Raw genomic sequence first — 57671 nt, forward strand, 5'->3', positions numbered from 1 at the left:
CGCGCCGCCCGGGAAGGTCAGCTTGGGCAGCGACAGCAGGCCGCCGGCCGTGATGGCGCGCGCCCCGTAGGCGATGCGCTTGCCGCCTTCGAAGGTGCCGCGGATCGCGGGGTGGGTCTTGTAGCGCTGGAATTCCTCGAAGGGCGACAGCCAGGGGTTGGCGTAGTCCAGGCCCACGACCATGCCGACCGCCACCAGGTTGTTGTCCAGGTGGTACAGGAACGAGCCGCCATAGGTATCGGCGTCGAGCGGCCAGCCGGCGGTGTGCACCACCAGGCCGGGGCGCGCCTGGGCGGGATCCACTTCCCACATTTCCTTCAGGCCGATGCCGTACGCCTGCGGGTCGCGGCCGTCGTCGAGCTTGTAGCGCTCGATGAGCTGGCGACCCAGCTGGCCGCGCGAGCCTTCGGCGAAGATGGTGTAGCGGGCCAGCAGTTCCATGCCGGGCTGGTAATGGTCGGTGTGCGAACCGTCGCGGGCCACGCCCATGTCGCCGGTGGCCACGCCGCGCACGGCGCCGTTCTCGTCGTAGAGGACCTCGGCGGCCGCGAAGCCGGGGAAGATCTCGACGCCGGCGGCTTCGGCCTGTTCGCCCAGCCACTTGACCACATCGCCCAGCCGCACGATGTAGTTGCCGTGGTTCTGGAAACAGGCCGGCAGCATCCAGTTGGGCGTGCTGCGCGCGCCGGTGCGGGTCAGGAACAGGAACTGGTCCTGGGTGACGGGCACGTTCAGGGGGGCGCCCTTGTCTTTCCAGTCCGGGATCAGTTCGGTCAGGGCCAGCGGATCCATGACGGCGCCGGACAGGATGTGGGCGCCGATCTCGGCGCCTTTCTCGAGTACGCAGACGCTCAGGTCATGGTTGCGCTCGGTGGCGAGCTGCTTGAGCCGCAAGGCGGCGGCCAGGCCGGCGGGCCCGCCGCCGACCACCACCACGTCATATTCCATTGACTCGCGTTCGGACATTACACAAATCCCCTCTATGTGCCTTCTGGTGATGCAAAGAAGTATTATCGACGATTGTATTGCAGCCGGCCGCCCCGTGCCCCGGCAGCTTGATTCTCGTCAGGAGCACCATTCGTGAACCGGGATCCCCAGCCCGCGCGCACCCTCGAGGTGGGCGATTGCCACCAGGTCGAACTGCCCATGCGATGGGGCGATGCGGACGCCCTCAATCACATGAACAACACCAGCTACTTCCGCCTGATGGAAGAAGCCCGCATCCAGATCCTCTACGAAGCGGGCCTGACGCTGCCGGCCGATCAGGGCTTCATCCTGGCCCACGTGTCCTGCGACTTCCTGCGCGCGTTCACGTATCCCTGCACGGCGCGGGTGACCCACCGCGTCACCCGCCTGGGCCGCTCCAGCGTAGAGCACGAGCTGGTCCTCGAAAAGGTGGGCGACGATACGGGGCCGTACGCGCGCGGCCGCTCGGTGCTGGTATGGATGGATTTCATCGCCAACCGCTCGCAGCCCTGGCCGGCGGACGTGCTGGCGCGCCTGGCCGGCCAGTTCGTGCCGGCCTCCGCATGCCGTTAAAATCGGCGCAAACCACAATACGACCGGGCGTGCCACCCCCCGCAGCCGCGCCCTTTGGACCCGACCCTTACTAGGAGCAGGAGAGATGGACAAAGTTTATGCAAGCGCCGCCGAGGCGCTGGCAGGCATCGTCAAAGACGGGCAGATGGTCGCCGTGGGCGGCTTCGGCCTGTGCGGCATTCCCGAGGCGCTGATCGCCGCGCTGCGCGATTCCGGCGTCAAGGACCTGACTTGCATCAGCAACAACGCCGGGGTGGACGGCTTCGGGCTGGGCCAATTGCTCGAGACGCGCCAGATCCGCAAGATGATCGCCTCGTATGTGGGCGAAAACAAGGAATTCGAGCGCCAGTACCTGGCCGGCGAGCTCGAGCTGGAATTCACCCCGCAGGGCACGCTGGCCGAGAAGCTGCGCGCCGGCGGCGCGGGCATCCCGGCGTTCTTCACCCGCACGGGCGTCGGCACGATCGTCGCCGATGGCAAGGAACTGCGTGAGTTCGATGGCCACCAGTACGTCATGGAGCGCTCGCTGGTGCCGGACGTCTCGCTGGTCAAGGCGCAGGTCGCCGACCGCAGCGGCAACCTGGTGTTCCGCAAGACGGCGCGCAACTTCAACCCCAACGTGGCGATGGCCGGCAAAGTCACCGTGGTCGAGGTCGAGCAGATCGTCGACACGGGCTCGCTCGATCCCGACCAGGTCCATCTTCCCGGCATCTACGTGCACCGTATCGTGCTCAACGCGCAGCCGGAAAAGCGCATCGAAAAACGCACCACTCGCCCGGCCTAAGGAGAATACGACATGGCATGGTCCCGCGATGAAATGGCGGCGCGCGCCGCGCGCGAGCTGCAAGACGGTTTTTACGTGAACCTGGGCATCGGCCTGCCCACCCTGGTGGCCAACCACGTCCCGCCGGGCGTGGAAGTGTGGCTGCAGTCGGAAAACGGCCTGCTCGGCATCGGCCCGTTCCCCACCGAGGACGAGGTCGACCCGGACCTCATCAACGCCGGCAAGCAGACGGTGACGACGCTGCCCGGCTCGTCGATCTTCTCGTCGGCCGATTCGTTCGCGATGATCCGCGGCGGCAAGATCAACCTCGCCATCCTGGGTGCCATGCAGGTGTCCGAGAAGGGCGACCTGGCCAATTGGATGATTCCCGGCAAGATGGTCAAGGGCATGGGCGGCGCCATGGACCTGGTGGCCGGCGTGGGCAAGGTCGTGGTGCTGATGGAGCACGTGGCCAAGAAGAAGGACGGCACCGAAGACATCAAGCTGCTGGCCGAATGCACGCTGCCCCTGACCGGCGTCGGGGTGGTCGACCTGATCATCACCGACCTGGGCGTAATGGAGGTGGGAGAGAACGGCCTGAAGCTGCTCGAACTCGCTTCCGGCGTGACCGTCGAGGAAATCCAGGCCAAGACCCAGGCCAGGCTGGACGTCTCGGGCCTGTAGCCCGCCCGCCGCCCAGCAAAACCCTGCCTCGGCAGGGTTTTTTATTGCGCCACGGCAGGGTAATCCCGGAGTATGAAAATCTATTTTCTTATCTAAAATCTCGATGTAAACGAATTTACATCAATCGGCCCGCCGGCCGCCCTCCGCAGTCTTCGCCCCGTCATGACCAAGGCAGTTCCCCTGTCCGTGTCCGCCCGGATCGCCCGCGCGCAGCCTTCGTTCAGCCGTGCCCAGCATCGCATGGCCGAATACGTGCTCGCGCACCAGTTCCGCGTGGCCACCATGACCATCGACGAGTTCGCCGCCGCGGTGGGCGTATCGGTGGCGTCGGCTAACCGTTTTGCGCGCGCGCTTGACCTGCCGGGCTATCCGCAGTTCCGCGCCGAGCTGGCGCGGGGTTTCGAGGCGGCGCTCGAGCCGGTCGAAAAACTGCGCGTCGAACTGGCGCACTCCGCCACGGCGGCGCAGGTGATGGCGGCCACGCTCGAGGAAGACATCCGCAACGCCCAGCGCACGCTGCAGAACCTGGACGCCGACGCCTGCGAGCGGGCCGTCGATATCGTGCTGGGCGCCGATCGCGTCTTCATCATCGGCTTCGGCGCCAGCGGTTTCCTGGCCGGGCTGCTGCAGCGCGGGCTGTGCATGCACCTGCATGCCTGCGAATCGCTGGCCGGGCCGGGCGGGGTGTCGCACGCCGCGCGCCAGATGTCGCGCATGACGGCGCGCGACCTGGTGATCGCCATCGGCTTCCCGCGCTACCTGGCCGATACCGTGACGCTGGGCCGCGCGGCGCAGCAGGCGGGGGTGCCGGTGCTGGTGCTGACCGACAAGCCCACCTCGCCGCTGGCGCCCCTGGCGACGGTGGCGCTGTATGCCCACACGTCGCGCCAGGCCTCGGCCAATTCCGAGACCGGCGCGCTCGGGCTGGTGGAGGGCCTGTCGGCCGCGGTGGCCCACCGGGCCAAGAATTCAATCCAGGCCGCGGCCGGCGTGACCCAGTCCGTCATGCCGTGGCTCATCCATGGCGTAGGAGCAGGAAAAAGATGATTCAGCCGGTTATCGCGATCCACGGCGGCGCGGGCGCCATGTCGCGCGCAGCCATGTCGCCCGAGAAAGAGCAGGAGTTCCTGGCCGCCCTGGAGCGCATCCTGGCGGCGGGGCAGGCCGTGCTGGCCGCCGGCGGCGGCGCGCTCGATGCGGTGACGGAAGCGGTGCGCCTGCTGGAGGACTGCCCGCTGTTCAACGCGGGCCATGGCGCCGTGTTCACCAGCGCGGGCACCCACGAGCTGGACGCCTCCATCATGGATGGCGCCACGCTGCGCTGCGGCGCCATCGCCAATGTCTCGCGCGTGCGCAATCCGGTGCTGGCGGCGCGCCAGGTCATGGAGCACAGCAAGCATGTGTTCTTCGTGGGCGCCGGCGCCGAGGAGTTCGCCCGCGCCCAGGGGCTGGAACTGGTCGATCCGGCCTATTTCTCGACCGAGGCGCGGCGCGAACAGTTGCTGCGCGTGCAGCGCGAGACGCCCGACGCGGCGGTGCTGGACCACGACGGCCAGGCGCTGGTGGCGCGCGGCCAGCCGGCGCCGGCCGACCCGCTGGACGCTGACAAGAAGTACGGCACCGTCGGCGCGGTGGCGGTCGATGCGCAGGGCAATGTGGCCGCGGCCACCTCGACCGGCGGCATCACCAACAAGCAGGTCGGGCGGGTCGGCGACGCGCCGCTGATCGGCGCGGGCTGCTACGCCAGCAACCGCAGCTGCGCCGTGTCCACCACCGGCACCGGCGAGATGTTCATCCGCGCCGTCGCCGCCCACGACGTGGCCGCGCAGATGGAATACGGCGGCGCCTCGCTGCAGGCGGCCGCCGATCGCGTGGTGTTCGAGACCTTGCCCGCGATCCAGGGCAAGGGCGGCCTGATCGCCGTCGACACCGCGGGCAATGTGGTCCTGCCGTTCAACACGGAAGGCATGTATCGAGGCTACGCCCGCGTGGGCGAGTCGCCGGTGGCGGCCATTTACTGATGGCCGTTGCGCAATACCGCTGCCCACGCGGCAGCCAGCAGGGGATGAAGAATTATGGTTGATCGCGCTAGCAGCCTGGCGCTGCCTGACAACCGCGTGGTCCAGGTGGACGACCTGAGCGTGCGTTTCGCCACGTCGGAGCGCACCGTGGACGCGGTGCGCAATCTGTCGTTCCACATCGATCGCGGCGAGACGCTGGCCATCGTGGGCGAATCCGGCTCCGGCAAATCGGTCACGTCGCTGGCGCTGATGCGGCTCGTGGAACATGGCGGCGGCAAGATCGCCAGCGGCAGCATGCTGCTGCGCCGGCGCAGCGGCGCCGTGGTGGACCTGGCGCGTGCCCCGGGCGCGACGATGCGCGGCATCCGCGGCGCCGACGTCGCGATGATCTTCCAGGAACCCATGACGTCGTTGAACCCGGTGTTCACCGCGGGCGACCAGATCGCCGAGTCGATCCGCGTGCACCAGGGCAAGGACCGCGCCAGCGCCCGCGCCGAGGCGCTGCGCATGCTGGAGCGCGTGCGCATTCCCGAGGCGCGCCAGGTGCTGGACCGCTATCCGCACCAGTTGTCCGGCGGCATGCGCCAGCGCGTGATGATCGCCATGGCGCTGTCGTGCAAGCCGCAACTGCTGATCGCCGACGAGCCGACCACCGCGCTCGACGTCACCATCCAGGCGCAGATCCTGCAGCTGATCCGCCAGCTGCAGGAAGAAATGGACATGGGCGTGATCTTCATCACGCACGACATGGGCGTGGTGGCCGAAGTGGCCGACCGCGTGCTGGTCATGTATCGCGGCGACAAAGTCGAGGAAGGCACCTCGGACGCCGTCTTCGAACAGCCCCGCCACGCCTATACGCGCGCGCTGCTGTCGGCGGTGCCGCGCCTGGGCGCCATGGCGGGCACCGACTCGCCGGCCAAGTTCCCGCTGCTGCGCGTCGATTCGCAAGGCGAGGAGCCGGCCGTCGAACCGCACGACACGCTGCGCGACGATGCCCAGCCGATCCTGCGCGTCAAGGACCTCATCACCCGCTTCGACGTGCCCAGCGGCCTGTTCGGCAAGGTCAAGCGCAGGGTGCACGCGGTCGAGAAGGTCAGTTTCGACCTGTATCCCGGCGAGACGCTGGCGCTGGTCGGCGAATCGGGCTGCGGCAAGTCGACCACCGGCCGCTCGCTGCTGCGCCTGGTCGAGAGCCAGAGCGGCGCCATCGAATTCGGCGGCCAGAACATCCGCGACATGCCCACCAGCACGCTGCAAAGCCTGCGCCGCAATATCCAGTTCATTTTCCAGGATCCGTTCGCCTCGCTCGACCCGCGGGTCACGGTGGGCTTCTCGATCATGGAGCCGCTGCTGGTGCATGGCCTGGCCAAGGGCGAGGAGGCGCGCCAGCGCGTGGCCTGGCTGCTTGAAAAGGTCGGCCTGCCGCCCGACTACGCCAGCCGCTATCCGCACGAGTTCTCGGGCGGCCAGCGCCAGCGTATCGCCATTGCGCGCGCGCTGGCGCTGAACCCGAAGGTGGTAGTGGCCGACGAGTCGGTGTCGGCGCTGGACGTCTCCATCCAGGCGCAGATCGTCAACCTGATGCTGGACCTGCAGCGCGAACTGGGCGTGGCGTTCCTGTTCATTTCGCATGACATGGCGGTCGTCGAGCGCGTCAGCCACCGCGTGGCCGTGATGTACCTCGGCCAGATCGTCGAGATCGGCCCGCGCCGCGCCATTTTCGAGAACCCGCAGCATCCGTACACCCGCAAGCTCATGGCTGCGGTGCCCATCGCCGATCCGGCGCGCCGCCACCTGAAGCGCGAGCTGCTGTCGGACGAGATTCCCAGTCCGATCCGGGCCGTCGGCGACGAACCGGTGGTCCAGCCGTTGGTGCAGGTTGCGCCACGGCATTTTGTCGCTCGGCATCGCATCGCCGGCGCTTATTGATAAACAAGCCGTCTACCCCCAAGGAGCCTGTTCATGAAGAAACGAGTCGATGCGCTGTTCCAGCGCAAAACCCTGGCGGCAAGCCTGCTGGCGTTGTCGGCCCTGACCTGCGGCAGCGCCGCGTTCGCGGCCAAGGACGTCGTGCTGGCCCTGAGTTCGCAAGCCGAGACGCTGGACCCCTACAACACCAACACCACCCTGACCACTGCGGTCACCAAGTCGTTCTACGAAGGCCTGTTCGAGTTCGACAAGGACCTGAAGATCAAGCCGGTGCTGGCCGAAAGCTACGAGGTCACGCCCGACGGCCTGACCTATACCTTCAAGCTGCGCCAGGGCGTCAAGTTCCATGACGGCACGGACTTCAACGCCGAGGCGGTCAAGGCCAACCTCGAGCGCGTGCTCAACCGCGACAACCACCTGGCGCGCTATAACCAGTTCAACCGCATCGCCAAGGTCGAGGCGGTGGACGCCGCCACGCTGCGCATCACGCTCAAGGAGCCGTTCGCGCCGTTCATCAACTCGCTGGCGCACGCCTCGGCCGCCATCATTTCGCCCGCCGCGCTGAAGAAGTACGGCAAGGACATCGCCTTCCATCCCGTGGGCACGGGCCCCTTCGTGTTCGACGGCTGGAAGCAGACCGACTATGTGAAGGGCAAGAAGTTCGACGGCTACTGGAAGAAGGGCTATCCCAAGGTCGACACCATCACCTGGAAGCCGGTGCTCGAGAACAGCACCCGCGCCGCCATGCTGCAGACCGGCGAGGCCGATTTCGCCTACACGCTGCCGTATGAGCAGGCCGCGCTGCTGCAAAAGAGCGACAAGCTGGACGTGCTGACCGGCGATTCGATCATCACCCGCTACATCAGCTTCAACGTGCAGCACAAGCCGTTCGACAACGTCAAGGTGCGCCAGGCCATCAACTACGCCATCAACCGCGAGGCGCTGGCCAAGGTGGCGTTCGCCGGCTACGCCTTCCCGGCCCAGGGCATCGTGCCGCAGGGCGTGACCTACGCCTACAAGATGGACCCGTGGCCGTACGATCCCAAGAAGGCCAAGCAACTGCTGGCCGAGGCTGGTTATCCGAACGGCTTCGAGTCGGTGCTGTGGGGCGGCTATAACAACACCACCACCCAGAAGGTGCTGCAGTTCGTGCAACAGCAGCTGCGTCAGGTCGGCGTGAAAGTCCAGGTGCAGGCCCTCGAAGTCGGCCAGCGCACCGAGATGGTCCAGTCCGCGCCCGATCCCGCCACCGCGCCGGTGCGCATGTACTACGCCGGCTGGTCGTCCTCCACCGGCGAGGCCGACTGGGCGCTGCGTCCGCTGCTGGCGTCGGAATCGTTCCCGCCCAAGCTGAACAACACGGCCTACTACAAGAACGAGCTGGTCGACGCCAACATCGCCAAGGCCCTGCGCTCGGTCGACGACCAGGAGAAGGCCAAGCTGTACCAGGAAGCGCAAGAGCAGATCTGGAAAGATGCCCCGTGGGCCGCGCTGGTCACCGAGAAGATGCTCTATGCCCGCAGCAAGAAGCTGGACGGCGTCTACGTGATGCCCGACGGCAACATCAATTCGGGCGAGATCTCGGTTTCCGAGTAATCGCGTTCTCCTAGAACGGCCGATACACGGCCGATGGCGCGCCGGCCCCCGCCGGCGCGCCATCACGCCGACCAGGTTGCAAAATGCTGAATTATTTTCTGAAGCGGCTGGTGGGACTGGCGCCCACGCTGCTGATCGTGGCGGTACTGGTGTTCCTGTTCGTGCACATGCTGCCGGGCGATCCCGCGCGGCTGGCCGCGGGCCAGGACGCCGACCTCGAAACCGTCGAACTGGTGCGCAAGGAACTGGGCCTGGACAAGCCGCTGCCGGAACAGTTCGTGCGCTTCTTCACGAATATCGTGCAGGGCGATCTCGGCACCTCCATCCGCACGCGCCGGCCGGTGTCGGTCGAGATCGCCGAGCGCTTCATGCCGACCCTGCTGTTGACGCTGGTCAGCATGGCCTGGTCGGTGGTGTTCGGCATGGGCATCGGCATTATCTCGGCGGTGTTCCGCAACCGCTGGCCCGACCGCCTGGGCATGACGCTGGCCGTGTCGGGCATTTCGTTCCCGGCGTTCGCGCTGGGGATGCTGCTGATGCAGATATTTTCGGTCGACCTGGGCTGGCTGCCGACGGTGGGGGCCAGCTCGTGGCAGCACTATATCCTGCCGTCGATCACGCTGGGCGCCGCGGTGGCGGCGGTCATGGCGCGCTTCACGCGCGCCTCGTTCGTCGAGGTCATCCAGGAAGATTTCGTGCGCACGGCGCGCGCCAAGGGGCTGCGCGAGCGCGTCGTCATCATCAAGCATTGCCTGCGCAATGCGCTGATTCCGGTGGTGACCATGATGGGCCTGCAGTTCGGCTTCCTGCTGGGCGGCTCGATCGTGGTCGAGGCCGTCTTCAACTGGCCCGGGCTGGGACGCCTGCTGGTCGATTCGGTGAACATGCGCGACTACCCGGTGATCCAGGCGCTGGTGCTGCTGTTCTCGCTGGAATTCATCCTGATCAATCTGGTCGTGGACATGCTCTATGGCTACATCAACCCCACCATTCGCTACAAGTGAGGCGGCCATGACGCAAACGACCGCCGCAAAGACCGGCACCGACGTACGTACCCCCTGGGGCGAATTCTGGCGCAAGTTCCGCAAGCAGCATGTGGGCGTTGGCGCCCTGGTGTTCGTCCTGCTGTTGGTGCTGGTGGCCGTGCTGGCGCCCTGGATCAGCCCGTACGATGCCGAGAACTACTTCGACTACGACATGATCAACACCGGCCCGTCCTGGACCCACTGGTTCGGGGTCGATCCGCTGGGCCGCGACATCTTCAGCCGCATCCTGATGGGGGCGCGCATTTCGCTGGCGGCCGGCTTCCTGTCGGTGCTGCTGGGCGGCCTGATCGGCACCGCGCTGGGCCTGCTGGCCGGGTATTACGAAGGCTGGTGGGATCGCATCACCATGCGCATCTCGGACGTGCTGTTCGCGTTCCCCGGCATCCTGCTGGCGCTGGGCGTGGTCGCCGTGCTGGGCAGCAGCATGACCAACGTGGTGGTGGCGGTATCGGTGTTCAGCGTGCCGGCGTTCGCGCGATTGGTGCGCGGCAATACGCTGGCGCTGAAGAACCTCACCTACATCGAGGCCACCAAGAGCATCGGCGCGTCCGACTGGACCATCCTGGTGCGCCACATCCTGCCGGGTACCATCTCGTCCATCGTGGTCTACTTCACCATGCGTGTGGGCACCTCGATCATCACCGCCGCCAGCCTGTCGTTCCTGGGCATGGGCGCGCAGCCGCCCACCCCGGAATGGGGCGCCATGCTGAACGAGGCGCGCGCCGACATGGTCAACGCCCCGCACGTGGCCCTGTTCCCCAGCCTGGCCATCTTCTTCACCGTGCTGGCATTCAACCTGCTGGGCGATGCCCTGCGCGATGCGCTGGACCCCAAGATCGACCGCCTGTAGCCTGCCGCGATGGACAAGCAATTGAATCTTCCCCGCATCGGCGCGCTGCCGGCGGGGCCGCTGGATGCCATCAGCGACGTGGCCGGCGTGACCGTCGGGCATTGCACCCTGGCCGACGGCCCGCTGCAGACCGGCGTGACGGTGGTGCGCCCGCATGCCGGCGATCCGTACCGCGACAAGGTGGCGGCGGCCGCCGCCGTGCTGAACGGTTTCGGCAAGAGCACGGGCCTGGTCCAGGTGCGCGAGCTGGGCGTGCTGGAGACGCCCATCGCGCTCACCAACACCTTCGGCGTGGGCAGCGTCGCCAATGCGCAGATCCGCGCGGCGGTGGCCGCCAACCCCGAGATCGGGCGCGGCCTGCCCACGGTCAACCCGCTGGTGTTCGAGTGCAACGACGGCTACTTGAACGACATCCAGGCGCTGGCGGTGCAGGAAACCCATTACACGCAGGCGCTGGCCGCCGCTGCCGAGCGCTTCGCGCAGGGCTCGGTGGGGGCGGGGCGCGGCATGTCCTCGTTTTCGCTCAAGGGCGGCATCGGCTCGGCGTCGCGGCTGGCCGAGATCCAGCCCGGCCAGCGCTATACCGTGGGCGCGCTGGTGCTGGCCAACTTCGGCCGCCTGCCCAGCCTGACCGTGGCTGGGCGTCCGTTCGGCCGCGAACTGGCGCGCCAGCAGGACCGCGGCCTGCCGGACGCCGCGGCGTCCGGCCCCGAGCAGGGCTCCATCATCCTGCTGGCCGCCACCGACGCGCCGCTGGATGCCCGCCAACTGCGCCGCCTGGCGCTGCGGGCGGGCGCCGGGCTGGCCCGCACCGGCTCGGTGTTCGGCCACGGCAGCGGCGACATCGCCCTGGCGTTCTCCACGGCCTATACGATTCCCCACCTGGCCGAGCGCGGCATGCCCGCCGTGGCGCTGCTGCACGAGACGCGCATCGATCCGCTGTTCGAAGCCGCCGCCGAGGCGGCCGAGCAGGCCATCGTGGCGGCGCTGTGGCATGCCGATTCCGTGTCCGGGCGCGACGGCCATCGCCGCATCTGCATCCGCGAAGCCGCGCCGCGCTGGCGCGAATGGCTGGCGCGCACCGAACTCTAGCGCCTGTTCACTGGTGATATATCCATGAAGATCCTGATTTCCACTGATATCGAAGGCGTGGCCGGCGTATTCCATGCCGAGCAGGTGCGCGCCGGCAATGGCGAGTACGAGCGCGCCCGCGCCTGGATGACCGGCGAGGCCAACGCCGCGGTCCAGGGCGCGTTCGCCGGCGGGGCCGACGAAGTGCTGGTCAACGACTCGCACGGCGGTTTCCGCAACCTGCTGCCCGACGCGCTGGACGAGCGCGCCCGCCTGGTGCTGGGCAAGCCGCGCTACCTGGGCATGATGGGCGGCCTGGAAGAGCAATGCGACGCGGTGTTCCTGGTCGGCTACCACGCGCGTTCGCAGGCGCGCGGCATCCTGGCCCACACCATCAACAGCTTCGCGTTCGCCCGGGTCTTCATCAACGGCCAGGAACTCGGCGAGGCCGGACTGTACGGGGCGCTGGCCGGCGAGCTGGGCGTGCCGGTGATCCTGGGCAGCGGCGATGACGTCTTCATCGCCGAAACGCGCGAGCTGTTCCCGCACGCCCAGTGGGTGCAGACCAAGGTGGCGCACGGGCAGGGCAGCGGGGCCACCCTGTCGCCGGCGGCCGCCCGCCGCGCCATCGCCGCTGCCGCCGAGGCCGCCGTGCGCGGGATGGCGGGCGCGGTTCCCCTGCGCATCGCCGCGCCTATAGAATGCCGGTTGCAGACGCAGAGTTCGGCGCTGGCCGACCTGTTCTGCATGTGGCCCGCGCTCGAGCGCGTGGACGGCGTGACCGTGCGCTTCACCGCGGGCAGCATGCAGGACGCCATCCGTACGCTGAACAGCCTGTCGGCCATGTCGTTCATGCTGCGCTGAGGAACTTCATGTCACCCACCGATACCCGCATTGCCGCACTGCGGCAGGCCATGCGCCGCCACGGCCTGGACGCCTGCATCGTGCCATCCGCCGATCCCCACCTGTCCGAATACCTGCCGGAGCGCTGGCAGGGCCGGCAATGGCTGAGCGGCTTCACCGGGTCGGTGGGCACGCTGGTGGTCACGGCCGATTTCGCCGGCCTGTGGGTGGACAGCCGCTACTGGGTCCAGGCCGAGGCCCAACTCGCCGGCACTGGCGTGCAACTGATGAAAATCGCGGCCGCCGCCTCGCCCGGGCACATCGAGTGGCTGGCCGGGAACTTGCGCGCCGGCCAGCGGGTCGGCGTCGACGGCCAGGTGCTGGGCCTGGCCGCGTTCCGGGCCCTGACGGCCGCCCTGGCGCCGGTCGGCGCGACGCTCGACATCCAGGCCGACCTGCTGGCCGAGATCTGGCCCGACCGCCCGGGCCTGCCCGACGCGCCGGTCTACGAGCACCTGGCCCCGCACGCCTGCGTGGCACGCGCCGACAAGCTGGCGCAGGTGCGCCAGGCCATGCGGGCGCACGGCGCCGACTTGCACCTGGTATCCACCCTGGACGACATTGCCTGGCTGTTCAACCTGCGCGGCGCGGACGTCTCGTACAACCCGGTGTTCCTGGCGCACGCGCTGGTCGGCCCGGACCACGCCACGCTGTTCGTGGCCGACGGCAAGATCGACCAGGCCCTGCGCGCCGTCCTGGCCGCCGACGGCGTCGCGGTCGCGCCGTACCGGCAGGCGGCCGAGGCGCTGGGCTCGCTCGAGCGCGACCAGACCCTCCTGATCGACCCGGCCCGCGTCACCTGCGGGGTGTTCCATGCCATGGACCCGGCCGTGCCGCGGGTCGAGGCCATCAACCCGTCGACCCTGCTCAAGTCGCGCAAGACCGACGCCGAGCTGGCCCACGTGCGCGAAGCCATGGAACTGGACGGCGCGGCGCTGTGCGAGTTCTTCGCCTGGTTCGAACAGGCGCTGGGCCGCGAAACCATCACTGAGCTGACCATCGACGAGCGGATCACCGCCGCCCGGGCGCGCCAGCCCGGTTATGTGTGTCCCAGCTTCGGCACCATTGCCGGCTTCAACGCTAACGGCGCCATGCCGCACTATCGCGCCACGCCGCAAGCGCATGCGGTCATCGAGGGCGACGGCCTGCTGCTGATCGATTCGGGCGGCCAGTACCTGGGCGGCACCACCGACATCACGCGGGTAGTGGCGGTGGGCAGTCCGAACGCCGACCAGAAGGTCGATTTCACGCTGGTGCTCAAGGGCATGATCGCCCTGTCGCGCGCCGCCTTCCCGCGCGGCACGCCGTCGCCCATGCTCGACGCCATCGCGCGCGCGCCGATCTGGCAGGGCGGCGCCGAGTATGGCCACGGCACCGGCCATGGGGTGGGCTATTTCCTCAATGTGCACGAGGGCCCGCAGGTCATCTCGTACCGCGCCGCGCCGGGGCCCCACACGGCCATGGAGCCGGGCATGATCACCTCCAACGAGCCGGGCATCTACCGTCCCGGGCGCTGGGGCGTGCGCATCGAGAACCTGGTGGCCAATCGCACCTGGCTGAAGACCGACATGGGCGAGTTCCTCTGCTTCGAGACGCTCACTCTGTGCCCGATCGACACCCGCTGCATCGACGCGTCGCTGCTGCGGCCCGACGAGATCGCCTGGCTGGACGACTACCACCGCACGGTGCGCGAGCGCCTGGCGCCGCGCGTGGACGGGCCGGCGCTGGCCTGGCTGCAGGAACGCACCCGGCCGCTGCAGGCCTGAAAAGGGCGTGCTCCCGGGCCACCCCGGGGTTGGCCAGGTGTCTGACACCCTCCGGGTGTCAGACACCGCTTCACCGTCCGCTCCCCCGCATCGCTCTGCCGTCCGCCCGCGCCCCGCCGCCGGCGCCAGTCGCCGCGGGGCGCCTGCCCTTTGTTACGTGACAGGCCTCAGGGAAAACCCCTGATCGGCCAATCGGCCGGCTATAATCCAAATTTCCCGCATGCGCCCGTCCGTCCCGGGCGCCCATTACGATGACCAAATACGTATTTGTCACCGGCGGTGTGGTGTCCTCCCTGGGCAAAGGGATCGCCGCCGCGTCCCTCGCCGCGATCCTCGAATCGCGCGGCCTCCAAGTCACCCTGCTCAAGCTCGATCCCTACATCAACGTCGATCCCGGCACCATGAGCCCGTTCCAGCACGGCGAGGTGTTCGTCACCGAAGACGGCGCCGAGACCGACCTGGACCTGGGCCACTACGAGCGCTTCATCTCGGCCAAGATGCACAAGGTGAACAACTTCACCACCGGCCAGATCTACGAATCCGTGCTGCGCAAGGAGCGCCGGGGCGACTACCTGGGCAAGACGGTCCAGGTCATCCCGCACATCACCAACGAGATCCAGGACTTCATCGCGCGCGGCGCCGACGCCGCCTGGAACGGCGCCACCGACGTGGCCATCGTCGAGATCGGCGGCACGGTCGGCGACATCGAGTCCCTGCCTTTCCTGGAAGCCGCCCGCCAGATGAGCCTGCGCCTGGGGCGCAACAATGCCGCTTTCGTGCACCTGACCCTGGTGCCGTTCATCGCCTCGGCCGGCGAACTCAAGACCAAGCCCACCCAGCACTCGGTGCAGAAGCTGCGCGAGATCGGCATCTATCCCAACCTGCTGCTGTGCCGCGCCGACCGCCCCATCCCCGACGACGAGCGCGCCAAGATCTCGATGTTCTCCAACGTCCCGCTGGACGCGGTCATTTCCGTGTGGGACGCCGATTCCATCTACAAGATTCCCGCCATGCTGCACAAGCAGGGCGTCGACAACATCGTCTGCGAGGCCCTGGGGCTGACCCCGCCGCCGGCCGACCTGTCCATGTGGGACAACCTGGTCGAGGCGCTCGAGCATCCCCAGCACCAACTGACCATCGGCATGGTCGGCAAGTACGTCGACCTGACCGAATCGTACAAGTCGCTGTCCGAGGCGCTGGTGCACGCCGGCATCCACACGCGCTCGAAGATCAACATCGAGTACATCGATTCCGAAGACATCGAGACCCGCGGCACCGACCAGCTCAAGCACCTGGACGCCATCCTGGTGCCGGGCGGCTTCGGCAAGCGCGGCACGGAAGGCAAGATCGCGGCCATCCGCTATGCGCGCGAAAACGGCGTGCCGTACCTGGGCATCTGCCTCGGCATGCAGCTGGCGGTCATCGAGTTCGCCCGCCACGTGGCGGGCCTGGGCGGCGCCAACAGCACCGAGTTCGACCCGTCCGCCCCGCATCCCGTGGTGGCGCTCATCACCGAATGGATGGACCGCGAAGGCAAGGTCGAGAAGCGCGACGCCAGTTCCGACCTGGGCGGCACCATGCGCAAGGGCGCGCAGCGCTGCCCCATCAAGCCGGGCACCCGCGCGCAGGCCATCTACGGCGACGACGTCAACGAGCGCCATCGTCATCGTTACGAAGTCAACAACGTGTACGTGCCGCGCCTCGAAGAAGCGGGCATGGTCATCAGCGCGCGCACGCCCACCGAGAACCTGCCCGAAATGATGGAACTGCCCGACCACCCCTGGTTCGTGGGGGTGCAGTTCCACCCGGAATTCACCTCCACCCCGCGTGACGGCCACCCGCTGTTCTCGAGTTTCATCGAGGCGGCCATCGCGAACCACGCGCGCAAGACCCAGGAGGCCTAAATGAAAGCCTGCGGTTTCGACATCGGCCTGGAACACCCGTTCTTCCTCATCGCGGGTCCGTGCGTCATCGAGTCGCGCGAGCTGGCATTCGACACCGCCGGCCGCCTGAAGGAAATCACCGGCAGGCTGGGCATCCCCTTCATTTACAAAAGCTCGTTCGACAAGGCCAACCGCAGCTCGGGCAAGTCGTTCCGCGGGCTGGGCATCGACGAAGGCCTGAAGATCCTCGCCGACGTGCGGGCCCAGCTGGGGGTGCCGGTGCTGACCGACGTGCACGAGACCTCCCAGGTCGCGCCGGTTGCCGCCGTGGTCGACATGCTGCAGACCCCGGCCTTCCTGTGCCGCCAGACCGACTTCATCCGCGCCTGCGCGGCCTCGCTCAAGCCGGTCAACATCAAGAAAGGCCAGTTCCTGGCGCCGCACGACATGGTGCAGGTGGCCCAGAAGGCCCGCGACGCGGCCATCGAGGCCGGTGGCGACGGCAACAATATCCTGGTGTGCGAGCGCGGCGCTTCTTTCGGATACAACAACTTAGTGTCCGACATGCGCTCGCTGGCTATCATGCGGGAAACCGGCTGTCCCGTCGTGTTCGATGCCACTCATTCGGTGCAGCTGCCGGGCGGGCAGGGCACTTCCTCGGGCGGCCAGCGGGAATTCGTCCCAGTCCTGGCGCGCGCGGCCGTGGCGGTGGGCGTGGCGGGCCTGTTCATGGAAACCCACCCCAACCCGGCCTGCGCGCTGTCCGATGGCCCCAACGCCGTGCCGCTGGACCACATGGCCGCGTTGCTCGAGTCGCTCGTCGAACTCGATCGCGTGACCAAACGCAACGGCTTCATCGAAAACCAGTTCGTCTGACCAGGGTGCCGCCGTCATGAATCTGTTTATCGTTCAGGGAATCTGAGAAATTATGAGTGCAATCGTCGACATCATCGGCCGCGAAATCCTCGATTCGCGCGGCAATCCCACCGTCGAGTGCGACGTGCTGCTGGAATCGGGCGCCATGGGGCGCGCGGCCGTGCCGTCGGGCGCGTCCACCGGCGAGCGCGAGGCCATCGAGCTGCGCGACGGCGACAAATCGCGCTACCTGGGCAAGGGCGTGCTGCGCGCGGTGGAAAACCTCAACACCGAGATCTCCGAAGCGCTCATGGGCCTGGATGCGCAGGAACAGACGTTCGTCGACCGCACTCTCATCGATCTGGACGGCACCGACACCAAGGAACGCCTGGGCGCCAATGCGCTGCTGGCCGCCAGCATGGCGGTGGCGCGCGCCGCCGCCGACGAGTCCGGCCTGTCGTTGTATCGCTACTTCGGCGGCAGCGGTCCCATGAGCATGCCCGTGCCCATGATGAACGTCATCAACGGCGGCGCGCACGCCAACAACACGCTCGACCTCCAGGAACTGATGATCCTGCCGGTGGGCGCGACCAGCTTCCGCGAAGCGCTGCGCTGGGGCGCCGAAGTGTTCCACGCCCTCAAGAAGCTGATCCACGGCCAGGGCATGTCGACCGCGGTCGGCGACGAAGGCGGGTTCGCGCCCAACGTGCCCAATCACGAGGCGGCCATCCAGCTGATCCTCAAGGCCATCACCGAGGCCGGCTACGAGCCCGGCTCGCAGATCGCCCTGGGCCTGGATTGCGCCAGCTCCGAATTCTTCCGCGACGGCAAGTACACGCTGGCCGGCGAGGGCGGCCTGTCGCTGTCTTCCCAGGAGTTCGCCAACCTGCTGGCGACGTGGTGCGACAAGTACCCGATCATCAGCATCGAGGACGGCATGGCCGAGAACGACTGGGACGGCTGGAAGCTCCTCACCGAGCAGCTCGGCAAGAAGGTGCAGCTGGTGGGCGACGACCTGTTCGTCACCAACACCCGCATCCTGAAGGAAGGCATCCAGAAGGGTGTGGCCAACTCGATCCTGATCAAGATCAACCAGATCGGCACCCTGACTGAAACCTTCGCCGCCATCGAAATGGCCAAGCGCGCCGGCTACACCGCCGTCGTGTCGCACCGTTCGGGCGAAACCGAAGACTCCACCATTGCCGATATCGCGGTGGCCACCAACGCCATGCAGATCAAGACGGGCTCGCTGTCGCGCTCGGACCGCATGGCCAAGTACAACCAGTTGCTGCGTATCGAAGAGGAACTGGCCGAAGTGGCTTCGTACCCGGGCCTCGAGGCGTTCTACAACCTGCGTTGACCGGGCGCGGGGCAGGGCGCGCCGCGCCTTGTCCCCGTCCAGGGCCGCACCTGTTGGGGGTTTTTCGCGTATGCGCCTGTTGTTCCTGGTGCTGCTCGTCTTGCTGGGCCTGATCCAGTACCCGCTGTGGCTGGGCAAGGGCGGTTGGCTCAAGGTCTGGGACCTGCAGCGCCAGGTGGCGGCCCAGCACGAAACCAACGAAGGCCTGCGCGCGCGCAACGCGGCGCTCGAGGCCGAGGTGCGCGACCTCGCCACCGGCGTGGGCGCCGTCGAAGAACGGGCCCGCAGCGAATTGGGCATGATGCGCGAAGGCGAGGTCTTCGTGCAGATATTGCCGCCCGGCAGCGCCGTGCCGAATACCCCGGCGCCCGCCGGGACCGCTCCCGCCAAGCCCGCCGCGCCGCGCCGCTGATCGTCGGCTGGCGCCGCTTCCAGGCCCTAGCTGTCGTCCCACGCGCACGCCAGGGCGCCGTATACCACCGGCCCGCGCCGCGCCGCCGGCCAGGCGTGCCAATCCGCCGGGTGCGACTGCATCTCGATGCGCAATTCCAGCTTGAGTGGCAGTACGCCGCGCGACCAGGCGCGCGCGGTGCAGCCGCTGCCCGCCTGGCCGGCCCGGCGCAGCAGCGCCCGCACCAGCGGCGACAGCGGCTCGTGCAGGAATGTCAGCCGCGCATGCAGAGTATTGGCCTCGAAGATGGTCGGCTCGCCGCCTCGCGCGGCGTGCTGCTCGGCCTGGTAATCATTGCTGATGGCGCGCCGCCCGGGCGCGGCGGGCACGGCCAGGCCCCGGCGCGCATGAACCTGGAAGGCGGCGGCGCTGGGTTGCAGGACTTCGATGCGCCAGGGGGCCATGCCGGCCTGGCTGCGCAGGCGTTGGAAAGCCCGCTGCTGCGCCGCCTGCGCGTCGCCGTCCGGGCTGGCATAGCGTGGCCGCAGCGCGCGCTCGAACGCGCGGGCCATGGCATCGGGGGCGCCATGGCCCGTGGCCCCGGCGCGCGCGGCATCCAGCAACGCCACATACGCGACCTGACGCGCCAGATGCCAGTGGGCCGCCTCGACCGCCAGCAGGCCCAGCAGCAGCAACGGCGGGGCGACGATGGCGAATTCCAGCAGGGCGGTTCCGCGGTTGCGCGCTGGCGTGGCGCAGATCGCGGTGCGAGGCGGGCGAACGGGGAGAAGACGAGGGGAGCGCATGGCCGGGCAGTGTGCCCCGCCGGGCCGAACGCGTCGATTGTGGCAACTACGGCTGGACGAGAGCGCCCACGCGCGCCGTCAGTGGACCGTGGGAGGATCCTGCTCGGGCATGGGTCGCGCCGGCGCGAACAGGCCGGAGCAATCGACGGCGTCGAATTCGTACGGCTTGCCGCAGAAATCGCACGACACCCGCACGCTGCCCTGTTCGGCCAGGATATCGTTGACCTCACGTTCGCCCAGGGTGCGCAACATGCTGGCCACCCGCTCCCGCGTGCACGGGCAGTGCCACCGCACCGGGGACGGATCGAACGCGAGCAAGGTTTCTTCCCAGTACAGGCGGTGGATCAGCGTGTCGGTGTCGGTGCGCAGCAACTCGCCGGATTCCAGGGTGTCGGCCAGCATGACGGCGCGCGCGAAACTGTCGGTGGCCTGCTCCGGCGTCACGCCGCCCTGGTCGGGCAGGCGCTGCACCAGCAGGCCGGCGGCGTGCTGGTCGTCAGCCGCCAGCCAGAGCCGCGTGTCGAGCTGTTCCGAGGCTTTCATGTAGTGCTGCAGCGCCTCGGCGACGGTGTCGCCCTCCAGCGGCACGATGCCCTGGTAGGCCTGCTGGCCCGGCACCTTGCGCTGCGGGTCCAGCACCACGATGAAGCGGCCCTGCCCATTGGCGTTGAGCAGCTGCTGCATGCTGCCCCCGGCGGGCGGCTCGTGGCCTTCGCGGATCTTCACCGTGGCGCGCAGGCCCAGGTCGGAGCGGCATTCGACCACGATCAGGGCGATGGGACCGTCACCCTGGATTTGCAGCACCAGCGAGCCTTCGAACTTGATGTTGGCGGCCAGCAGCGTGGCGGCCGCCACCAGTTCGCCCAGCAGCCGCCTGATGGCAGGCGGATATTGATGATGTTCCTGGGCCTGCAGCCACGTCTGGTGCAGCCGCACGGCTTCGACGCGCACGGAGCGGTCTTCGAACAGGTATTTCTTGAGCAGATCGGTCATGGTGGAATGTTAGCCGATCGCCGGAGCGCCGCCGCTTCAGCCGATGCGCTTGAGGGCCTGCTTGTAGTGCTGCGCGCGCGTCTGGTAGTGCCGGGTATTCTTGTGCATGTTGGCGATTTCCTCGGCGGACAATTCGCGCACCACCTTGCCGATGCCGATCACCAGCGAATTGTCGGGGATGACCCGCCCTTCCGGAATGATGGCGCCGGCGCCGACCAGGCAGTTGCGCCCGACCACGGCATTGTTCAGGACGATGGCCTGCATGCCGATCAGGGCGCCTTCATGGATGGCGCAGCCGTGCAGCATGGCCTGGTGGCCCACGGTGACGCCCGGGCCGACCGTCAGCGGACAGCCTTCGTCCACGTGCAGGACGCTCGATTCCTGGATGTTGCTGCCGGCCTGGATGATGATCGGCGCGTTGTCGCCGCGGATCGACACGTGCGACCAGATACTGACGCCCGCCTGCAGGGTGACGTTGCCGATGATGTCGGCGCTGTCGGCGACATAGACGCTGGGATCGATGGCGGGAATATGTTCGTCGAGCTGGTAAATCGGCATGCGCGGTCTCCGGTAAGCATCAGGCCTGGGCCGCGGCGCGCGTTTCCTCGCGCTGACGCAGCACCCTGCGCTGGATTTTACCGGTCGTGGTCATGGGCAGTTCGTCGATGAACTCGATTTCCTTGGGGTACTCGTAGGGTGCCAGGCGGTCGCGCACGTGGTCCTGCAGCGCCTGGACGATCTCGCCAGGCTCGCGGCCCGCGTAGTCGGCCGTCAGCACGACGTAGGCCTTCACCAGCGCGCCGCGCTCGGCATCGGGCTTGGGCACGACGGCGGCGTTGGCCACCGCGGGATGGCCGAGCAGGCAGTTTTCGATTTCGCCCGGCCCGATGCGGTAGCCGGCCGACTTGAAGACATCGTCCGCCCGGCCCGCATACCAGAAGTACCCGTCGGCATCGACGCTGGCCAGGTCGCCGGTGCGGCACCAGTCGCCCGTGAATTTTTCCTGGGTGGCGGCCTCGTTGCGCCAGTAGCCCAGGAACAGGATGGGGTCGGGGAAGCCGTGGATATCGAGCCGGTTCAGCGCGATTTCGCCGACTTCGCCGGACGGCACCGGCTTGCCCGCTTCGTCGATGACCGCCACCTGGTGGCCGGGATAGGGGCGTCCCATGCTGCCCGGTTTGGCGGGCCAGCGGCGCTGGCTGTTGCCCACCAGGTAATTCATTTCCGTCTGGCCGAACATTTCGTTGGGCGTGATGCCCAATGCCGAGCGGCACCAGTCGAAGACCGTTTCCCCGACGCTTTCGCCGGCGCTCATGATGGACCGCAAGGCCAGCCGGTAGCGGCTGGCGGGATCCGGCACCGCTTTCATCATCATCTTGAGCGCGGTGGGGAACAGGAACGTATTGGTGACCTGGTAGCGCTCCATGAGCTCGAAGGCGCGTTCGGGCGAGAAGCGCCCGCGCGTGCCCACGATGGGATGGCCGAAGTACAGGGTGGGCAGCAGGGCGTCCATCATGCCGCCGGTCCAGGCCCAGTCGGCGGGCGACCAGAAGACGTCGCTGGGGCGGGGGAACCAGTCCTGCGAGGCAACGAAGCCCGGCAGGTTGCCGATCAGCACGCTGTGCGGCAGCAGCGCGCCCTTGGGCGCGCCGGTGGTGCCCGACGTGTAGAGCAGGATGGCGGGATCGGCGGCGCGAGTCGGCACCGGCTTGAATTCGGAAGGCTGGCGCGCCAGCAGGCTGCGCCAGGGCAGGACGCGCTCGTCGGCAAAGCCGATGCCGATGATCTGGTGCAGGTTGGGGCAATTGTCGCTGATGCCGAGCAGGTTGGCGCTCGAGGCGTGGTCGACAATGGCGATGCGGGCGTCGGAATCGCGCAGGCGGGTTTCCAGGGCTTCAGGGCCGAACAGGGACGACAGCGGCACGACCACGGCGCCGACGCTGTAGATGGCCATGTGGGCCACCGCGGTCTCCGGCCGTTGTCCCAAAACCACACCTATCCGGTCGCCGCGTTCCACCCCCATCTTGACCAGCCCGTTGGCGAGCTGGTTGGCCGCCTCCGCCAGGCGGGCGTAGGTCCAGACTTCCCGGTTGCCGGATTCGTCTTCGTAATAGATGGCGATGCGCCGTGCGTCCGAACTGCTGGAGGCCCAGCGATGGCAGCAGACGTCCGCGATATTGAACTGGGTCGGCACCAGCCAGCGGAAGGATTGGTAGAGCGCCTGATATTGGTCGTTCATGGCCCTATGTTGTAAGCGCGCCGGCAGCGCCTCCACAGGACGCTGCCTTGGGGCCGGGATGCCCCAAGTGCAAGCATGACCTAGAGGGGCGCGAACTGCAACATTCCCGTGAAGCTAACGGGGACGTATAAGGGTTATCACGGGTGCTTGCCCTGGCGGCGCAGTGCGGACGGCAGGGCGGGCAGCGACAGCGGGCGGCGGGCCCGGGCCGGCATGGGCCCGGGCTCGCGGCGGGCCTGCTGGGCCGCCCAGTCCACCAGCACCAGCTGGCCGTCATGAGTCTCGGCCAGCGCCGACAGGCTCTCGACCCAGTCACCGTCGTTGCAGTACAGGATGCCGGACACCTCGCGCAGTTCCGGCTTGTGGATATGGCCGCACACCACGCCATCGAGGCCGCGCCGGCGGGCTTCCCCGGCCAGGGTTTCCTCGAAGTCCGTAATGAATGCCACGGCGTTCTTGACCTTGTGCTTCAGGTATTGGGACAGGGACCAGTAATGCAGTCCCAGGCGATGGCGCAGGCGGTTGAAATGGTTGTTCAGCCACAGCGCGGTCTGGTAGAGCGTGTCGCCCAGCCGCGCCAGCCATTTGCTGTGCTGGATCACGCCGTCGAACTGGTCGCCGTGCAGCACCAGCAGGCGCAGCCCGCGGGCCGTGACGTGGACGTCCTCGTCCAGCACCTCGATGTCGCCGAAGGCGAAGCCGATGAACTCGCGCGCGAATTCGTCATGGTTGCCGGGCACGAACACCACCCGCGTGCCGTTGCGGGCCTTGCGCAGGATGCGCTGCACGACGTCATTGTGCGCGCGGGGCCAATGCCAGTGCTTGCGCAGCTGCCAGCCGTCGATGATGTCGCCCACCAGGTACAGCGTGTCCGAATCGTTGTGGTCGAGGAAGTCCAGCAGGAACTCGGCCTTGCATCCCGCGGTGCCGAGGTGAATGTCGGAAATCCATAGCGTGCGCCAGTGGGTGGGGCGGATTTCATTCACGTTGGCATCCCTCGGCGATATGGTCATGCCTCGGCATGTAACCACCGCGCCGTGACGCCTGTGTGAACGGGGGATGACGCTGTTGTGACGGCTGCGTCCCTGCAGCCGCTTCAGGGCTTGCGCGGCGGCGCGTTGCGCAGGCGGGTGCCCAGCAGGCGGTCGTGCAGGAATTGGCCGTCGCGGTCGAACCACGACCACGTGAAAATGGCGAACGGCGCCGCCACGATGAACATGTCCACCGATTTCCAGCCGGTGGCGGCCGATGCCGCCGCGACGATGCTCGCGGCCGCCAGCACCAGCGGCCAGGCCAGGATGTACCGCAGGATCAGGCGCGGCACCGATGGCGGGCGGCCGTCACGGTCGACCAGGCGGATGTTCCACGTCTTCATGGGCAGGGTTTGCCCGCCACGGCGCCAGCACAGCACGAAATACGCGCCGATGGCCAGGAACAGCCAGGCTTGGCGCGCGTGGCGCAGCATCAGCGCATGTTTGCTCTGCGTCAAGGTATCGAATAGATAGCCTGCCAGAAATACAACACCAAACAGCAGCACGGCTTCGTACATCATGCAGGCGAAGCGGCGCAGCCGGCTGGGCGTGAGATCGGTATGGGGTGCGGTCATGGGGGCGTATTATCACGCATCCCGGCATGGGCGGCCCCGGCCGGCGCCAGGACAAAAAAAACCCGCCGTTGCGGGCGGGTCTTAAAAGGGGCTGTGCAGCCCCCAAGGGGAAAATGATTCGACTGCTGCGCGCTGGACGACGCGAAATTACGCGGCGGTATGCACGGCCTTGGCGCCGGCGTTGCGGACGGCCAGGGACTTCAGGCCCTTGCCCACCTTGCGCAGGCCCGAAACCAGGGCGCGCATGGGACGAGGACGGAACTGTTCTTCAATGGCTTGCAGCATCAGCTGGCGTTCGAGTTCGTCGGTCAGGCGAACGGAGGAGTTGAGGTTGATCACGGTAGTTCCAGGACTTGCAATATTCAACTGCTAGGGGTTAACCCGGATTTTAGGGTTAACCCTGAATTTATGCAAGCGCCTGGTGCGCGAAGCGCATTTCTGGTGCCGATAATGCGCCAATCCGGCGCCATGTGGCATGGCAGCCACAATATTCGGACTCCGTTGCCGTTTTTTTACAACAACACTGCCGCTCAGGCTGGATCCCGATAGCCCGCCGCGACCAGCTCGAAACCGAACAGCCGGCATTCCAGCGCGCCGTTGTGCAGTGGTGTGCGGCGGCGCGGCTTGAGCCGCAGGCGCTGGGGCAGGTCCCGGTCGCTGGAGATGATATGCATCTGCCAGCCGGCGAATTCCCGCTTCAGGTGCGTCGACCAGGCGCGCCACAGGTCGTCGTCGTCGGTCGGCATGCGTTCGCCATATGGCGGGTTGGTGACGATCCAGCCCTGCGGGGCCGGCGCCGGCACGGTGCGGGCGTCGCCGACCTCGAAACGGATCGTGTCGGCCGTCAGCCAGGCGCGTTCGGCATTGTTGCGGGCATATTCGATGGCTTGCGGGTCCAGGTCGCAGCCCACCAGGGGCGCCTCCAGGCCGGGCAGGATGCGGGCGCGCGCGTCGTCCTTCAGATCGCGCCAGCGGCGCGCGTCGTGGTCGCGCAGGCGCTCGAAGCCGAATGGCCGGGAAATCCCGGCGGGCACGCCCAGCGCGATCCATGCCGCTTCGATCAGGATGGTCCCGCTGCCGCAGAATGGGTCCAGCAGGGCCGCGCCCGGGTCCCAGCCGGCCAGGGCCAGCATGCCGGCGGCGAGGTTTTCGCGCAGCGGGGCTTCGCCCTTGTCCAGGCGCCAGCCGCGCTTGAAAAGCGATTCGCCGGAGGTGTCCAGGTACAGGGTGGCGGTGTGGCCGGTCAGGAACAGGTGCACACGGGCGTCCGGCCGCACCGTATCGATGCTGGGGCGTTCGCCTTCGATCTCGCGCAGGCGGTCGCAGATGCCGTCCTTGGCGCGCAGATTGCAGTATTGCAGGCTTTGCACGGGACTCTTGATCGCCGAAGTATCGACGCGCAGGGTCTGTTCGGCGCCGAACCAGCGTTCCCAGGGCACGCTGCGCGCAAGGTCCAGGATGTCGTCCTCGTGGCTGATCTCGGCATGGGCGACTTGCACCAGGATGCGCGTCGCCAGCCTTGAATACAGGTTGGCGCGCTGCACGCCGGCCCAGTCGGCGCTGAAGTGGCAGCCGGCGCGGCCGGCGCGCGCATCGGCGTAGCCCAGCGCTTGCATTTCGGCGGTCAGCGCTTCTTCCAGGCCCTGGGGGCAGGGGGCGAACACCGGGAAGGTCTCGGCTTCGCGGGGCGCGCGTGGCGTGCGGCGGCGGGTGGCGCGCTCCGGCGGCGCGTCGCGCCCCGCCGGTTCGGCCGGCGGGGTGTTTGCGGAGCGGCGCGGCGGCGCGGGCGGGACGGCTTCCCCGTGGCGGCGCACGACCTGCTCTTTGGTGCGCTCGAGCTGCGCGGCCGAGCGCGCGCGGGCGCCGCTGCGCTTGCGCTTGCCATCGGCGGCGGCGTGGGCGTCGCGCGCCGTTTTCTTGACCGTCAGCGTCTTGCGGCGGCCTTGTTCATCAGAGGACATACGAATCCAGGCCAGCGGCCGGGCAGGTGTGGTCAGAAGGGCTTGAGCACCACCAGCAGCACCACGGCCACGAGCAGCAGGACCGGCACTTCATTGAACCAGCGGTAGAACTTGTGAGAGCGGGTGTTGCGGCCTTGCTCGAACTTGCGCAGCATCACGCCGCAGGCATGATGGTAGCCGATGATGAGGAGCACGAAGAACAGCTTGGCGTGCATCCAGCCGTTGCCCGGCCCCATGCCGATGCCGTAGCCCACGTACAGCCACAGGCCCAGGGCCACGGCGACGATGGCCAGCATGGTGGTGAAGCGGTACAGCCGGCGCGCCATGCCGACCAGACAGGACTGCACGGCAGGGTCGGACTGCTGGGCCAGGTTCACATACAGGCGCGGCAGGTAGAACAGGCCGGCGAACCAGGAAGCGATGAAGACGATGTGAAAGGCCTTGACCCAAAGCATGGCTGGCGTCCGATACGACAAAGCGATGGCCGCATTGTAGTGCGCCGGCGCCGGATGCCGCCAGGAACGGCATCTCAGGCGTAGCGAGGTGTCAGACCCCCCGGGGGGATGGGCGCCGATTTGTCGCGGTTCCTCGAAGGGTGTCTGACACCTGAGGTGGGGGATGGCGGGACATAGCGAGGTGTCTGACACCTGAAGTGGGAAGATGGCAGGCATGTAGCGAGCCAGGTGTCAGACACCATGGCGGCAGTTCCGCTTCAGATCACATACAAGTCGACGTATTCATGCACCGGTATGGCTTCCAGCGCCTGCTGGTCGAGCGACGCCGCCAGGATGCGCGCCTGTTGCCTGGCCGGGAAGATGCGCGCCAGGTTGGTGCGGAATTTCGCTTCCAGCAACGGGATGCCTTCCTGGCGGCGGCGCTTGTGGCCGATGGGGTATTCGCAGACGACTTCGTCGAGCCGGGCGCCGTCGTTGAATTCCACGGTGAGCGCATTGGCGATCGAGCGCTTGTCCGGGTCGTGGTAGTCGCGCGTGAAGGCCGGGTCCTCGACGCAGACGATCTTGGCGCGCAGGGCGTCGATGCGCGGGTCGCTGGCGATTTCGTCTTCGTAGTCGGCGGCGGTGAGGCGGCCGAACAGTACCGGCACCGCCACCATGTATTGCACGCAGTGATCGCGGTCGGCCGGGTTGGCGAGCGGGCCCTGCTTGTCGATGATGCGGATGCATGCCTCGTGCGTGCGGATGGTGATCCGGCTGATCTCGTCGGCCGTCCGTCCGGCCGCCGCGAGCCTGGCGTGGACCTCCATGGCGCATTCGACAGCGGTCTGCGCATGGAATTCGGCCGGGAAGGAAATCTTGAACAGCACGTTTTCCATGACGTAGCTGCCGTACGGGCGCTGGAACTTGAAGGGCTGCCCCTTGAACAGGACGTCATAGAACCCCCAGGTCCTGGCCGTCAGCACCGACGGATAGCCCATTTCGCCGGTCCTGGCGATGAGCGCCAGGCGCACCGCCCGGCTGGTCGCGTCGCCGGCCGCCCAGCTCTTGCGGCTGCCGGTGTTGGGGGCATGGCGATAGGTGCGCAGGCTCTGGCCGTCGACCCAGGCCAGCGACACGGCGTTGATGATCTCGTCGCGCTCCAGGCCGAGCATCTGCGCGACCACGGCCGTGGAGGCCACCTTGACCAGCACGACGTGGTCCAGACCCACCTTGTTGAAGGAGTTCTCCAGCGCGATGCAGCCCTGGATCTCGTGCGCCTTGATCATGCCCGTGAGCACGTCGCGCATGGTCAATGGCGCCTTGCCGGCCGCCACCGCGTTGCGCGACAGCCAGTCGGCCGTCGCCAGGATGCCGCCGAGGTTGTCCGAGGGGTGGCCCCATTCGGCGGCCAGCCAGGTATCGTTGAAGTCGAGCCAGCGGATCATGGCGCCGATATTGAAGGCGGCCTGCACCGGATCGAGCTGGAACTGCGTGCCCGGCACCTTGGCGCCGTTGGGCACCACCGTGCCGGGCACGATGGGGCCCAGCAGCTTGCGGCAGGCCGGGTATTCCAGGGCTTCCAGCCCGCAGCCCAGCGTGTCGATCAGGCAGTTGCGGGCAGTCTCGTAGGCCAGCGCGCTGTCGACCTGGTAGTCCAGGACGTAATCGACGATATCGACCAGTACCTGGTCGGGGGCGGGGCGGACGTTGGAGACGGGGGCGGACATGAGGGGCTCCTTGAGGCGGGCCACGGGCGGCGGCGCACGGGTGGGACGGGCGGTTTACCTGCCATTGCCTGTTATAGATCAGGCAATATGCACAGCATAGGTGTCGACAATCTGGCTTGTAAATCCCGGTCTGGCTATAATTTGACCGCCAATAACGCGTGGATTGTCGACATGGAGACCAAAATCCTGCCATTGCCCGTTGCCGCCCCGGGCGAATCCGAAACACTGTCGGACCACGTCTTCCGGGCCATCCAGTCGGCCATCGTCAAGGGCGAGATCGCCCCGGGCAGCAAGATTTCCGAGCCGGAACTCGCGCGCACGTACGGCATCAGCCGCGGGCCGCTGCGCGAGGCCATCCACCGCCTGGAAGGCCAGAAGCTGCTGGTGCGCGTGGCCCATGTGGGCGCGCGCGTGGTGGCGCTCAGCCAGCAGGAATTGTGCGAGCTTTATCAAATCCGCGAATCCCTGGAAGGCATGGCCTGCCGGCTGGCCGCCGAGCGCATGACGCCGGCGGCGCTGCAGGAGCTGCGCCGCGTGCTCGAGGCGCACGAGCGCGACGAGGCCTTCCAGGCGGGCCGCGGCTACTACCAGCAGGAGGGCGACTACGACTTTCACTACCGCATCGTCCAGGCCAGCGGCAACCAGATGCTGATCCGCATGCTGTGCGACGAGCTCTATCAACTGGCGCGCATGTACCGCATCCAGTATTCGGCCACGCCCAACCGGCCCCGCCAGGCGTACGCCGAACACCATCGCATTCTCGACGCCATCGCCGATGGCGACGGCGAATTGGCCGAACTCCTGATGCGCCGGCACATCCGCGCATCCCGTCTCAACATCGAACGTCAGATCGCGCAGGGCAACCTGCAGCGCACCGAGGCATGAACATCAAATACCGCAAGCCCCTGCCCGGCACCAGCCTGGATTATTTCGACGCCCGTGCCGCCGTGGAGGCGATCGCGCCCGGCGCGTACGACCACCTGCCCTATACCTCGCGCGTGCTGGCCGAGAACCTGGTGCGTCGCTGCGATCCCGCCCTGCTGGACGACGCGTTGCGGCAACTGGTGGAGCGCCGCCGCGACCTCGATTTCCCGTGGTTTCCGGCGCGCGTGGTGTGCCATGACATCCTCGGCCAGACCGCCCTGGTGGACCTGGCCGGCCTGCGCGATGCCATCGCCGAGAAGGGCGGCGACCCCGCCAAGGTCAACCCGGTGGTGCCGGTGCAGCTGATCGTCGACCATTCGCTGGCGGTCGAGCACGGCGGGTTCGAGCCGGACGCCTTCCAGAAGAACCGCGCCATCGAGGACCGCCGCAACGAGGACCGCTTCCACTTCATCGACTGGACCCGCGAAGCCTTCCGCAACGTCGATGTCGTGCCTCCCGGCAACGGCATCATGCACCAGATCAACCTCGAGCGCATGTCGCCGGTCGTCCATGCCCAGGACGGCGTGGCCTATCCCGATACGCTGGTCGGCACCGACAGCCACACGCCCCACGTCGACGCGCTGGGCGTGCTCGCGGTCGGCGTGGGCGGCCTGGAAGCCGAGAACGTCATGCTCGGCCGCGCTTCCTGGATGCGGCTGCCCGACATCGTCGGCGTCGAGCTCACCGGCCGCCGCCAGCCCGGCATCACCGCCACCGACATCGTGCTGACGCTGACCGAATTCCTGCGCAAGGAAAAAGTGGTGGGCGCCTACCTGGAGTTCTACGGCGAGGGCGCATCCAGCCTGACGCTGGGCGACCGCGCCACGATCTCCAACATGGCGCCGGAATACGGCGCCACGGCGGCGATGTTCTCCATCGATCGCCAGACCATCGACTACCTCAAGCTCACCGGCCGCGACGACGCCCAGGTCCGGCTGGTGGAAACCTACGCCCAGGCCGCCGGCCTGTGGTCCGACAGCCTGAAAGACGCCCAATACGAGCGCGTGCTGCGATTCGACCTGTCCAGCGTGGTGCGCACCCTGGCCGGGCCGTCCAACCCGCATCGCCGGCTGCCGGTCGCCGACCTGGCCGCGCGCGGCATCGCCGGCCCCGCCGAAGTCCAGCCCGGCCTGATGCCGGACGGCGCGGTGATCATCGCGGCCATCACCAGCTGCACCAATACCAGCAATCCGCGCAATGTGATCGCGGCCGGCCTGCTGGCCCGCAACGCCAACCGCGCCGGCCTGGCCCGCAAGCCCTGGGTGAAGACGTCGCTGGCGCCCGGCTCCAAGGCGGTGCAGCTATACCTGGACGAAGCCGGCTTGACCGCCGAGCTGGAACGACTCGGCTTCGGCGTGGTGGCCTTCGCCTGTACCACGTGCAATGGCATGTCCGGCGCGCTGGACCCGCAAATCCAGCAGGAAATCATCGAGCGGGATCTCTACGCCACCGCCGTGCTGTCGGGCAACCGCAATTTCGATGGCCGCATCCATCCCTATGCCAAGCAGGCCTTCCTGGCGTCGCCGCCACTGGTGGTGGCGTATGCGATCGCCGGCACCATCCGCTTCGATATCGAGCAGGACGTGCTCGGCACCGACGCCGACGGCAAGGAAATCCGCCTCAAGGACATCTGGCCGAGCGACGAGGAAATCGACGCCGTCGTCGATGCCGCCGTCAAGCCGGAACAATTCCGCAAGGTATACGAGCCCATGTTCGGCATCCGGGACGAACGCCGCGCGGCCGTCAGCCCGCTCTACGACTGGCGTCCCATGAGCACCTACATCCGCCGTCCGCCGTACTGGGAAGGCGCGCTGGCCGGCGAGCGCACGCTGCGTGGCATGCGGCCGCTCGCGCTGCTGGGCGACAACATCACCACCGACCACCTCTCGCCGTCCAACGCCATCCTGCCGGACAGCGCGGCCGGCGAGTACCTGGCGAAGATGGGCCTGCCGGAAGAGGATTTCAACTCCTACGCCACGCACCGCGGCGACCATCTCACTGCCCAGCGCGCCACCTTCGCCAACCCCAAGCTCTACAACGAGATGGTGCGCGACGCCGACGGCAGCGTGCGGCAGGGGTCGCTGGCGCGGGTCGAGCCGGAAGGCCGGGTGATGCGCATGTGGGAAGCCATCGAAACCTACATGGACCGCAAGCAGCCCCTCATCATCGTGGCGGGCGCCGACTACGGCCAGGGGTCGTCGCGCGACTGGGCGGCCAAGGGCGTGCGCCTGGCCGGCGTCGAGGCCATCGTGGCCGAAGGGTTCGAGCGCATCCACCGCACCAACCTGCTCGGCATGGGCGTGCTGCCGCTGGAGTTCAAGCCCGGCACCGACCGCAAGACGCTGGCGCTGGACGGCACCGAAACCTACGACGTGGCCGGCGAGCGCAAGCCGCGCGCGGACCTGACGCTGATCGTGCGCCGGCGCGACGGCCAGGTCGTCGAAGTGCCCGTGACCTGCCGGCTCGACACGGCCGAGGAAGTCTCCATCTACGAGGCCGGCGGCGTGCTGCAGCGTTTCGCGCAGGACTTCCTCGAGGCCGAATCCGTGGAGACCGCCCGCAAGGCGGTGTAATTCGCCGGCAGCGGGGCGCCGCGCCGGCGTCCCGCCTTTCTTTTCCGCACCCATCGTTTTTCAGGACGCCACCATGGCCCACGCACCCCAGATCAGGATTCCCGCCACCTACATGCGCGGCGGCACGAGCAAAGGCGTGTTTTTCAAGCTGACCGACCTGCCCGAGGCGGCCCAGGTGCCGGGCCCCGAGCGCGACGCGCTGCTGCTGCGCGTGATCGGCAGCCCCGACCCTTACGGCAAGCAGATCGACGGCATGGGGGCGGCCACTTCCAGCACCAGCAAGACGGTCATCCTGGCCAAGAGCAGCCGGCCCGACCATGACGTCGACTATCTGTTCGGCCAGGTATCCATCGACCAGCCTTTCGTCGACTGGAGCGGCAATTGCGGCAACCTGTCCGCCGCGGTCGGCCCGTACGCCATCGCCAACGGGCTGGTGGACCGGCAGCGCGTGCCCGACGACGGCATCGCCGTGGTGCGCATCTGGCAGGCCAATATCGGCAAGACCATCATCGCCCACGTGCCCATGACCGGCGGCGCCGTGCAGGAAACCGGCGACTTCGAACTGGACGGCGTGACCTTCCCGGCCGCCGAGGTGCGCATCGAGTTCCTCGACCCGGCCGATGAAGGCGAGGGCGACGGCGGTTCGATGTTTCCGACCGGCAACCTGGTGGACGACCTGGAAGTGCCCGGTGTCGGCACGTTCAAGGCGACCTTCATCAATTCCGGCATCCCGACCATCTTCCTGGAGGCCGCCGCGCTGGGCTATCGCGGCACCGAACTGCAGGACGACATCAACGGCGACGCCGCCGCCCTGGCGCGCTTCGAGCAGATCCGCGCCCATGGCGCGGTGCGCATGGGCCTGATCGATTCGCCCGAACAGGCCGCCGGGCGCCAGCACACGCCCAAGGTAGCTTTCGTGGCCGCGCCGGCGGACTACGTCGCCTCCAGCGGCAAGCGCATCGCTGCCGGCGATGTGGACCTGCTGGTGCGCGCGCTGTCCATGGGCAAGCTGCATCACGCCATGATGGGCACCGCCTCGGTGGCCATCGCCACGGCCGCCGCGGTGCCCGGCACCCTGGTCAACCTGGCCGCTGGCGGCGGCCAGCGCGACGGCGTGCGCTTCGGCCACCCGTCGGGCACCCTGCGAGTGGGCGCCGAGGCGCGCCAGGTGGACGGCGAATGGACCGTCACCAAGGCCATCATGTCGCGCAGCGCGCGCGTGCTGATGGAAGGCTGGGTGCGGGTACCCGGGTAGGCGGGCGTCCGGCCCCCGCGAGGTGTCTGACTCCTCGGAAGGCTGGGGATTATCAGGACCCCTGAAAAAAAAAGCCTAGGCGCGAGCCCAGGCCTTTTCGCGTGCGCTTGCCGGCGCTTACTTGCGCTTTTCCAGCGGCACGTATTTCTGGTCTTCCGGGCCGACGTAGTTGGCGGTGGGCCGGATGATCTTGTTGTCGACGCGCTGCTCGATGATGTGGGCCGACCAGCCCGCGGTGCGCGCGATGACGAACAGCGGGGTGAACATGGCGGTGGGCACGCCCATCATGTGGTAGCTGACGGCCGAGAACCAGTCCAGGTTGGGGAACATCTTCTTGACGTCCCACATGACGGTTTCCAGGCGCTCGGCGATGTCGAACATCTTGGTGCTGCCGGCCTTCTTCGACAGCTTGCGCGCCACTTCCTTGATGACCTTGTTGCGCGGGTCGGACACCGTGTAGACGGGATGGCCGAAGCCGATGATGACCTCCTTGGCTTCGACGCGGCGGCGGATGTCCGCCTCGGCCTCGTCGGGGCTGTCGTAGCGCTTCTGGACCTCGAAGGCGACCTCGTTGGCGCCGCCATGCTTGGGCCCGCGCAGCGCGCCGATGGCCCCCGTGATGGCCGAGTACATGTCCGAGCCGGTGCCGGCGATGACGCGGCCGGTGAAGGTGGAGGCGTTGAATTCGTGCTCGGCGTACAGGATCAGCGAGGTGTGCATGGCGCGCACCCAGTCATCGGACGGCTTCTGGCCGTGCAGCAGGTGCAGGAAATGGCCACCGATGCTGTCGTCGTCGGTCTGCACGTCGATGATGCGGCCGTTGTGGCTGTAGTGGTACCAGTACAGCAGCGCCGATCCCAGGTTGGCCATCAGGCGGTCGGCGATGTCGCGCGCGCCCGGGATGTTGTGGTCGTCCTTCTCGGGCAGCACGCAGCCCAGCACCGACACGGCCGTGCGCATCACGTCCATGGGATGGCTGGAGGCGGGCAGGGCTTCCAGGGCGTCCTGCAGCTGGGCCGGCAGGCCGCGCAGCGCGCGCAGTTTTTCCTTGTAGGCCTTCAGTTCGGCCTTGGTGGGCAGCTTGCCGTGCACCAGCAAGTGGGCGATTTCCTCGAACTCGGCGGTGCCGGCGAAATCCAGGATGTCATAGCCGCGATAGTGCAGGTCGTTGCCGGTGCGGCCCACCGTGCACAGCGCCGTATTGCCGGCTACCACGCCGGACAGCGCGACGGACTTCTTGGGCTTGAACCCGGTTTTTTCCTCGGCTGGCGCGCTCTCCTTCTTGGCGGCGGGGGCGCTTTGCTTCTTTGGCGAGGTGCTCATGTCTCTGGCTCCTTTGCCCATGCGGGCGTAGATGGGGCGTAAACGCGAAATGCGGAAAATGCGGGCCTACTTGCCTTTGCCCTGCTGGAACAGCGCGTCCAGCTGCGATTCGAAAGCGTGGTAGCCGATGCGGTCGTACAGTTCGTCGCGCGTCTGCATGGTGTCCAGTACGTTCTTCTGGTGGCCGTCGCGGCGGATGGCCTGGTATACGTTCTCGGCGGCCTTGTTCATGGCGCGGAACGCCGACAGCGGGTACAGCACCATGGCCACGCCCACGCCGCGCAGCTCGTCCACCGTGAACAGCGGCGTCTTGCCGAATTCGGTGATATTGGCCAGCACCGGCACCTTGACCGCCTGGGCGAATTTCTCGTAGGTGGGCAGGTCGTAGGCGGCCTCGGCGAAGATGGCGTCGGCGCCCGCTTCCACGCAGGCCAGGGCGCGCTCGATGGCGGCGTCCACGCCGTGCGAGGCGATGGCGTCGGTGCGGGCGATCAGGTAGAAATCCGAATCGGTGCGGGCGTCGGCCGCGGCCTTGACGCGATCGGCCATTTCCTCGGTGCTGACGATTTCCTTGCCGGGCCGGTGGCCGCAGCGCTTGGCGCCGACCTGGTCTTCGATGTGGCAGGCCGCCGCGCCGAACTTGATCAGGCTCTTCACGGTGCGCGCGATATTGAACGCCGACGGGCCGAAGCCGGTGTCGATGTCGACCAGCAGCGGCACGTCGCACACGTCGGTGATGCGGCGTACGTCGGTCAGGACGTCGTCCAGCGTATTGATGCCGAGGTCCGGCAAGCCCAGCGAGCCGGCCGCCACGCCGCCGCCCGACAGGTAGATGGCGCGGTAGCCGGCGCGCTTGGCGAGCAGCGCGTGGTTGGCGTTGATGGCGCCGATGATCTGCAAGGGGGTTTCTTCGGCCAGGGCCTGGCGGAACAGGGCGCCGGGAGAGGCGGGTCGGGTCATGGGCGAGTCTCCGTGGAAGGCACGGGGCGCTCGCTCGGGCGCCCAGGCCAGATGATGTAGCGGAAAGCGTCGCATGCCGGGCCGGGCCCGGAGCTGCGCAATAAATCTGGGTCCTTGCCGCCGGCAGGCAAAGCCGCCGGGAAAGACGCAGGTTTATTGCGTCGCGGCTGGCGCCGCGGCAGGTGTCTGACACCCGGTGGGTGTCAGACACCTGTAAACCAGGACAGCACTCACGCCCTATGAACGTGATGCGCCTCAGTCGGGGACGCGCGGACCCGGCTCAGCCGGTCCGCAGCGTCGCCCCCTTGAGGGAGAAGCGCGCAGCGCTTCGGGGGTGGGTCACACTACTTCAGCAGGTCTTTCACGCCGTCGCGCTCTTCGAGCAGCTCTTTCAGCGTGAAGTCCAGGCGCTCGCGCGAGAAGGCGTCGATTTCCAGGCCCTCGACGCGCTTGTACTCGCCGTTCTCGGTGGTCACCGGCACGCCGTAGATGATGCCTTCGGGGATGCCGTACGAGCCGTCGGACGGGATGCCCATGGTGACCCACTTGCCGTTGCTGCCCAGCACCCAGTCGCGCACGTGGTCGATGGCGGCGTTGGCGGCCGAGGCGGCCGACGACAGGCCGCGCGCATCGATGATGGCGGCGCCGCGCTTGCCCACGGTGGGGATGAAGACGTCGCGGTTCCAGGTGTCGTCGTTGATCAGCTTGGCCAGGCTCTCGCCGCCCACGGTGGCGAAGCGGTAGTCGGGGTACATGGTGGGCGAGTGGTTGCCCCACACGACCAGCTTCTCGATGTCGGCCACGGCCTTGCCCGACTTGGCGGCCAGTTGCGACAGGGCGCGGTTGTGGTCCAGGCGCAGCATGGCGGTGAAGTTCTTGGCGGGCAGGTCCGGCGCCGACTTCATGGCGATGTAGGCGTTGGTGTTGGCCGGGTTGCCGACCACCAGCACCTTCACGTTGCGGCTGGCGACGTCGTTCAGGGCCTTGCCCTGGGCGGTGAAGATCTGGGCGTTGACGCTGAGCAGGTCCTTGCGTTCCATGCCGGGGCCGCGCGGGCGGGCGCCGACCAGCAGGGCCACGTCGGCATCCTTGAAGGCGGTGCGGGGATCGCTGTGCGCGGTCACTTCCTGCAGCAGCGGGAAGGCGCAGTCATCCAGTTCCATGATGACGCCCTTCAGGGCCTTTTGCGCTTTTTCGTCGGGGATTTCGAGCAGTTGCAGAATGACCGGCTGGTCTTTGCCCAGCATTTCGCCGGAGGCGATGCGGAACAGCAGGGCGTAACCGATTTGGCCGGCGGCGCCGGTGACGGCGACACGCATGGCGGGCTTGGACATGAAGGTTCTCCGTAATGAGTTCGGCGAGACAAAAATCTCGCCAATCAGTGTAATCGCTGGGCACGCCCGGGCACGCCGCCGGGGCGGGCGGAATGCTGCGAATCCTAGATCGAATTTACGTATGCGTCAATTGCTCTTATATCTTATATAAGACATAAGACGTTGGACAAGACAGAAGGCGTTGTGCCAAAATGGTATGTTTGCCGGGCAGGGCATACCCGCCGGACGAGCACGCTTCCAACACGACTTCCATGGCAGACCCCAGGCCCGATTCCTCCTCACGCACTCGCGCCGCCCGGCCCGCGGGCGAGGGGGCCGCTTTCAGTCCGCTGTATCGCCAGATCAAGGAACTGCTGGTGCAAAGCCTCGAACGGGGCGAGTGGAAGCCCGGCGAGCTCATCCCCAGCGAGATCGACCTGGCCGCCCGGTTCCAGGTCAGCCAGGGCACGGTCCGCAAGGCCGTCGACGAGCTGGCCGCCGAACACCTGCTGCTGCGCCGCCAGGGCAAGGGCACCTTCGTCGCCACGCACCACGAGGCGCGCGTGCGCTACCGCTTCCTGCGGCTGGCGCCCGACGAAGACAGCGAGGGCGGCCGCGCCGAAAGCCGCATCCTCGAATGCCGGCGGCTGCGCGCGCCGGCCGAGATCGCGCGCGCGCTGGAGCTGCGCGTCGGCGAAACGGTGGTGATGATCCGCCGCCAGCTTTCCATGAACCACCGGCCCACCGTCATCGACGACATCTGGCTGCCCGGGTCGGTGTTCCGCGGCCTGACCCTGGAACTCCTCACTGCCAACAAGGCGCCCCTGTACGGCCTGTTCGAAACCGAATTCGGCGTCAGCATGGTGCGCGCCGACGAAAAGCTGCGCGCCGTCGCGGCGCCGGCCGAGGTCGCCGGCCTGCTGGGCGTGGCGGCGGGTACCCCGATGCTGCAGGTGGACCGCGTTTCCTATACGTATGGCGATCGGCCCGTGGAGGTCCGCCGCGGCCTCTACCTGACTGATCGCTACCATTACCGCAATAGTCTGAATTGATGAGCTTTTTTCCTACGATTTGATACCAACCCGTTGTCTGGGCGAAAATAGAGCGCTTGCCCGCAAGGGCAGTTCCCATTTCGCTGTCACGAATCCCTAGCACCGTAACACCGAGGCCGTCATGTCCGACACCGCTGCCAAGCCACGTCCGCAGTTTCGCAATATTGGCATTGCGCAAATCGCCAGCTACCGCCTGCCCCTGGCGGGCAAACTGTCCATTCTGCACCGCGTCAGCGGCGCGCTGCTGTTCCTCTGTCTTCCCTTGGTCATCCTGCCGCTGTTCGCGGCCAGCGTGGCCTCGCCGGAAAGCTATGCGCAAGTGGCCCAGTACGCGGGCAACCCCTTGGTGAAGCTGGTCCTGCTGGCGTTGGTGTGGGGCTACCTGCACCACTTCTGCGCCGGCATCCGCTACCTGGTGCTGGACCTGCACATCGGCGTGGACAAGGTCTCGGCCCAGAAAAGCGCCGGCGTCGTCTTCGGCGTCAGCCTGGCGCTGACCCTCGTATTCGCCCTCAAACTGTTCGGAGCTCTGTAAATGGCCGCCACCAAGAACTTTGGCCCCAAGCGCCTGGTCGTTGGCGCCCATTACGGCGTCGTGGATTTCATCGCGCAGCGCATCACCGCGGTCATCATGGCCGTCTATACGCTGGTCCTGATCGTCGGCCTGCTGGTCATGCCGTCGTTCTCCTATGAAAACTGGAAGGCCCTGTTCACCTTCCACGTGTACGCGCTTCCCGTCGGCCAGATCCTGGCGACGCTGTTCTTCTTTGCGCTGGCATGGCACGCCTGGATCGGCGTGCGCGACATCTGGATGGATTACGTCAAGCCCACGGGCGTGCGCCTGTTGCTGCAGGTGCTGACCATCCTCTGGCTGGTCGGTTCGGTCGTCTATTTCGCGCAAATCCTCTGGAGTATCTAAGCCGTGGTCTCTGTCATGAATTCCTTGCCGCGCCGCCAGTTCGATGTGGTGGTGGTCGGCGCCGGCGGAGCCGGCATGCGCTGCTCGCTGCAACTGGCCCAGGCGGGCCTGTCGGTGGCGGTCCTGTCCAAAGTGTTCCCCACCCGCTCGCACACCGTGGCCGCGCAAGGCGGCGTCAGCGCGTCGCTGGGCAACATGAGCGAGGACAACTGGTACTGGCACATGTACGACACCGTGAAGGGGTCGGACTGGCTGGGCGACCAGGACGCCATCGAGTTCATGTGCCGCGAAGCGCCCAACGCCGTATACGAGCTCGAGCACTTCGGCATGCCGTTCGACCGCAACGCCGACGGCACCATCTACCAGCGTCCGTTCGGTGGACACACCGCCAATTTTGGTGAAAAACCGGTGCAGCGCGCCTGTGCCGCCGCCGATCGTACCGGCCACGCCCTGCTGCATACGCTCTACCAGCGCAATGTGGCCGCGCGCACCCAGTTCTTCGTCGAATGGATGGCGCTGGACCTGCTGCGCAACGAAGCCGGCGACGTGGTCGGCGTGACCGCGCTGGAAATGGAAACCGGCGATATCTACATCCTGGAAGCCAAGACCACGGTGCTGGCCACCGGCGGCGCCGGCCGCATCTGGGCGGCGTCGACCAACGCCTTCATCAACACCGGCGACGGCCTGGGCATGGCGGCGCGCGCCGGCATCCCGCTGCAGGACATGGAATTCTGGCAGTTCCACCCGACCGGCGTGGCCGGCGCGGGCGTGCTGATCACCGAAGGCGTGCGCGGCGAAGGCGGCATCCTGCTCAACAAGGACGGCGAACGCTTCATGGAGCGCTACGCGCCCACCCTGAAGGACCTGGCGCCGCGCGACTTCGTGTCGCGCTCGATGGACCAGGAAATCAAGGAAGGCCGCGGCTGCGGCCCGGACGGCAGCTACGTGGTGCTCAAGCTCGACCACCTGGGCGCCGACGTCATCAACAAGCGCCTGCCGTCGATCCGCGAGATCGCCATCAAGTTCGGCAACGTCGATCCCATCAAGGAGCCGATCCCGGTCGTGCCCACCATCCACTACCAGATGGGCGGCATCCCGGCCAACTACCACGGCCAGGTGCTGACGCGCGTCAATGGCGAGAACAAGGTCGTCAACGGCCTGTACGCCATCGGCGAATGCGCGGCGGTGTCGGTGCACGGCGCCAACCGCCTGGGCACCAACTCGCTGCTCGACCTGATCGTGTTCGGCCGCGCCACCGGCAACCACATCGTGGCCTCGCACCCCGAGCGCCAGCATGCGCACCAGCCGGTGCCCAAGGAAGCCGTCGACTTCTCCATGGACCGCGTCTCCAAGCTGGAAGCGCGCACCTCGGGCGAGAAGACCCAGGACATCGCCAACGCCATCCGCGTGTCCATGCAGCGTCACTGCGGCGTGTTTCGCACGCTCGAACTGCTCAACGAGGGCGTGGGCCAGATCGAAGACCTGGCCAAGCAGGCCGAGCACGTGTATTTCAAGGACAAGTCCAAGGTGTTCAACACCGCGCGCGTCGAGGCGCTGGAACTGGCCAACATGACCGAAGTGGCGCGCGCCACCATCAAGTCGGCCGCCAACCGCACCGAGAGCCGCGGCGCCCACGCGCTGGACGACCACCCGAACCGCGACGACGAGAACTGGCTGAAGCACACCCTCTGGTATTCCGAGGGCAGCCGCCTCGATTACAAGCCCGTTCAAATGAAGCCCCTGACGGTCGAGTCCTTCCCGCCCAAGGCGCGTACTTTCTAAGCAGGATGCCGTGATGAGCACCAAGAGAATCGTCAAATTCGAAATCTACCGCTACGACCCGGACAAGGACGAGCGCCCGTACATGCAGAAACTGGAGGTCGAGCTCCAGCCCACCGACAAGATGCTGCTCGATGCGCTGGTGCGCATCAAGAACGACGTGGACGACAGCCTGGCGCTGCGCCGCTCGTGCCGGGAAGGCGTGTGCGGCTCGGATGCCATGAACATCAATGGCAAGAACGGCCTGGCCTGCACCACCAACCTGCGCGAGCTCAAAGAGCCCATCGTGCTCAAGCCGCTGCCCGGCCTGCCCGTGATCCGCGACCTGATCGTGGACATGACGCACTTCTTCAACCAGTACCACTCGATCCGCCCCTACCTGATCAACGACGCGCCGCCGCCCGAGCGCGAGCGCCTGCAGTCGCCCGAGGCCCGCGAAGAGCTCGACGGCCTGTACGAATGCATCCTGTGCGCCTGCTGCTCGACCTCGTGCCCGTCGTTCTGGTGGAATCCCGACAAGTTCGTCGGCCCGGCCGGCCTGCTGCAGGCCTACCGGTTCATCGCCGACAGCCGCGACGAAGCCACCGGCGAGCGCCTGGACAACCTGGAAGACCCGTACCGCCTGTTCCGCTGCCACACCATCATGAACTGCGTCGACGTCTGTCCCAAGGGCCTGAACCCCACCAAGGCGATCGGCAAGATCAAGGAACTGATGGTCCGGCGGACGGTCTAGTAGAACGGTGAAGAGATCGACATGAGCGGCCTGACCGAACTCGAACGCACGCGCCTGCGGTGGCGGGCTCGCCGCGGCCTGCTCGAGAACGACCTGATCATCACCCGGTACCTGGACGCCTACGAGACGCAGCTCACCGATGAGGACGTCGACGCGCTGGCCCGGCTGTTCGAGCTTGGCGACAACGACCTGCTCGACCTGCTGCTGGCGCGCAAGGAGCCCGACGGCGAACTCGATACGCCGCGCTTGCGTGCCATCATCGGAAAAATGCGTGAGCTCTGATTAATTGTGAGGAAATAGCGATGAACCTGTCTGACAAAAAAGCCACTCTATCCTTCTCGGACGGCTCCCAGCCGGTCGAGTTTCCCGTGTACAAAGGCACGGTCGGCCCGGACGTCATCGACATCCGCAAGCTGTATGGCCAGACGGGCATGTTCACGTTCGACCCCGGCTTCATGTCGACGGCGGCGTGCGAGTCGGCGATCACCTACATCGACGGCGACAAGGGCGAGCTGCTGTACCGCGGCTATCCCATCGAGCAGCTGGCCGTCAACTGCGACTTTCTCGATATCTGCTACCTGATCCTCAACGGCGAGCTGCCCAACGCCGAGCAGAAGACGGACTTCGATTCGCAAGTGACCCATCACACGATGGTCAACGAGCAACTGCATTTCTTCCTGCGCGGCTTCCGTCGCGACGCCCATCCCATGGCCGTGCTGACCGGCCTGGTGGGCGCGCTGTCGGCGTTCTACCACGACTCCACCGACATCACCAACCCGCAGCACCGCCACGTCTCGGCGATCCGCCTGATCGCCAAGATGCCCACGCTGGTGGCCATGGCGTACAAGTACTCGCAAGGCCAGCCGTATATCTACCCGCAGAACGACTTGTCGTACACCGGCAACTTCCTGCGCATGATGTTCGCCACGCCTTGCGAAGAGTACAAGGTCAACGAGGTCGTCGAACGCGCCCTCGACCGCATCTTCATCCTGCATGCCGACCACGAGCAGAACGCCTCCACCTCCACGGTGCGCCTGTGCGGTTCGTCGGGCACCAACCCGTTCGCCGCCATTTCGGCCGGCGTGGCGTGCCTGTGGGGCCCGGCCCATGGCGGCGCCAACGAGGCGTGCCTGCAGATGCTGGAAGAACTGCAGGCCAATGGCGGCGTGGCCAAGGTCGGCGAGTTCATGGAAAAGGTCAAGGACAAGAACTCGGGCGTGCGCCTGATGGGCTTTGGCCACCGCGTCTACAAGAACTACGACCCGCGCGCCAAGCTGATGCAGGAAACCTGCAAGGAAGTGCTGCAGTCGCTGGGCCTGGAAAAGGACCCGCTGTTCAAGCTGGCCATGGAGCTCGAGCGCATCGCCCTGGAAGACGACTACTTCGTGCAGCGCAAGCTGTACCCCAATGTCGACTTCTACTCGGGCATCGTGCAGCGCGCCATCGGCATCCCGACCTCGCTGTTCACCGCCATCTTCGCGCTGGCGCGCACGGTGGGCTGGATCGCCCAGTGGAACGAAATGCTGTCGGACCCCGACTACAAGATCGGCCGTCCCCGCCAGCTGTTCACCGGCCACGTCACCCGCGACGTGCCCTCGATGGACAAGCGCTGATCGGCTTACGGCAGACCCTGAAAAACGCCCGCAAGGGCGTTTTTTTTGCGACGTCGCCACCGAAAGACCATGATTCCGTCGATTTTTCCCTCCATCGAGAGCCTGCTGCTGCTGTTGGCCGGGCTGGGCGCCGCCCTGGCGCTGCTGGGCTGGCTGGCCGTGTTGGCCGCCAGCCGCGGCGCGCGCCGGCGCTTTGGCCGGCGGCCCTGGCGCAACGCGGTGGTGCTGGTGCTGCTGGCGGCCCTGGCCAGCCCGTATGCGGCGTTTCAGTACCATGGGTGGCGCTATAGCCGGGAACAGGCCCGGCGCGACGCGGCGCGCCATGTGACGCTGGCGCAGCCCCAGACCGTCGGGGGCGTAAGCATGCCCGCCGGCGCGCGCCTGGTGCTCGAAAAAGAGGGCGACCTGGAAACTTATGTCGAGGCGGCGTTCGATGTCCCCGTGCCGGCCTACGGCCTGCGCGTGACCCGGCTGCAGCGCTACCTGCGCGTCGACTACGAAGATGAAACCTATGCGGAAGCGGGCCGCTATCCGCTATCGGTGCACGCATGGGGACCGGGCGCGCAGCAGATCGAGGGATGGCACTGCGACGCGACGCAGGCCGTGCGCTTCGAGGCGCGCGCCAAGGGCCGGGAAATCGTGTTCGACGCCTGCTGGCTGGCCGACGGCAATCGAGCGGGCGAGACGGCCTTGCCGGCCGGTACGGAGCTGCAGCGCCTGGGCGAGATGGTCTATACCGACGGCCATCGCGAGCCGGCGCCCTGGATGGCGCGGGTGCCGGAATCCGCGCCGGTGCGGGTGGCCGGGTTGCGGTTGGGCCCGGCCGTGCTGCACCTGGACGGGCAGGGCGGCCTGCTGCAGGTAAGCACGGCGAGCCTGGCGTGCCGCGTGCGCCTGGCGGGCGCGGAGTATCCCGCGGGCACCGCCGTGATGTCGGCCGGTTATCTGCTGCGCGATCGCGCGCCGGCCGGCGCATGGGTGTTCAGCCCGGCCGCGGGCGCGGCCGGCGAGGGAGACGGGCGGCTGTCGATAGGCGGCGGCATGTTCCTGCTGCGACATCCCGGTGGCGGGGTATTCGGCATCCCGCCCAATGCCGCGGCCGGCGAGCCTGACGCGGGGTGCTCCTGACGCCGGGCCTACATGCCGATGCCGCGCGCCATCAGCGCGGCGAACAGCGGCAGCAGGATGAACAGGTGGGACTCGATCATGACCCAGCGGCGGGCGCGCTTGATCTCGGCCTCGGCGGGCACATAGCCGGGCTGCTGCACGGCCTGCTTGCGCCAGCGCAGGAAGGCCAGGGTGGGTGGAATGGAACAGAGCGCGATGAGAACGAACAACCCGATCTTGGCGTGGAACCACGGGTTGCTCATGTAGAACGCGGCGCCTTTGGCGCCCAGCATCAGCCGCAGCGCGCCGGTGGCCAGCACGGCCAGCGCCGAGGCCAGGTACAGGCGGTCGTACAGCGCCAGCCGCCGCACGGTATCGGGCGACAGGTTGGGGCGCAGCAGCACGGCCTCGGCCGTCATGATGACGACGAGTACGAAAATGGCCAGGTAGTGAAACCAGGCGAGCAGGGCGTCTTGCAGCATGGCGGCTCCGGGAAAAGGGACAAGCGTGTTTGTACCATCGCGGCCCGGTCTTGGCGCGGGCAGGACATCAATAAAAACGGGCGCCCCGCAGGACGCCCGCCAGGTGCTTGCCGCGCGGCGCCGGGGCGCCGCGCGCGGGATCAACGGCGCTGCCGGGCGGCGTCCGCGGCCTCCTGTTGCGCGTCCACGACGGCCAATGCCGTCATGTTGACGATGCGGCGCACGGTGGCGCTGGTCGTCAGGATGTGCACCGGCCGGGCCGCGCCCAGCAGGATGGGGCCCATGGCGATGCCGTTGCTGCCGGTCATCTTCAGCATGTTGTAGGTGATGTTGCCGGTGTCGAGGTTCGGCATGATGAGCAGGTTGGCCGGCCCCTTGAGCTTGCTGTCGGGGTAGGCCAGCATGCGGATCTTTTCCGACAGGGCGGCGTCGGCGTGCATTTCGCCGTCGACCTCCAGGTCGGGCGCGCGTTCCTCAACCAGGCGGCGCGCTTCGGCCATCTTGCGCGACGACTCGGTCATGCGGCTGCCGAAATTCGAATGCGAGAGCAGGGCGATCTTCGGCACCACGCCGAAGCGCAGCATTTCATCGGCGGCTTGCACGGTGATGCTGGCGATTTCCTCGGCCGACGGGTTCTCGTTGACGTGCGTATCGGCCACGAACAGCGTCTGGTTGGGCAGCATCAGCACGTTCAGCGCGGCATACGTATGGCCCGGCTTGCGGCCGATGATCTCGTCCACGTACTTGAGCTGGTTGTCGTACTTGCTGGCGACGCCGCACAGCAGGGCGTCCGCGTCGCCGCGCTGCACCAGCATGGCGCCGATCAGCGTGTTGTGCTTGCGGATCATCGCCTTGGCGATGGCCGGCGTGACGCCTTCGCGGCCCTTGAGCTGGTAGTACGCGTTCCAGGTTTCGTTGAAACGGCTGTCGTCCTCGGGGTCGACGATCTCGATGTTCTGCCCCGGCACCAGGCGCAGGCCGAACTTCTTGACGCGCATTTCGATGACAGCGGGGCGGCCCACCAGGATGGGGCGCGCCAGGTTCTCGTCGACCACGGTCTGCACGGCGCGCAGCACGCGCTCGTCTTCGCCGTCGGCATAGATGACGCGCTTGGGCGCCTGCTTGGCCTGGGCGAACAGCGGCCGCATCAACTGGCCGGAGTGGTACACGAAGCCCATGAGCTTCTGGCGGTAGGCCTCGATGTCCTCGATGGGGCGGGCGGCCACGCCCGACTCGGCGGCGGCGCGCGCCACGGCCGGCGCGATCTGCACGATCAGGCGCGGGTCGAACGGCTTGGGAATGATGTAGTCGGGGCCGAACGACAGTTCCTGGCCCGCATAGGCGTGCGCGACCTCGTCGTTCTGCTCGGCCTGCGCCAGTTCGGCGATGGCCTGCACGCAGGCCAGCTTCATCTCTTCGGTGATGCGCGTGGCGCCCGCATCCATAGCGCCGCGGAAGATGAACGGGAAGCACAGCACGTTGTTGACCTGGTTCGGGTAGTCCGACCGGCCGGTGGCGATGATGCAGTCCGGCCGCGCGGCGCGCGCCACTTCGGGGCGGATTTCCGGCTCGGGATTGGCCAGCGCCAGGATGAGCGGCTTGTCGGCCATGGTCTTGACCATGTCGGCGGTCAGCACGCCGGCGGTGGAGCAGCCCAGGAACACGTCGGCGTCCTTGACCACGTCGGCCAGCGTGCGGGCCTCGGTGCGCTGCGCGTAGCGCTTCTTGTTGGCTTCCATGTTCTCGTCGCGGCCTTCCCAGATGACGCCGCGCGAATCGACCACGTAGATGTTCTCGCGCTTGATGCCCAGGTGCACCAGCAAGTCCAGGCAGGCGATGGCCGCGGCGCCCGCGCCCGAGACGGCCAGCTTGACGTCCGCGATGTTCTTGCCCACGACCTTCAGGCCGTTGAGGACGGCGGCCGACGAGATGATGGCGGTGCCGTGCTGGTCGTCGTGGAACACCGGGATCTTCATGCGCTCGCGCAGCTTCTTCTCGATGTAGAAGCACTCGGGCGCCTTGATGTCTTCCAGGTTCACGCCGCCGAGCGTGGGCTCGAGGGCGGCGATGATGTCGACCAGCTTGTCCGGGTCGGTCTCGGCCAGCTCGATGTCGAACACGTCGATGCCGGCGAATTTCTTGAACAGGCAGCCCTTGCCTTCCATGACCGGCTTGGCCGCCAGCGGCCCGATATTGCCCAGGCCCAGCACGGCAGTGCCGTTGGTGATGACCCCCACCAGGTTGGCGCGCGAGGTGTACTGCGACGCGGCTTCATCGCCCCGGTCGAAGATGGCCATGCACGCCGCCGCCACGCCCGGCGAATAGGCCAGCGACAAGTCGTCCTGGTTGGCCAGTGTCTTGGTCGGCGTGACCGAGATCTTGCCGGGAGTCGGATAGGCGTGATAATCGAGCGCCAGTTTGGTGAGGGTTTCGTCCATTGCTGATGAGATGCCTTGCGGCTCGGCTGACAAAGTAGAAGACGGGCCCGCCAGGGGCCCGTCCGGGAATGCGAAGGCGTCTATTTCAACAGAAAGTCGCTGTATATGTTTGCTGCGGTGCAGCGTAATGGGTTCGCGGCGGATGCAGCCCAGGTCGAGGGGCGCGGTCGTACGCACGGGGTGTCAGGCACCTGCGGAGCCTGACACCTGGGGCCACCAGGCTTGCGAGTTGCCCCTTGTCCGCCCTTGGGTGTCAGGCTCCGCAGGTGCCTGACACCTCCTCCGGATCGCCGCCTAGCGCAGCCAGGGGGGCATGCGCCGCTCACCGGCGGCCAGCCTGGCCCGCGCCGCCTGGCGGGCCGCATCGAAGCGCGTGTCCCGCTCCGCCAGCAGGTCGAGCGCATGCAGCACGATCCAGTCCGCGCCGACTTCGAAGAAATCGCGCAGTTGCGCGCGCGTATCGCTGCGCCCGAAGCCGTCCGTGCCCAGGGTCCGGCAGGGCGCGGCGATCCAGGCGCGGATCTGGTCGGGCACGGCGCGGACATAATCGCTGGCGGCGACTACCGGCGCATCGCCGGGCAGGCATTGCTCGATCCAGGACTGCCGGCCCGGCGCCGCCAGGCCGAGCGCGCGCTCGCGTTCACAGGCGCGGCCGTCGCGCGCCAGTTCGGAAAAACTGGTCACGCTCCAGACCTCGGCGGCCACGCCATGGTCGTGCAGCAGCCGCTCGGCCGCCTGCAGCGCTTCGCCCAGCATCGGCCCGGCGCCCAGCAGGCGCACCTGCGCCGTGCCCGGCGCGGCGCGCACGCGATGCATGCCGCGCAGGATGCCCTCGCGCGCGCCGGGGTCGGGCAGGCTGGGCTGCGCCAGGTTCTCGTTGGTCACGGTCAGGTAATAGAACTCGTCGCATTGCTCGTCGAGCATGCGCCGCATGCCGTGTTCCAGGATGACCGCGACTTCGTAGGCATGGGCCGGATCGTAGGCGCGGCAGTTCGGCACCGCCGCGGCCATCAGGTGGCTGGCGCCGTCCTGGTGCTGCAGGCCTTCGCCGCCGAGCGTGGTGCGGCCCGACGTGGCGCCGATGAGGAAGCCGCGCGTGCGCTGGTCGGCGGCCGCCCAGATCAGGTCGCCGATGCGCTGGAAGCCGAACATCGAGTAATAGATATAGAACGGCAGCATGGACAGGCCGTTGACCGAGTAGCTGGTGCCGGCCGCGGTCCAGGACGAGATCGCCCCGGCCTCGGTAATGCCTTCCTCCAGGATCTGCCCGTCGTGGGCTTCGCGGTAGTACAGCACCGAGCCGATGTCCTCCGGCTCGTACAACTGGCCCTGCGCGGAATAGATGCCCACTTGCCGGAACAGGTTGGCCATGCCGAAAGTGCGGGCCTCGTCGGCCACGATGGGGACGATGCGCGAGCCCAGGGCCTCGTCCTTGAGCAGGGCGCCGAGCATGCGCACCACGGCCATGGTGGACGACATTTCCTTGCCGTCGGCCTGCAGCGCGAAGCGCGCCCACTGGTCGGCCGCCGGCACGGGCAGGCGCGGGGCCGTGGTGCGGCGGCGCGGCAGGTGCCCGCCCAGCGCCGCCCGGCGGGCCTGCAGGTAGCGCAACTCGGCGCTGTCGGCCGCCGGTTTGTAGAACTTCAAGGCCAGGCAGTCGGCGTCCGAGATGGGCAGCGCGAAGCGGTCGCGGAACGCCAGCAGGGCCTCGTCGTCGAGTTTCTTCTGCTGGTGGGTCGTCATCTTGCCCTGGCCGGCAGCGCCCATGCCGTAGCCCTTCTTGGTCTGCGCCAGGATGACGGTGGGCTGGCCGCGGTGGCGCACCGCGCGGTGGTAGGCCGCGTGGATCTTGACGATGTCGTGGCCGCCGCGGCGCAGGCGGTCGATGGCCTCGTCCGACCAGTCCGCCACCAGGGCGGACAGTCCGGGGTTCTGGTTGAAGAAGTGGGCCCGGTTGTAGGCGCCGTCCTTGGCGGCGAAGGTCTGGAACTGGCCGTCGACGGTACGCGAGAAGGCGCGCGCCAGGATGCCGTCGCCGTCGCGCGCCAGCAGCGCATCCCAGTCGCCGCCCCAGACCAGCTTGATCACATTCCAGCCCGCGCCCGCGTACAGCGTCTCCAGTTCGTCGATGATGCGGCCGTTGCCGCGCACCGGGCCGTCCAGCCGCTGCAGGTTGCAGTTCACCACGAACACCAGGTTGTCGAGTTTCTCGCGCGCGGCCAGCGTCAGGGCGGCGATGGATTCGGGTTCGTCCATTTCGCCGTCGCCGAAAATGCCCCACACCTTGCGGTCGGACGGCTGGGCCAGCGAACGATGCTCCAGGTAGCGCATGAAGCGCGCCTGGTAGATGGCATTGATCGGCCCGATACCCATCGACCCGGTGGGAAATTGCCAGAAATCCGGCATCAGCCAGGGGTGCGGGTACGACGACAGGCCGCGCAGGCCGCGCGCCTGCGCGGTGATCTCCTGGCGGAAATGCGCCAGGTCCGCGTCGTCGAGAAAGCCTTCCAGGTAGGCGCGGGCATAGACGCCGGGCGCCGAATGCGGCTGCAGGTAGACCAGGTCGCCGGCGAAGTCCGCCGCCGGCGCGCGGAAGAAGTGGTTGAAGCCGACCTCGAACAGGTCGGCGGCCGATGCGTAGCTGGCGATATGGCCGCCCAGTTCGCCGTGGGCCTGGTTGGCGCGCACCACCATGGCCAGGGCGTTCCAACGGTTGATCGAGGCGATGCGTTCTTCAATGGCCAGGTCGCCGGGGAAGGGCGGCTCGTCGCGCAGGGGGATGGTGTTCAGGTAGGCGCTGCGGGTCTGGCCCGCCGCGCGCACGCCCAGCGCCGCCGCGTGCGCCAGCACCTGTTCCAGCACGTACTCCGCGCGCGGCGTGCCGGCCTGCTGCACCAGCGATTCCAGGGCCTCGCGCCATTCGGCGGTTTCGGCGGGATCGGTGTCGTCCGGAAGAGCGGCGGGGGTGGGGTCAAGCATGGCGTGGTCTCCGTTGGATCGACCATGCTAGCGCTTTCGTTCAGGCATGAGTGTTCGAAAATGCGCCAACAATCGGGTGGTGACGGCATAATGTGCTGGAATATATCGATTTCAAGGATGATCATGCCGAGCGCAACGCTGGACAGCACCGACCGCCGCATCCTGGCCATCTTGCAGACGGATTCCAGCCTGACCAATGTCGAGCTGGCCCGCCGCGTGCATTTGTCGCCGTCGCCGTGCCTGGCGCGGGTCAAGGCCCTGGAGGCCGCCGGCGTGATCCGCGGCTACGTCGCGCTGGCCGATCCCCTGCAACTGGGACTGAGCTTGAACGTGTTCATCCAGGTCAGCCTGGAAAAGCAGGTGGAAGCCGAGCTGGAGCGATTCCAGAACGCCATGGCCGAGTGCCCGGAAGTGATGGAGTGCTACTTGATGAGCGGCGATTCCGATTATCTGCTGCGCGTGGTGGTGCCGGACATGCAGGGGCTGGAGCGCTTCGTGGTGAGCCGGTTGTCGCGTATCCCGGGGGTGCGCAATATCCGGTCGGGATTTGCGTTGAAGCAGGTCAAGTACCAGACCGCGCTGCCGCTGGGCTGACGGCCGCCGCCCCGCGGAGCGCTAGAATCGGGCGGATAGCCATTCCCTGGAGCCGTCCGTCCATGACCCAGCCCGCCCGCGTTCCCGATTCGATCACCTTGCCCGAACTTACCGTGCGCGGCGTGATCGTCGGCGCCCTGATCACGGTGGTGTTCACCGCCTCGAATGTCTTCCTGGGGCTGAAAGTCGGGCTGACATTCTCGTCGTCGATTCCCGCCGCGGTGATCTCGATGTCGGTGCTGCGCATGTTCCGCGACGCCAACATCCTCGAAAACAACATGGTGCAGACCCAGGCGTCGGCGGCCGGCACGTTGTCCGCGGTCATTTTCATCCTGCCCGCCCTCGTCATGATGGGGCACTGGCAAGGTTTTCCGTTCTGGCAGACGCTGGGCATCTGCGCGGCCGGCGGCATGCTGGGGGTCATGTTCACGATTCCGCTGCGCCACATCATGGTGGTGCAGAGCGAACTGCCGTACCCGGAAGGCGTGGCGGCGGCCGAGATCCTGCGGGTGGGCAGCGGCGGCGCCGAGACAGCCGACCCGGCCGCCGGCGCACCGGGCCGGCCGGCGGCCACCGGCATGGCGGACATTCTCACCGGCGCCGGGCTGGCCGCCGCCGTCAGCTTCGCGGCCAACGGGTTGCGGGTGCTGGGCGACGGCGTGAGCCTGTGGTTCAGCGCAGGAGCGGCAGTGTTCCGCCTGCCGATGGGCTTTTCGATGGCCCTGCTGGGCGCCGGATACCTGATCGGCATCGTGGCCGGGCTGGCCATGCTGACCGGGCTGGTGATCGCCTGGGGCGTGGCGGTGCCGCTGCTGACCGCCCTGGGCAGCATGCCGGCGGGCCAGTCCCTGGCCGACTACGCCACGGGCGTCTGGAGCGCGCAAGTGCGCTTTATCGGCGCCGGCGTCATCGGCGTGGGGGCGGTCTGGACGCTGGCCACGCTGTTCATGCCCATGATGCGCGGCATCAAGGCCTCGTTCGCGGCTTTCGACCGGCGCGGCGCGGCCGCCCGCCAAGGGGCGCCGCGCACCGAGCAGGACCTGTCGGCGCGCTGGATCTCGCTGGTGACGCTGGTGCTGGTGGCCATCCTGGTGGCCACCTTTGCCGTGTTCCTGCGCGCCGAGCCGGTGTCGGCGGGCATGGTGGGCACGCTGGTGGCTTATTCGGTGGCCTTTGCCTTCATTTTCGGGTTCCTGGTGGCGGCCGCCTGCGGCTACATGGCGGGGCTGGTGGGGTCTTCCACCAGCCCCATCTCGGGCGTGGGCATCGTGGCCATCGTGCTGGTGTCGCTGCTGATGCTCGGGTTGGAGAGCGGCGCCGGCCTGCTGGGCAGTCCGGAAGGGGTGCAACTGGCGATCGCGCTGGCCATTTTCACGACCTCGGCGGTGGTGGCCGTGGCCTCGATCTCGAACGACAACCTGCAGGACCTGAAGACCGGCTGGCTGGTCGGTGCCACCCCCTGGCGCCAGCAGGTGGCCCTGCTGATCGGCTGCGTGGTGGGCGCCGCCGTGATCTCGCCGGTGCTCGACCTGCTCTATAACGCATATGGCTTCGCCGACGCGCTGCCGCGCCCCGGCATGGACGCCGGCCAGGCGTTGTCGGCGCCGCAGGCCACGCTGATGCTGGCGATCGCGCAGGGCATCTTCACCCACCAGTTGAACTGGAGCATGATCCTGATCGGCATGGCGGTGGGGCTGGGGCTGATCGCGGTGGACCAGGTCCTCAAACGTACCTGCCGGGTGGCGCGCCTGCCGGTGCTGGCGGTAGGCATCGGCATTTACCTGCCGCCCACGGTCAGCGCGCCCCTGGTGGTGGGGGCGGTGCTGGCGTGGCTGCTCGAGCGGGCGCTGCGCCGGCGCGCCGAGCGGGCCGGCCAGCCGCATGAACAATACGGCGAACTGGCCAACCGGCGCGGCACCCTGCTGGCCTCGGGGCTGATCGTGGGCGAAAGCCTGGTGGGCGTGCTGATGGCTGCCATCATCGGCGCCACCGGCAGCGACGCGCCCCTGGCGGTGGTGGGCGACGGGTTCGCCGGCGCCGCGTCATGGCTGGGCCTGGCAGTGTTTGCCGGGGTGGCCATGCTGTTCTACCGGCGGACGCTCGCGGCCGCCGGCCGGCGGCCATAGGCCGACCGTGGTTTTCGCGTCACATGGCCCGGCGCCGGCGTGGCGGCCGATGCCGGACGATCGCGGCCGATAGCCGGCATCATGGCGGCCGTTGCGCCGGCCATTCTATCGGGGAATGCCGCCATGCCGGAGGGTGGGGCGGGCTGCGGCAGCGCGGCGAGACGCCGCAAATCCGAAGGGTTATACTTTTGAGTCATACGGCTTTCAAGGCTCGTACGCGCCTTCTGCCCCGCTATCCGCTAATCGGGAAGCCCGTGTCGCGGAAGGTTTTCCTGCATCGCATCGAGTGAAGCACTCGTCAAGGTGAAGCAACACATGTCCTCGGAAACAGAATCCCTTTCCACTTCGTATCTTTTCGGCGGCAACGCCCCCTACGTCGAAGAGCTCTACGAGTCCTATCTCGACAATCCCGGCTCGGTCCCCGACAACTGGCGCGAATACTTCGACCAGCTCCAGCACACGCCGGCCACTGACGGCCAGGAAGCCACGCGCGACCAGGCGCATGCACCCATCGTCCAGTCGTTCGCGCAGCGCGCCCGCAGCAACGGTTTCGTCCAGCATGCCGCGCAGCCCGACCTGTCCATGGCCAGCAAGCAGGTGTCGGTGCAGTCGCTCATTGCCGCCTACCGCTCGCTCGGTTCGCGCTGGGCCGACCTCGACCCGCTCAAGCGCCAGGAGCGCCCGGCCATCCCCGAGCTCGATCCGGCCTTCTACGGCCTGACCGAGGCCGACCTGGACCAGACCTACTCGGCCACCAACACCTACTTCACGACCGCCAGCACCATGACGCTGCGCGACATCCTGAAGGCGCTGCGCGACACGTACTGCCGCAGCATCGGTGCCGAATTCACCCATATTTCCGATCCGGCCGCCAAGCGCTGGATCCAGGAGCGCCTGGAAAAGTCCTTCGGCGCCGCGTCGTACAGCGCCGAGGAAAAGCGCCACATCCTGCAGCAGCTGACCGAATCCGAAGGCCTCGAGCGCTTCCTGCATACCAAGTACGTTGGCCAGAAGCGCTTCTCGCTCGAGGGCGGCGAGAGCTTCATCGCCTCGATGGACGAAGTGGTCAACCATGCCGGTGAAGCCGGCGTGCAGGAGATCGTCGTGGGCATGGCCCACCGCGGCCGCCTGAACCTGCTCGTGAACATCATGGGCAAGATGCCCGGCGACCTGTTCGCCGAATTCGAGGGCAAGCACGCCGAAGGCCTGACCGACGGCGACGTCAAGTACCACAACGGTTTTTCCAGCGATATCTCCACGCGCGGGGGCCCGGTGCACCTGTCGCTGGCGTTCAATCCCTCGCACCTGGAGATCGTCAACCCGGTGGTCGAGGGCAGTGCCCGCGCGCGCCAGGAACGCCGCGGCGACCTCGAAGGCAAGCAGGTGCTGCCGGTGCTGGTGCACGGCGACGCCGCCTTCGCCGGCCAGGGCGTGGTCATGGAGACCCTGAACCTGGCGCAGACGCGCGGCTACGGCACGGGCGGCACGCTGCACATCGTCATCAACAACCAGATCGGCTTCACCACGTCCGACCCGCGCGACACCCGTTCGACGCTGTATTGCACCGACGTGGTCAAGATGATCGAGGCCCCGGTGTTCCACGTCAACGGCGACGACCCCGAGGCCGTGGTGTTCGCCACCAAGCTGGCGCTCGACTACCGCATGCAGTTCCGCCACGACGTCGTGCTCGACATCGTCTGCTTCCGCAAGCTGGGCCACAACGAGCAGGACACCCCGTCGCTGACGCAGCCCCTGATGTACAAGCGCATCGGTCACCATCCCGGCACCCGCAAGCTGTACGCCGACAAGCTCACCGCGCAGGGCGTGCTGGCCGAGGGCGAAGCCGACCAGATGGTGAAGGACTACCGCCAGCTCATGGAAGACGGCCAGCGCACCATCGAGCCGGTGCTGACCGACTACAAGAGCAAGTACGCCATCGACTGGTCGCCCTTCCTGGGCGCCAAATGGACCGACCAGGCCGACACCGCGGTGCCGCTGGCTGAACTCAAGCGCATCGGCGAGCGCATCACCACCGTGCCGGAAGGCTTTACCGTCCACCCGCTGGTCAACAAGCTGCTGAACGATCGCCGCACCATGGCCAAGGGCGAAATGAACCTGGACTGGGGCATGGGCGAGCACCTGGCCTTCGCCACGCTGGTGGCCTCGGGCTACGCGGTGCGCATCACCGGCCAGGATTCCGGCCGCGGCACGTTCACGCACCGCCACGCCGTGCTGCACGACCAGAACCGCGAGCGCTGGAACGACGGCACCTATATCCCGCTGCAGAACGTGTCGGACGGCCAGGCGCCGTTCACGGTGATCGACTCGGTGCTGTCGGAAGAGGCCGTGCTGGGCTTCGAATACGGTTATTCCAGCGCCGAGCCCAACACCCTGACCATCTGGGAAGCGCAGTTCGGCGACTTCGTCAACGGCGCGCAGGTGGTGATCGACCAGTTCATCAGCTCGGGCGAGGCCAAGTGGGGCCGCCAGTCCGGCCTGACCCTGATGCTGCCGCACGGCTACGAAGGGCAGGGTCCGGAACACTCGTCGGGCCGCATCGAGCGCTTCCTGCAGCTGTGCGCCGACAATAACATCCAGGTGGTGCAGCCCACCACCGCCTCGCAGATCTTCCACCTGCTGCGCCGCCAGATGATCCGGCCGTTCCGCAAGCCGCTGGTGATCTTCACGCCCAAGTCGCTGCTGCGCAACAAGGATGCCGGTTCGCCCCTGACCGAACTGGCCGGCGGCAGCTTCCGCCCGGTGATCGGCGAACTGGACGATTCCATCGACGCGGGCGCGGTCAAGCGCGTGCTGGTGTGCTCGGGCAAGGTCTACTACGACCTGGTCAATGCGCGCCGCGAACGCGAAGCCAGCCATGTCGCCATCATCCGCGTCGAACAGCTCTACCCGTTCGCGCACAAGGCGTTCGAGGCCGAACTGCGCAAATATGGCAAGGCCACCGAGATCATCTGGGTGCAAGACGAGCCGCAGAATCAAGGTCCGTGGTTCTATGTCCAGCATCACTTGTACGAGAACATGGCCGACGGCCAGAAGCTCGGCTACGCCGGCCGGCCGGCTTCGGCGTCGCCCGCGGTGGGCTACCTGGCCAAGCACCAGGAGCAGCAGAAAGCGCTGCTGGAGCAGGCTTTCGCCGCCAAGTACAAAGGCTTCATGCTGACCAAATAACGCCAGCCGCCGACATCGAACCCTTATCAACGGAACTCATTACTATGGCTATCACCGACGTCGTTGTCCCCCAATTGTCCGAATCCGTGTCGGAGGCGACCCTGCTCAGCTGGAAGAAGCAGAAGGGCGCCGCTGTCGAAGCGGACGAAATCCTGATCGAAATCGAGACCGACAAGGTCGTGCTGGAAGTGCCGGCGCCCGCGTCGGGCGTGCTGGCTGACATCGTCGAAGGCGACGGCGCCACGGTCACCTCGGGGCAACTGATCGCCAAGATCGACACCGCGGCCAAGGCCGCCGCCGCCGAACCGGCCGCCGCGCCGGCCGAGGCGCCCAAGGCTGAAAAGGCCGCCGAGAAGGCCGCCGCCGCGCCCGCGCCGGCTTCGTCCGGCTCGGCCGGCGTGGCTTCGCCGGCCGCCTCGAAGATCCTGTCCGAAAAGGGCGTGGATCCTGCCACCGTGGCCGGCACCGGCCGCGATGGCCGCATCACCAAGGCCGACGCCCAGGCGGCCAGCGCCGCGCCCGCCAAGGCCGCGGCCGCCGCGCCGGCGCCCGCCTCGGTGTCGCTGGACGGCCGTCCGGAACAGCGCGTGCCGATGAGCCGCCTGCGCGCCCGCATCGCCGAGCGCCTGCTGCAGTCGCAGCAGGAAAACGCCATCCTGACCACGTTCAACGAGGTCAACATGCAGGCCGTGATCGACCTGCGCAACAAGTACAAAGAGAAGTTCGAGAAAGAGCACGGCATCAAGCTGGGCTTCATGTCGTTCTTCGTGAAGGCGGCGGTCGCGGCGCTGAAGAAGTTCCCGCTGATCAACGCCTCGATCGACGGCAAGGACATCATCTACCACGGCTACTTCGACATCGGCATCGCCGTGGGCAGCCCGCGCGGCCTGGTGGTGCCGATCCTGCGCAACGCCGACCAGCTGTCGATCGCCGAGATCGAGAAGACCATCGCCGACTTCGGCAAGCGCGCGGCCGACGGCAAGCTGGGCATCGAGGAAATGACCGGCGGCACGTTCTCCATCTCGAACGGCGGCGTGTTCGGCTCGATGCTGTCGACGCCCATCATCAACCCGCCGCAGTCGGCCATCCTGGGCGTGCACGCCACCAAGGAGCGTCCGGTGGTCGAGAACGGCCAGATCGTCATCCGCCCGATGAACTACCTGGCGCTGTCGTACGACCACCGCATCATCGACGGTCGCGAGGCGGTGCTGGGCCTGGTGGCCATGAAGGACGCGCTGGAAGATCCGCAGCGTCTGTTGCTGGACCTGTAATCGGTTCCGGGCAATCGAGCCATGCGTTTTTCTGTCGCGACAGGCCGGGACTTGCCGGCCGGTGCGCGGCAGGCCCTGGCGGCCGGCCTGGCCGCCTGCGCGGCCAGACTGCCCTTCGCCTGCCTCGTCAGGCGGGGCGGCCGGGCAAACCCGCGCCGCTGCGCGGCGCCCGGACGCGCCCGGCCGACTGCCCCTCGCCTTCCTTCGGTAGCGTCCGGCGGCCTTCACGGGCCCGCCGCGCACCGGCCGGCAAGCCCCGGCCTGGCGCTGGCGCTTTCTCAAGTTCCCCCTTTTCGAGATCATCATGTCCAAACAATTTGACGTCGTCGTCATCGGTGCCGGCCCTGGCGGCTACATCGCCGCCATCCGCGCCGCGCAACTGGGTATGTCGGTGGCCTGCATCGACGCGTGGCAGAACGGCCAGGGCGGCCCGGCCCCCGGCGGCACCTGCACCAACGTGGGCTGCATCCCGTCCAAGGCGCTGCTGCAGTCGTCCGAGCACTACGAGCAGGCCAACCACCATTTCGCCGAGCACGGCATCGAAGTGAAGGGCGTGAGCCTCAAGCTGGATACGCTGATCGGGCGCAAGAACAACGTCGTCAAGCAGAACAACGACGG

At 67.4% G+C, this 57671-nt stretch carries 49 protein-coding genes (2 of these 49 running past the window's edge); 32 read left to right on the forward strand and 17 right to left on the reverse strand.

Features of this window, described 5'->3' with window-relative positions:
• On the reverse strand, positions 1-966 hold the 5' portion of the coding sequence (locus tag ACKTT0_RS15485; RefSeq protein WP_038854074.1) for an electron transfer flavoprotein-ubiquinone oxidoreductase. 681 nt of this gene lie to the left of the window's left edge; the window shows 966 of its 1647 coding nt (coding positions 1-966); its start codon is at positions 964-966; its stop codon lies beyond the left edge, outside the window.
• Positions 967-1080: 114 nt separating this feature from the next.
• Between ACKTT0_RS15485 and ACKTT0_RS15490 the strand changes: the two genes are divergently transcribed.
• The 16 genes from ACKTT0_RS15490 to ftsB all read left to right on the forward strand — a co-directional run bounded on the left by ACKTT0_RS15490 (position 1081) and on the right by ftsB (position 18678).
• Complete coding sequence (locus ACKTT0_RS15490; protein WP_407850728.1) at positions 1081-1539, forward strand: acyl-CoA thioesterase; 459 nt, start codon at positions 1081-1083, stop codon at positions 1537-1539.
• Between the two features lie 85 nt (positions 1540-1624).
• Positions 1625-2323, forward strand: coding sequence for a CoA transferase subunit A (locus ACKTT0_RS15495; RefSeq protein ID WP_028356315.1), 699 nt, complete (start codon positions 1625-1627; stop codon positions 2321-2323).
• Positions 2324-2335: 12 nt separating this feature from the next.
• A complete protein-coding gene (locus ACKTT0_RS15500) occupies positions 2336-2986 on the forward strand; it encodes a CoA transferase subunit B (protein ID WP_407850729.1) in 651 nt (216 codons plus the stop codon).
• A 162-nt stretch (positions 2987-3148) separates the two neighbouring features.
• Entirely contained in the window at positions 3149-4033 is an 885-nt protein-coding gene (locus tag ACKTT0_RS15505; protein WP_028356313.1) for a MurR/RpiR family transcriptional regulator, read from the forward strand.
• Positions 4030-5007, forward strand: a complete 978-nt coding sequence (locus tag ACKTT0_RS15510) for an isoaspartyl peptidase/L-asparaginase family protein (protein WP_407850730.1) — start codon at positions 4030-4032, stop codon at positions 5005-5007. Before ACKTT0_RS15505 ends, ACKTT0_RS15510 begins: the two co-directional genes overlap by 4 nt.
• A gap of 54 nt (positions 5008-5061) precedes the next feature.
• The gene (locus tag ACKTT0_RS15515; RefSeq protein WP_407850731.1) at positions 5062-6936 is read left to right on the forward strand and encodes a dipeptide ABC transporter ATP-binding protein; all 1875 of its coding nucleotides are present in this window, start codon (positions 5062-5064) and stop codon (positions 6934-6936) included.
• A 33-nt stretch (positions 6937-6969) separates the two neighbouring features.
• Positions 6970-8532 (forward strand): glutathione ABC transporter substrate-binding protein GsiB, encoded by a 1563-nt coding sequence (gene gsiB, locus ACKTT0_RS15520; protein ID WP_407850732.1) that lies wholly within the window; start codon positions 6970-6972, stop codon positions 8530-8532.
• Between the two features lie 83 nt (positions 8533-8615).
• Positions 8616-9536, forward strand: a complete 921-nt coding sequence (gsiC, locus tag ACKTT0_RS15525) for a glutathione ABC transporter permease GsiC (protein WP_028354334.1) — start codon at positions 8616-8618, stop codon at positions 9534-9536.
• A 7-nt stretch (positions 9537-9543) separates the two neighbouring features.
• A complete protein-coding gene (gene gsiD, locus ACKTT0_RS15530; protein ID WP_407850733.1) occupies positions 9544-10428 on the forward strand; it encodes a glutathione ABC transporter permease GsiD in 885 nt (294 codons plus the stop codon).
• 9 nt (positions 10429-10437) lie between these two features.
• Entirely contained in the window at positions 10438-11520 is a 1083-nt protein-coding gene (locus tag ACKTT0_RS15535; protein WP_407850734.1) for a DmpA family aminopeptidase, read from the forward strand.
• A gap of 24 nt (positions 11521-11544) precedes the next feature.
• Positions 11545-12363, forward strand: a complete 819-nt coding sequence (locus ACKTT0_RS15540; RefSeq protein ID WP_407850735.1) for a M55 family metallopeptidase — start codon at positions 11545-11547, stop codon at positions 12361-12363.
• Between the two features lie 8 nt (positions 12364-12371).
• Entirely contained in the window at positions 12372-14168 is a 1797-nt protein-coding gene (locus ACKTT0_RS15545) for an aminopeptidase P family protein (protein WP_407850736.1), read from the forward strand.
• A 251-nt stretch (positions 14169-14419) separates the two neighbouring features.
• Entirely contained in the window at positions 14420-16072 is a 1653-nt protein-coding gene (locus ACKTT0_RS15550; protein ID WP_407850737.1) for a CTP synthase, read from the forward strand.
• Positions 16073-16927, forward strand: coding sequence for a 3-deoxy-8-phosphooctulonate synthase (gene kdsA, locus ACKTT0_RS15555; protein WP_028354328.1), 855 nt, complete (start codon positions 16073-16075; stop codon positions 16925-16927).
• A 52-nt stretch (positions 16928-16979) separates the two neighbouring features.
• Positions 16980-18266, forward strand: coding sequence for a phosphopyruvate hydratase (gene eno, locus ACKTT0_RS15560; protein WP_407850738.1), 1287 nt, complete (start codon positions 16980-16982; stop codon positions 18264-18266).
• A 70-nt stretch (positions 18267-18336) separates the two neighbouring features.
• Positions 18337-18678 carry a cell division protein FtsB gene (gene ftsB / locus ACKTT0_RS15565; protein WP_407850739.1) on the forward strand — a complete coding sequence of 114 codons (342 nt, stop codon included), beginning with the start codon at positions 18337-18339 and terminating at the stop codon, positions 18676-18678.
• A 26-nt stretch (positions 18679-18704) separates the two neighbouring features.
• On the opposite strand, the gene ACKTT0_RS15570 is transcribed toward ftsB, so the two are convergent.
• The 10 genes from ACKTT0_RS15570 to ACKTT0_RS15615 form a co-directional block, all read right to left on the reverse strand.
• Positions 18705-19463, reverse strand: coding sequence for a TadE/TadG family type IV pilus assembly protein (locus ACKTT0_RS15570; RefSeq protein ID WP_407850740.1), 759 nt, complete (start codon positions 19461-19463; stop codon positions 18705-18707).
• Positions 19464-19541: 78 nt separating this feature from the next.
• Positions 19542-20456, reverse strand: a complete 915-nt coding sequence (gene hslO / locus ACKTT0_RS15575; RefSeq protein WP_407850741.1) for an Hsp33 family molecular chaperone HslO — start codon at positions 20454-20456, stop codon at positions 19542-19544.
• Positions 20457-20492: 36 nt separating this feature from the next.
• Positions 20493-21014 (reverse strand): gamma carbonic anhydrase family protein, encoded by a 522-nt coding sequence (locus tag ACKTT0_RS15580; protein WP_407850742.1) that lies wholly within the window; start codon positions 21012-21014, stop codon positions 20493-20495.
• A gap of 19 nt (positions 21015-21033) precedes the next feature.
• Positions 21034-22695, reverse strand: coding sequence for an acetate--CoA ligase (locus ACKTT0_RS15585; RefSeq protein ID WP_407850743.1), 1662 nt, complete (start codon positions 22693-22695; stop codon positions 21034-21036).
• 137 nt (positions 22696-22832) lie between these two features.
• The gene (locus ACKTT0_RS15590) at positions 22833-23708 is read right to left on the reverse strand and encodes a UDP-2,3-diacylglucosamine diphosphatase (RefSeq protein ID WP_407850744.1); all 876 of its coding nucleotides are present in this window, start codon (positions 23706-23708) and stop codon (positions 22833-22835) included.
• Positions 23709-23791: 83 nt separating this feature from the next.
• Positions 23792-24301 (reverse strand): RDD family protein, encoded by a 510-nt coding sequence (locus ACKTT0_RS15595; protein ID WP_407850745.1) that lies wholly within the window; start codon positions 24299-24301, stop codon positions 23792-23794.
• 147 nt (positions 24302-24448) lie between these two features.
• Complete coding sequence (locus tag ACKTT0_RS15600; protein ID WP_028354319.1) at positions 24449-24640, reverse strand: hypothetical protein; 192 nt, start codon at positions 24638-24640, stop codon at positions 24449-24451.
• A gap of 191 nt (positions 24641-24831) precedes the next feature.
• A complete protein-coding gene (locus tag ACKTT0_RS15605; RefSeq protein ID WP_407850746.1) occupies positions 24832-26262 on the reverse strand; it encodes a THUMP domain-containing class I SAM-dependent RNA methyltransferase in 1431 nt (476 codons plus the stop codon).
• Between the two features lie 32 nt (positions 26263-26294).
• On the reverse strand, positions 26295-26717 hold the full coding sequence (locus ACKTT0_RS15610; RefSeq protein WP_407850747.1) for a CopD family protein: 423 nt from the start codon (positions 26715-26717) through the stop codon (positions 26295-26297).
• A 257-nt stretch (positions 26718-26974) separates the two neighbouring features.
• Entirely contained in the window at positions 26975-28426 is a 1452-nt protein-coding gene (locus tag ACKTT0_RS15615) for a bifunctional 2-methylcitrate dehydratase/aconitate hydratase (protein ID WP_407850748.1), read from the reverse strand.
• A 171-nt stretch (positions 28427-28597) separates the two neighbouring features.
• Here ACKTT0_RS15615 and ACKTT0_RS15620 point away from each other — a divergent pair, with 171 nt between their 5' ends.
• From ACKTT0_RS15620 to prpF, 3 genes are all read left to right on the forward strand, one after another.
• Positions 28598-29311 carry a GntR family transcriptional regulator gene (locus tag ACKTT0_RS15620; RefSeq protein WP_028354315.1) on the forward strand — a complete coding sequence of 238 codons (714 nt, stop codon included), beginning with the start codon at positions 28598-28600 and terminating at the stop codon, positions 29309-29311.
• Positions 29308-31923, forward strand: coding sequence for a Fe/S-dependent 2-methylisocitrate dehydratase AcnD (acnD, locus tag ACKTT0_RS15625; protein ID WP_407850749.1), 2616 nt, complete (start codon positions 29308-29310; stop codon positions 31921-31923). Before ACKTT0_RS15620 ends, acnD begins: the two co-directional genes overlap by 4 nt.
• 73 nt (positions 31924-31996) lie before the next feature.
• The gene (prpF, locus tag ACKTT0_RS15630) at positions 31997-33178 is read left to right on the forward strand and encodes a 2-methylaconitate cis-trans isomerase PrpF (protein WP_407850750.1); all 1182 of its coding nucleotides are present in this window, start codon (positions 31997-31999) and stop codon (positions 33176-33178) included.
• 117 nt (positions 33179-33295) lie between these two features.
• Here prpF and prpC read toward each other — a convergent pair whose 3' ends face one another.
• The 3 genes from prpC to ACKTT0_RS15645 all read right to left on the reverse strand — a co-directional run bounded on the left by prpC (position 33296) and on the right by ACKTT0_RS15645 (position 36795).
• Positions 33296-34501, reverse strand: a complete 1206-nt coding sequence (prpC, locus tag ACKTT0_RS15635) for a bifunctional 2-methylcitrate synthase/citrate synthase (RefSeq protein WP_028354312.1) — start codon at positions 34499-34501, stop codon at positions 33296-33298.
• Positions 34502-34567: 66 nt separating this feature from the next.
• A complete protein-coding gene (gene prpB / locus ACKTT0_RS15640) occupies positions 34568-35461 on the reverse strand; it encodes a methylisocitrate lyase (RefSeq protein ID WP_028354311.1) in 894 nt (297 codons plus the stop codon).
• 344 nt (positions 35462-35805) lie between these two features.
• Positions 35806-36795 (reverse strand): malate dehydrogenase, encoded by a 990-nt coding sequence (locus ACKTT0_RS15645; RefSeq protein WP_407850751.1) that lies wholly within the window; start codon positions 36793-36795, stop codon positions 35806-35808.
• A gap of 251 nt (positions 36796-37046) precedes the next feature.
• On the opposite strand from ACKTT0_RS15645, the gene ACKTT0_RS15650 reads away from it, so the two are divergent.
• The 8 genes from ACKTT0_RS15650 to ACKTT0_RS15685 all read left to right on the forward strand — a co-directional run bounded on the left by ACKTT0_RS15650 (position 37047) and on the right by ACKTT0_RS15685 (position 43998).
• On the forward strand, positions 37047-37826 hold the full coding sequence (locus ACKTT0_RS15650) for a GntR family transcriptional regulator (RefSeq protein ID WP_028354309.1): 780 nt from the start codon (positions 37047-37049) through the stop codon (positions 37824-37826).
• Positions 37827-37947: 121 nt separating this feature from the next.
• Positions 37948-38361: a succinate dehydrogenase, cytochrome b556 subunit gene (gene sdhC, locus ACKTT0_RS15655; RefSeq protein ID WP_407850752.1), complete on the forward strand. Its 414-nt coding sequence runs from the start codon at positions 37948-37950 to the stop codon at positions 38359-38361.
• Positions 38362-38745 (forward strand): succinate dehydrogenase, hydrophobic membrane anchor protein, encoded by a 384-nt coding sequence (gene sdhD, locus ACKTT0_RS15660; RefSeq protein WP_028354307.1) that lies wholly within the window; start codon positions 38362-38364, stop codon positions 38743-38745.
• 3 nt (positions 38746-38748) lie between these two features.
• The gene (sdhA, locus tag ACKTT0_RS15665; protein ID WP_407850753.1) at positions 38749-40527 is read left to right on the forward strand and encodes a succinate dehydrogenase flavoprotein subunit; all 1779 of its coding nucleotides are present in this window, start codon (positions 38749-38751) and stop codon (positions 40525-40527) included.
• 13 nt (positions 40528-40540) lie between these two features.
• Positions 40541-41257 (forward strand): succinate dehydrogenase iron-sulfur subunit, encoded by a 717-nt coding sequence (locus ACKTT0_RS15670; RefSeq protein ID WP_028354305.1) that lies wholly within the window; start codon positions 40541-40543, stop codon positions 41255-41257.
• A gap of 21 nt (positions 41258-41278) precedes the next feature.
• Positions 41279-41539: a succinate dehydrogenase assembly factor 2 gene (locus tag ACKTT0_RS15675; protein WP_407850754.1), complete on the forward strand. Its 261-nt coding sequence runs from the start codon at positions 41279-41281 to the stop codon at positions 41537-41539.
• 20 nt (positions 41540-41559) lie between these two features.
• Positions 41560-42870 carry a citrate synthase gene (locus ACKTT0_RS15680; RefSeq protein ID WP_407850755.1) on the forward strand — a complete coding sequence of 437 codons (1311 nt, stop codon included), beginning with the start codon at positions 41560-41562 and terminating at the stop codon, positions 42868-42870.
• A 69-nt stretch (positions 42871-42939) separates the two neighbouring features.
• Positions 42940-43998 (forward strand): hypothetical protein, encoded by a 1059-nt coding sequence (locus ACKTT0_RS15685; protein ID WP_407850756.1) that lies wholly within the window; start codon positions 42940-42942, stop codon positions 43996-43998.
• 8 nt (positions 43999-44006) lie between these two features.
• Here ACKTT0_RS15685 and ACKTT0_RS15690 read toward each other — a convergent pair whose 3' ends face one another.
• From ACKTT0_RS15690 to mdeB, 3 genes are all read right to left on the reverse strand, one after another.
• On the reverse strand, positions 44007-44459 hold the full coding sequence (locus ACKTT0_RS15690; RefSeq protein WP_407850757.1) for a DUF2214 family protein: 453 nt from the start codon (positions 44457-44459) through the stop codon (positions 44007-44009).
• 140 nt (positions 44460-44599) lie between these two features.
• Positions 44600-46897, reverse strand: coding sequence for an NADP-dependent malic enzyme (locus tag ACKTT0_RS15695; protein ID WP_407850758.1), 2298 nt, complete (start codon positions 46895-46897; stop codon positions 44600-44602).
• Positions 46898-47191: 294 nt separating this feature from the next.
• On the reverse strand, positions 47192-49876 hold the full coding sequence (mdeB, locus tag ACKTT0_RS15700; RefSeq protein WP_407850759.1) for an alpha-ketoglutarate dehydrogenase: 2685 nt from the start codon (positions 49874-49876) through the stop codon (positions 47192-47194).
• Between the two features lie 123 nt (positions 49877-49999).
• On the opposite strand from mdeB, the gene ACKTT0_RS15705 reads away from it, so the two are divergent.
• From ACKTT0_RS15705 to lpdA, 5 genes are all read left to right on the forward strand, one after another.
• Positions 50000-50470 carry an Lrp/AsnC family transcriptional regulator gene (locus ACKTT0_RS15705; protein WP_407850760.1) on the forward strand — a complete coding sequence of 157 codons (471 nt, stop codon included), beginning with the start codon at positions 50000-50002 and terminating at the stop codon, positions 50468-50470.
• A gap of 62 nt (positions 50471-50532) precedes the next feature.
• Positions 50533-52596 (forward strand): OPT family oligopeptide transporter, encoded by a 2064-nt coding sequence (locus tag ACKTT0_RS15710; protein ID WP_407850761.1) that lies wholly within the window; start codon positions 50533-50535, stop codon positions 52594-52596.
• 315 nt (positions 52597-52911) lie between these two features.
• Complete coding sequence (locus ACKTT0_RS15715; RefSeq protein ID WP_407850762.1) at positions 52912-55782, forward strand: 2-oxoglutarate dehydrogenase E1 component; 2871 nt, start codon at positions 52912-52914, stop codon at positions 55780-55782.
• A 44-nt stretch (positions 55783-55826) separates the two neighbouring features.
• Positions 55827-57053 (forward strand): 2-oxoglutarate dehydrogenase complex dihydrolipoyllysine-residue succinyltransferase, encoded by a 1227-nt coding sequence (odhB, locus tag ACKTT0_RS15720; RefSeq protein ID WP_407850763.1) that lies wholly within the window; start codon positions 55827-55829, stop codon positions 57051-57053.
• Positions 57054-57357: 304 nt separating this feature from the next.
• Positions 57358-57671: the start of a dihydrolipoyl dehydrogenase gene (gene lpdA / locus ACKTT0_RS15725; RefSeq protein ID WP_028354295.1), read on the forward strand. 1114 nt of this gene lie beyond the right edge of the window; the window shows 314 of its 1428 coding nt (coding positions 1-314); the start codon lies at positions 57358-57360; the stop codon falls past the right edge of the window.

The organism is Bordetella saccharivorans (genome assembly GCF_045862855.1).
GTDB classification, from domain to species: domain Bacteria; phylum Pseudomonadota; class Gammaproteobacteria; order Burkholderiales; family Burkholderiaceae_B; genus Bordetella_A; species Bordetella_A petrii_F.

Coding starts and splice junctions, on each gene's coding strand:
- ACKTT0_RS15495 (WP_028356315.1), top strand. CDS start 1,625: ATGGACAAAGTTTATGCAAGCGCCGCCGAGGCGCTGGCAGGCATCGTC.
- ACKTT0_RS15500 (WP_407850729.1), top strand. CDS start 2,336: ATGGCATGGTCCCGCGATGAAATGGCGGCGCGCGCCGCGCGCGAGCTG.
- ACKTT0_RS15505 (WP_028356313.1), top strand. CDS start 3,149: ATGACCAAGGCAGTTCCCCTGTCCGTGTCCGCCCGGATCGCCCGCGCG.
- ACKTT0_RS15510 (WP_407850730.1), top strand. CDS start 4,030: ATGATTCAGCCGGTTATCGCGATCCACGGCGGCGCGGGCGCCATGTCG.
- ACKTT0_RS15515 (WP_407850731.1), top strand. CDS start 5,062: ATGGTTGATCGCGCTAGCAGCCTGGCGCTGCCTGACAACCGCGTGGTC.
- gsiB (WP_407850732.1), top strand. CDS start 6,970: ATGAAGAAACGAGTCGATGCGCTGTTCCAGCGCAAAACCCTGGCGGCA.
- gsiC (WP_028354334.1), top strand. CDS start 8,616: ATGCTGAATTATTTTCTGAAGCGGCTGGTGGGACTGGCGCCCACGCTG.
- gsiD (WP_407850733.1), top strand. CDS start 9,544: ATGACGCAAACGACCGCCGCAAAGACCGGCACCGACGTACGTACCCCC.
- ACKTT0_RS15535 (WP_407850734.1), top strand. CDS start 10,438: ATGGACAAGCAATTGAATCTTCCCCGCATCGGCGCGCTGCCGGCGGGG.
- ACKTT0_RS15540 (WP_407850735.1), top strand. CDS start 11,545: ATGAAGATCCTGATTTCCACTGATATCGAAGGCGTGGCCGGCGTATTC.
- ACKTT0_RS15545 (WP_407850736.1), top strand. CDS start 12,372: ATGTCACCCACCGATACCCGCATTGCCGCACTGCGGCAGGCCATGCGC.
- ACKTT0_RS15550 (WP_407850737.1), top strand. CDS start 14,420: ATGACCAAATACGTATTTGTCACCGGCGGTGTGGTGTCCTCCCTGGGC.
- kdsA (WP_028354328.1), top strand. CDS start 16,073: ATGAAAGCCTGCGGTTTCGACATCGGCCTGGAACACCCGTTCTTCCTC.
- eno (WP_407850738.1), top strand. CDS start 16,980: ATGAGTGCAATCGTCGACATCATCGGCCGCGAAATCCTCGATTCGCGC.
- ftsB (WP_407850739.1), top strand. CDS start 18,337: ATGCGCCTGTTGTTCCTGGTGCTGCTCGTCTTGCTGGGCCTGATCCAG.
- ACKTT0_RS15570 (WP_407850740.1), bottom strand. CDS start 19,463: ATGCGCTCCCCTCGTCTTCTCCCCGTTCGCCCGCCTCGCACCGCGATC.
- hslO (WP_407850741.1), bottom strand. CDS start 20,456: ATGACCGATCTGCTCAAGAAATACCTGTTCGAAGACCGCTCCGTGCGC.
- ACKTT0_RS15580 (WP_407850742.1), bottom strand. CDS start 21,014: ATGCCGATTTACCAGCTCGACGAACATATTCCCGCCATCGATCCCAGC.
- ACKTT0_RS15585 (WP_407850743.1), bottom strand. CDS start 22,695: ATGAACGACCAATATCAGGCGCTCTACCAATCCTTCCGCTGGCTGGTG.
- ACKTT0_RS15590 (WP_407850744.1), bottom strand. CDS start 23,708: ATGACCATATCGCCGAGGGATGCCAACGTGAATGAAATCCGCCCCACC.
- ACKTT0_RS15595 (WP_407850745.1), bottom strand. CDS start 24,301: ATGACCGCACCCCATACCGATCTCACGCCCAGCCGGCTGCGCCGCTTC.
- ACKTT0_RS15605 (WP_407850746.1), bottom strand. CDS start 26,262: ATGTCCTCTGATGAACAAGGCCGCCGCAAGACGCTGACGGTCAAGAAA.
- ACKTT0_RS15610 (WP_407850747.1), bottom strand. CDS start 26,717: ATGCTTTGGGTCAAGGCCTTTCACATCGTCTTCATCGCTTCCTGGTTC.
- ACKTT0_RS15615 (WP_407850748.1), bottom strand. CDS start 28,426: ATGTCCGCCCCCGTCTCCAACGTCCGCCCCGCCCCCGACCAGGTACTG.
- ACKTT0_RS15620 (WP_028354315.1), top strand. CDS start 28,598: ATGGAGACCAAAATCCTGCCATTGCCCGTTGCCGCCCCGGGCGAATCC.
- acnD (WP_407850749.1), top strand. CDS start 29,308: ATGAACATCAAATACCGCAAGCCCCTGCCCGGCACCAGCCTGGATTAT.
- prpF (WP_407850750.1), top strand. CDS start 31,997: ATGGCCCACGCACCCCAGATCAGGATTCCCGCCACCTACATGCGCGGC.
- prpC (WP_028354312.1), bottom strand. CDS start 34,501: ATGAGCACCTCGCCAAAGAAGCAAAGCGCCCCCGCCGCCAAGAAGGAG.
- prpB (WP_028354311.1), bottom strand. CDS start 35,461: ATGACCCGACCCGCCTCTCCCGGCGCCCTGTTCCGCCAGGCCCTGGCC.
- ACKTT0_RS15645 (WP_407850751.1), bottom strand. CDS start 36,795: ATGTCCAAGCCCGCCATGCGTGTCGCCGTCACCGGCGCCGCCGGCCAA.
- ACKTT0_RS15650 (WP_028354309.1), top strand. CDS start 37,047: ATGGCAGACCCCAGGCCCGATTCCTCCTCACGCACTCGCGCCGCCCGG.
- sdhC (WP_407850752.1), top strand. CDS start 37,948: ATGTCCGACACCGCTGCCAAGCCACGTCCGCAGTTTCGCAATATTGGC.
- sdhD (WP_028354307.1), top strand. CDS start 38,362: ATGGCCGCCACCAAGAACTTTGGCCCCAAGCGCCTGGTCGTTGGCGCC.
- ACKTT0_RS15670 (WP_028354305.1), top strand. CDS start 40,541: ATGAGCACCAAGAGAATCGTCAAATTCGAAATCTACCGCTACGACCCG.
- ACKTT0_RS15675 (WP_407850754.1), top strand. CDS start 41,279: ATGAGCGGCCTGACCGAACTCGAACGCACGCGCCTGCGGTGGCGGGCT.
- ACKTT0_RS15680 (WP_407850755.1), top strand. CDS start 41,560: ATGAACCTGTCTGACAAAAAAGCCACTCTATCCTTCTCGGACGGCTCC.
- ACKTT0_RS15685 (WP_407850756.1), top strand. CDS start 42,940: ATGATTCCGTCGATTTTTCCCTCCATCGAGAGCCTGCTGCTGCTGTTG.
- ACKTT0_RS15690 (WP_407850757.1), bottom strand. CDS start 44,459: ATGCTGCAAGACGCCCTGCTCGCCTGGTTTCACTACCTGGCCATTTTC.
- ACKTT0_RS15695 (WP_407850758.1), bottom strand. CDS start 46,897: ATGGACGAAACCCTCACCAAACTGGCGCTCGATTATCACGCCTATCCG.
- mdeB (WP_407850759.1), bottom strand. CDS start 49,876: ATGCTTGACCCCACCCCCGCCGCTCTTCCGGACGACACCGATCCCGCC.
- ACKTT0_RS15705 (WP_407850760.1), top strand. CDS start 50,000: ATGCCGAGCGCAACGCTGGACAGCACCGACCGCCGCATCCTGGCCATC.
- ACKTT0_RS15710 (WP_407850761.1), top strand. CDS start 50,533: ATGACCCAGCCCGCCCGCGTTCCCGATTCGATCACCTTGCCCGAACTT.
- ACKTT0_RS15715 (WP_407850762.1), top strand. CDS start 52,912: ATGTCCTCGGAAACAGAATCCCTTTCCACTTCGTATCTTTTCGGCGGC.
- odhB (WP_407850763.1), top strand. CDS start 55,827: ATGGCTATCACCGACGTCGTTGTCCCCCAATTGTCCGAATCCGTGTCG.